Origin of the sequence: Marinicella meishanensis, from assembly GCF_019931145.1 — a bacterium.
GTDB classification, from domain to species: Bacteria; Pseudomonadota; Gammaproteobacteria; order Xanthomonadales; family Marinicellaceae; genus Marinicella; species Marinicella meishanensis.
Genome location: NZ_JAIOUV010000002.1, coordinates 403,314 through 460,984 on the forward strand (window position 1 = coordinate 403,314; position 57,671 = coordinate 460,984).

Annotated in this window: 46 protein-coding genes (2 of these 46 cut by a window edge); 22 read left to right on the plus strand and 24 right to left on the minus strand. The window is 54.6% G+C overall.

Annotated elements, in window-relative coordinates; all coding sequences use genetic code 11:
• The 4 genes from K7G70_RS04315 to K7G70_RS04330 form a co-directional block, all read right to left on the minus strand.
• Positions 1 to 1,614 carry the 5' portion of a hypothetical protein gene (locus K7G70_RS04315; RefSeq protein ID WP_223787367.1) on the minus strand. It extends 1,470 nt beyond the left edge of the window, so the window shows 1,614 of its 3,084 coding nt (coding positions 1-1,614); the start codon lies at positions 1,612 to 1,614; its stop codon lies off the left edge, out of view.
• Positions 1,615 to 1,753: 139 nt separating this feature from the next.
• Positions 1,754 to 4,726: a hypothetical protein gene (locus K7G70_RS04320; protein ID WP_223787368.1), complete on the minus strand. Its 2,973-nt coding sequence runs from the start codon at positions 4,724 to 4,726 to the stop codon at positions 1,754 to 1,756.
• The gene (locus tag K7G70_RS04325; RefSeq protein ID WP_223787369.1) at positions 4,713 to 5,372 is read right to left on the minus strand and encodes an RNA polymerase sigma factor; all 660 of its coding nucleotides are present in this window, start codon (positions 5,370 to 5,372) and stop codon (positions 4,713 to 4,715) included. The genes K7G70_RS04320 and K7G70_RS04325 overlap by 14 nt, the downstream gene beginning before the upstream one ends.
• Positions 5,373 to 5,503: 131 nt before the next feature.
• Complete coding sequence (locus K7G70_RS04330) at positions 5,504 to 6,118, minus strand: hypothetical protein (protein ID WP_223787370.1); 615 nt, start codon at positions 6,116 to 6,118, stop codon at positions 5,504 to 5,506.
• 78 nt (positions 6,119 to 6,196) lie between these two features.
• Between K7G70_RS04330 and K7G70_RS04335 the strand changes: the two genes are divergently transcribed.
• Together K7G70_RS04335 and K7G70_RS04340 are read left to right on the plus strand one after the other, a co-directional pair.
• A complete protein-coding gene (locus K7G70_RS04335) occupies positions 6,197 to 6,829 on the plus strand; it encodes an alpha-ketoglutarate-dependent dioxygenase AlkB (protein WP_223787371.1) in 633 nt (210 codons plus the stop codon).
• 112 nt (positions 6,830 to 6,941) lie between these two features.
• On the plus strand, positions 6,942 to 8,384 hold the full coding sequence (locus K7G70_RS04340) for a DUF11 domain-containing protein (RefSeq protein WP_223787372.1): 1,443 nt from the start codon (positions 6,942 to 6,944) through the stop codon (positions 8,382 to 8,384).
• Between the two features lie 91 nt (positions 8,385 to 8,475).
• Here K7G70_RS04340 and K7G70_RS04345 read toward each other — a convergent pair whose 3' ends face one another.
• Both K7G70_RS04345 and K7G70_RS04350 read right to left on the minus strand, forming a co-directional pair.
• On the minus strand, positions 8,476 to 8,715 hold the full coding sequence (locus K7G70_RS04345) for a hypothetical protein (protein WP_223787373.1): 240 nt from the start codon (positions 8,713 to 8,715) through the stop codon (positions 8,476 to 8,478).
• Positions 8,716 to 8,810: 95 nt separating this feature from the next.
• Positions 8,811 to 9,200: a VOC family protein gene (locus K7G70_RS04350; protein WP_223787374.1), complete on the minus strand. Its 390-nt coding sequence runs from the start codon at positions 9,198 to 9,200 to the stop codon at positions 8,811 to 8,813.
• Between the two features lie 176 nt (positions 9,201 to 9,376).
• On the opposite strand from K7G70_RS04350, the gene K7G70_RS04355 reads away from it, so the two are divergent.
• Complete coding sequence (locus K7G70_RS04355) at positions 9,377 to 10,231, plus strand: pirin family protein (RefSeq protein ID WP_488801372.1); 855 nt, start codon at positions 9,377 to 9,379, stop codon at positions 10,229 to 10,231.
• A gap of 403 nt (positions 10,232 to 10,634) precedes the next feature.
• Here K7G70_RS04355 and K7G70_RS04360 read toward each other — a convergent pair whose 3' ends face one another.
• The 6 genes from K7G70_RS04360 to K7G70_RS04385 form a co-directional block, all read right to left on the minus strand.
• Positions 10,635 to 11,771, minus strand: a complete 1,137-nt coding sequence (locus K7G70_RS04360) for a patatin-like phospholipase family protein (protein ID WP_223787376.1) — start codon at positions 11,769 to 11,771, stop codon at positions 10,635 to 10,637.
• Between the two features lie 84 nt (positions 11,772 to 11,855).
• Positions 11,856 to 12,803: a nucleoside hydrolase gene (locus K7G70_RS04365; protein ID WP_223787377.1), complete on the minus strand. Its 948-nt coding sequence runs from the start codon at positions 12,801 to 12,803 to the stop codon at positions 11,856 to 11,858.
• A 14-nt stretch (positions 12,804 to 12,817) separates the two neighbouring features.
• Entirely contained in the window at positions 12,818 to 13,897 is a 1,080-nt protein-coding gene (locus K7G70_RS04370) for a nucleoside phosphorylase-I family protein (RefSeq protein ID WP_223787378.1), read from the minus strand.
• 13 nt (positions 13,898 to 13,910) lie between these two features.
• Positions 13,911 to 19,400, minus strand: coding sequence for a molybdopterin cofactor-binding domain-containing protein (locus K7G70_RS04375; RefSeq protein ID WP_223787379.1), 5,490 nt, complete (start codon positions 19,398 to 19,400; stop codon positions 13,911 to 13,913).
• A 73-nt stretch (positions 19,401 to 19,473) separates the two neighbouring features.
• A complete protein-coding gene (locus K7G70_RS04380) occupies positions 19,474 to 20,925 on the minus strand; it encodes a hypothetical protein (RefSeq protein WP_223787380.1) in 1,452 nt (483 codons plus the stop codon).
• 426 nt (positions 20,926 to 21,351) lie between these two features.
• Positions 21,352 to 22,806, minus strand: a complete 1,455-nt coding sequence (locus tag K7G70_RS04385; RefSeq protein WP_223787381.1) for a LytTR family DNA-binding domain-containing protein — start codon at positions 22,804 to 22,806, stop codon at positions 21,352 to 21,354.
• 191 nt (positions 22,807 to 22,997) lie between these two features.
• Between K7G70_RS04385 and K7G70_RS04390 the strand changes: the two genes are divergently transcribed.
• The 6 genes from K7G70_RS04390 (at position 22,998) to K7G70_RS04415 (ending at position 30,052) form a co-directional block, all read left to right on the plus strand.
• Positions 22,998 to 24,422: an alpha/beta fold hydrolase gene (locus K7G70_RS04390; protein ID WP_223787382.1), complete on the plus strand. Its 1,425-nt coding sequence runs from the start codon at positions 22,998 to 23,000 to the stop codon at positions 24,420 to 24,422.
• Between the two features lie 107 nt (positions 24,423 to 24,529).
• Positions 24,530 to 25,375, plus strand: a complete 846-nt coding sequence (locus K7G70_RS04395) for an alpha/beta hydrolase family protein (RefSeq protein WP_223787383.1) — start codon at positions 24,530 to 24,532, stop codon at positions 25,373 to 25,375.
• A complete protein-coding gene (locus tag K7G70_RS04400; RefSeq protein ID WP_223787384.1) occupies positions 25,368 to 25,709 on the plus strand; it encodes a TraR/DksA family transcriptional regulator in 342 nt (113 codons plus the stop codon). The genes K7G70_RS04395 and K7G70_RS04400 overlap by 8 nt, the downstream gene beginning before the upstream one ends.
• Entirely contained in the window at positions 25,709 to 26,995 is a 1,287-nt protein-coding gene (locus K7G70_RS04405; RefSeq protein WP_223787385.1) for a cation:proton antiporter, read from the plus strand. Before K7G70_RS04400 ends, K7G70_RS04405 begins: the two co-directional genes overlap by 1 nt.
• 148 nt (positions 26,996 to 27,143) lie before the next feature.
• Positions 27,144 to 28,043 carry a cupredoxin domain-containing protein gene (locus K7G70_RS04410; RefSeq protein WP_223787386.1) on the plus strand — a complete coding sequence of 300 codons (900 nt, stop codon included), beginning with the start codon at positions 27,144 to 27,146 and terminating at the stop codon, positions 28,041 to 28,043.
• Between the two features lie 5 nt (positions 28,044 to 28,048).
• Positions 28,049 to 30,052, plus strand: coding sequence for a serine/threonine-protein kinase (locus tag K7G70_RS04415; protein WP_223787387.1), 2,004 nt, complete (start codon positions 28,049 to 28,051; stop codon positions 30,050 to 30,052).
• Positions 30,053 to 30,075: 23 nt separating this feature from the next.
• Here the strand turns inward: K7G70_RS04415 and K7G70_RS04420 are convergent, their stop codons facing one another.
• Positions 30,076 to 30,492 (minus strand): group I truncated hemoglobin, encoded by a 417-nt coding sequence (locus K7G70_RS04420; protein WP_223787388.1) that lies wholly within the window; start codon positions 30,490 to 30,492, stop codon positions 30,076 to 30,078.
• Between the two features lie 2 nt (positions 30,493 to 30,494).
• Positions 30,495 to 31,346, minus strand: coding sequence for a DUF3034 family protein (locus tag K7G70_RS04425; protein ID WP_223787389.1), 852 nt, complete (start codon positions 31,344 to 31,346; stop codon positions 30,495 to 30,497).
• Positions 31,347 to 31,544: 198 nt separating this feature from the next.
• On the opposite strand from K7G70_RS04425, the gene K7G70_RS04430 reads away from it, so the two are divergent.
• Positions 31,545 to 34,127 carry a sulfatase-like hydrolase/transferase gene (locus K7G70_RS04430; RefSeq protein WP_223787390.1) on the plus strand — a complete coding sequence of 861 codons (2,583 nt, stop codon included), beginning with the start codon at positions 31,545 to 31,547 and terminating at the stop codon, positions 34,125 to 34,127.
• A 97-nt stretch (positions 34,128 to 34,224) separates the two neighbouring features.
• Entirely contained in the window at positions 34,225 to 35,733 is a 1,509-nt protein-coding gene (locus K7G70_RS04435; RefSeq protein ID WP_223787391.1) for a YifB family Mg chelatase-like AAA ATPase, read from the plus strand.
• A 52-nt stretch (positions 35,734 to 35,785) separates the two neighbouring features.
• Here the strand turns inward: K7G70_RS04435 and K7G70_RS04440 are convergent, their stop codons facing one another.
• From K7G70_RS04440 to K7G70_RS04450, 4 genes are all read right to left on the minus strand, one after another.
• Entirely contained in the window at positions 35,786 to 36,469 is a 684-nt protein-coding gene (locus K7G70_RS04440; protein ID WP_223787392.1) for an outer membrane protein, read from the minus strand.
• A 151-nt stretch (positions 36,470 to 36,620) separates the two neighbouring features.
• On the minus strand, positions 36,621 to 36,755 hold the full coding sequence (locus tag K7G70_RS17870) for a hypothetical protein (RefSeq protein ID WP_255589862.1): 135 nt from the start codon (positions 36,753 to 36,755) through the stop codon (positions 36,621 to 36,623).
• Positions 36,739 to 37,743, minus strand: a complete 1,005-nt coding sequence (gene cydB, locus K7G70_RS04445) for a cytochrome d ubiquinol oxidase subunit II (protein WP_223787393.1) — start codon at positions 37,741 to 37,743, stop codon at positions 36,739 to 36,741. Before cydB ends, K7G70_RS17870 begins: the two co-directional genes overlap by 17 nt.
• 1 nt (position 37,744) lies before the next feature.
• Positions 37,745 to 39,145: a cytochrome ubiquinol oxidase subunit I gene (locus K7G70_RS04450; protein WP_305067286.1), complete on the minus strand. Its 1,401-nt coding sequence runs from the start codon at positions 39,143 to 39,145 to the stop codon at positions 37,745 to 37,747.
• A gap of 308 nt (positions 39,146 to 39,453) precedes the next feature.
• On the opposite strand from K7G70_RS04450, the gene ppa reads away from it, so the two are divergent.
• Positions 39,454 to 40,002, plus strand: coding sequence for an inorganic diphosphatase (gene ppa, locus K7G70_RS04455; RefSeq protein ID WP_223787394.1), 549 nt, complete (start codon positions 39,454 to 39,456; stop codon positions 40,000 to 40,002).
• 157 nt (positions 40,003 to 40,159) lie between these two features.
• Positions 40,160 to 41,812 (plus strand): ComEC/Rec2 family competence protein, encoded by a 1,653-nt coding sequence (locus tag K7G70_RS04460; RefSeq protein WP_223787395.1) that lies wholly within the window; start codon positions 40,160 to 40,162, stop codon positions 41,810 to 41,812.
• Between the two features lie 101 nt (positions 41,813 to 41,913).
• Here the strand turns inward: K7G70_RS04460 and K7G70_RS04465 are convergent, their stop codons facing one another.
• The 3 genes from K7G70_RS04465 to mpl all read right to left on the minus strand — a co-directional run bounded on the left by K7G70_RS04465 (position 41,914) and on the right by mpl (position 44,847).
• Complete coding sequence (locus K7G70_RS04465; protein ID WP_223787396.1) at positions 41,914 to 42,606, minus strand: hypothetical protein; 693 nt, start codon at positions 42,604 to 42,606, stop codon at positions 41,914 to 41,916.
• 526 nt (positions 42,607 to 43,132) lie between these two features.
• On the minus strand, positions 43,133 to 43,303 hold the full coding sequence (locus K7G70_RS04470) for a hypothetical protein (RefSeq protein WP_223787397.1): 171 nt from the start codon (positions 43,301 to 43,303) through the stop codon (positions 43,133 to 43,135).
• Positions 43,304 to 43,491: 188 nt separating this feature from the next.
• Positions 43,492 to 44,847: a UDP-N-acetylmuramate:L-alanyl-gamma-D-glutamyl-meso-diaminopimelate ligase gene (gene mpl, locus K7G70_RS04475; RefSeq protein ID WP_223787398.1), complete on the minus strand. Its 1,356-nt coding sequence runs from the start codon at positions 44,845 to 44,847 to the stop codon at positions 43,492 to 43,494.
• Positions 44,848 to 44,985: 138 nt separating this feature from the next.
• Between mpl and K7G70_RS04480 the strand changes: the two genes are divergently transcribed.
• The 9 genes from K7G70_RS04480 (at position 44,986) to K7G70_RS04520 (ending at position 54,806) form a co-directional block, all read left to right on the plus strand.
• Positions 44,986 to 45,771, plus strand: a complete 786-nt coding sequence (locus K7G70_RS04480) for a lysophospholipid acyltransferase family protein (RefSeq protein WP_223787399.1) — start codon at positions 44,986 to 44,988, stop codon at positions 45,769 to 45,771.
• Positions 45,740 to 46,699 (plus strand): YheT family hydrolase, encoded by a 960-nt coding sequence (locus K7G70_RS04485; RefSeq protein ID WP_223787400.1) that lies wholly within the window; start codon positions 45,740 to 45,742, stop codon positions 46,697 to 46,699. The genes K7G70_RS04480 and K7G70_RS04485 overlap by 32 nt, the downstream gene beginning before the upstream one ends.
• The gene (locus K7G70_RS04490; protein WP_223787401.1) at positions 46,696 to 48,699 is read left to right on the plus strand and encodes a tetratricopeptide repeat protein; all 2,004 of its coding nucleotides are present in this window, start codon (positions 46,696 to 46,698) and stop codon (positions 48,697 to 48,699) included. The genes K7G70_RS04485 and K7G70_RS04490 overlap by 4 nt, the downstream gene beginning before the upstream one ends.
• Before the next feature lie 3 nt (positions 48,700 to 48,702).
• Entirely contained in the window at positions 48,703 to 49,467 is a 765-nt protein-coding gene (locus tag K7G70_RS04495) for an undecaprenyl-diphosphate phosphatase (protein ID WP_223787402.1), read from the plus strand.
• Between the two features lie 7 nt (positions 49,468 to 49,474).
• Positions 49,475 to 50,368, plus strand: coding sequence for an alpha/beta hydrolase (locus tag K7G70_RS04500; protein ID WP_223787403.1), 894 nt, complete (start codon positions 49,475 to 49,477; stop codon positions 50,366 to 50,368).
• Positions 50,355 to 51,512: a hypothetical protein gene (locus K7G70_RS04505; protein WP_223787404.1), complete on the plus strand. Its 1,158-nt coding sequence runs from the start codon at positions 50,355 to 50,357 to the stop codon at positions 51,510 to 51,512. Before K7G70_RS04500 ends, K7G70_RS04505 begins: the two co-directional genes overlap by 14 nt.
• A complete protein-coding gene (locus K7G70_RS04510; protein ID WP_223787405.1) occupies positions 51,509 to 53,632 on the plus strand; it encodes an AAA family ATPase in 2,124 nt (707 codons plus the stop codon). The genes K7G70_RS04505 and K7G70_RS04510 overlap by 4 nt, the downstream gene beginning before the upstream one ends.
• Before the next feature lie 140 nt (positions 53,633 to 53,772).
• A complete protein-coding gene (locus tag K7G70_RS04515; protein ID WP_223787406.1) occupies positions 53,773 to 54,261 on the plus strand; it encodes a nuclear transport factor 2 family protein in 489 nt (162 codons plus the stop codon).
• A 20-nt stretch (positions 54,262 to 54,281) separates the two neighbouring features.
• Entirely contained in the window at positions 54,282 to 54,806 is a 525-nt protein-coding gene (locus tag K7G70_RS04520; RefSeq protein ID WP_223787407.1) for a DUF3592 domain-containing protein, read from the plus strand.
• A 52-nt stretch (positions 54,807 to 54,858) separates the two neighbouring features.
• On the opposite strand, the gene K7G70_RS04525 is transcribed toward K7G70_RS04520, so the two are convergent.
• The 3 genes from K7G70_RS04525 to K7G70_RS04535 all read right to left on the minus strand — a co-directional run.
• Positions 54,859 to 56,349: a substrate-binding domain-containing protein gene (locus K7G70_RS04525; RefSeq protein ID WP_223787408.1), complete on the minus strand. Its 1,491-nt coding sequence runs from the start codon at positions 56,347 to 56,349 to the stop codon at positions 54,859 to 54,861.
• A gap of 141 nt (positions 56,350 to 56,490) precedes the next feature.
• Positions 56,491 to 57,015 (minus strand): hypothetical protein, encoded by a 525-nt coding sequence (locus K7G70_RS04530; protein WP_223787409.1) that lies wholly within the window; start codon positions 57,013 to 57,015, stop codon positions 56,491 to 56,493.
• Positions 57,016 to 57,076: 61 nt separating this feature from the next.
• On the minus strand, positions 57,077 to 57,671 hold the 3' portion of the coding sequence (locus K7G70_RS04535) for a carboxylesterase family protein (RefSeq protein ID WP_223787410.1). It continues 236 nt past the right edge of the window; 595 of the gene's 831 nt are visible here — the last part of the coding sequence; the start codon falls outside the window, past its right edge; its stop codon occupies positions 57,077 to 57,079.

The window sequence follows — 57,671 nt, forward strand, 5'->3', positions numbered from 1 at the left end:
AATGGTTTGGGTCAGGGGATTGCGGAAAAAAGCCGGCAATTGGTTTTCGCCGACCCGCGAGACCCCTTGTTCTTTGACCGGTTCCAGGGTCAATTCCTGACCCGCCAACAAGGCCACAATGCCCCGCTGGCGATGCATCTGCTCGGCGCGGATGATCGGCACACTGATGGCCGCTGTGTCCGTGGACTGCGGGCCCAGCAACTGCTCATACTCGACTTGCAATTGAAAGGCTCCAGACACCTTGCGGTCCAGGTACACCTGGATGATGCGGGTGGTCTCATCCGCCGTTTCCAACCAATCAGAAATGCCGGCGGTGGTGGCGGTGATGCGGTTGACTTGCGCCGCGATGGGCAATTGAAAGGTCAACAATGAAGTCTCCCCTTGGGTGATCTCATAATCGATCAAGCCACGACCATACAGCACCCCCTCTTCGGCCGAAATGGCGTGGTAAATATTGGCATTGGCCCGCAGTTCATCGCGGATGTCTTTGGGTATGGCATCGATCCATGAAATGCTGACGGCATCGGACAGGGGGATGTGTGCCTGGCCGGTGGTGAACGCCTCATCGGTCTTGGTCAAGACTTGACTGGGCGGCGAAAAGGTGATGTCTTTTTTACCCGGCAACTTCAGCGTGAACGCCGAAATCGGCACCGCCGGAATCGGGAAATGCACCGCCGGCGGGCCTTGCTGTTGCACCACCGGGGTTTGGAAATTGACTTGCAATTGGTGTTGACCGCGGCCTTGCAACATCACCTTCAACCAACCGCCTTCGGTGAACACCGTGGCCGGTTGCTGATCCAGCAGCACATCGCTGAGGATCACCGCATCCGGCATGATCGGCCAGGCAATGGCCTCGGCGGTGAACAGCTCCAACTGGTATTGCGCCTGAAAAGTCACGGCCTGATCCTGCAATTCACCGCTGTATTGGGCCCGCGACACCACCAATGGTTGTTTGCTGGGCTCGCGCCAGGTGATCAACAGGGCCGAAGTGGTGGGAATGTCAGCCCGCAGGGTGTGGACGTTGTTCTGATGCTGTTGGCTTTGGGCCGAAGATGGGATCACCGCCATGTCCAATTGCTGGCCATTGGCCTGCACGGTCAATTCGGTGGAAGTAGCGCGTGGGATCGGCACCGGCAACACATAACCTTGGGCCGAGCGCTGCGCATCAATGCGGTAATTCAACACCAAGCGGTATGTGCCGGCTTGTTGGGTGCTCCAGGACATCCATTCGGCTTTTTGCACCAATTGGATGGACTGGCCATCGATCAGCACCGAGTTGATGGCCGCACCATAAGGCAACACCGGGATCAAGGTCCATTGATCGGCAAACACCTCAATGGTGGTGCTGAGCTGAATCTGCGCCGTGGTGTGGTCGTCTTGTTCACTCAACACCACCGTGGCACTGGCTTGACCTATGGCGTAATCCGCCGGGGCGAGGTCTTCGGGTTGTTGGGCTGCTTCGATCAAGCGGATGTAGTCCGACAACGGCACCCGCACATCACCGCCAGCACCTTGGGTGGGAACGGCAGCGGGTGACTCGTCGGTGGCTGGCAACACCGTTCTGGCTTGTACCAGGCCGGTCAACAGCAAACAAATGATGGTGATGATTTTCATGGTATTCTCCTCATGTTTTGGGCGCAGGGGCACCCAGTCTCTGTCACAGCAAAGGGTTGATCAGTGGTTGGGAAATCGGCTGAGCCGGTGGCTCAGGTCGTGCTTAAGGCTTCATGGTCATGGCTTCATGGTCAAGGCGTCATGGGCCATGGGTCAACAGGCGCCGCCAGCTGTTGAATTGCATGGCATCGGCCAGCCATTGTTGGCGCCCGGGATCAATCGCCGATTGGCCATTGAGTTGTTGCAGGTAATATAGAATCAGCTGTTCATCCTGGTGCAATTCGGCATCGTCTTTCAAGGCCGGGACTTCATCACGCATCGATTGCAACAGCGACAACAGGTCATGCATTGACTGCAGCGCCTGGGTGGTTTGGCCGCTGCGCACTTGTTCGGCGGCCGCTGCCAATTGGTCGGCCACTTGTCGGGCCAGGCTGTTTTTCAACACATTCAAGGTCAAAGGGGTCCATTGCTGCCGCCCCGTAGACAACTCCAGTGACTGACTGCTGCGGGCATTGCGCAGGTGGATCAAATCCTTGTACTTCAGGTTCACTTCGGCAATGGCCTGGGCCTGGTTACCACCGGCCGGCACCAACACATCCAACAACAAGACGTGGGTGTCACCGGCATAAAACGACGGGATCACCATTTGGATGCCATCTTCATCTTCGCCGCGGTCGGCCGCGATGCTCAAATTGCGCGCCAGGCGTTGATCCAGGCTTTGTTCGGCCGCCCGCACTTGGGCACTTTGTTGCTGATTCAGCGGGTATGAACCCAAGACATCCAACAACTGCACCCCCTCGGCCAGGCGAATTTGTAAGCGCAAAGCCCGGGCCACGGCCTTGGCCGCCGCCAACAAGCCGTCATTGACCACCCGGCTGGCATCCTGGGCACCGACCATCACCCAACTGTGGCCTTGGCCTTGCAAAGCCAAAGTCTGCATCCAGTTGCGTTGGGCATCATCACCCAGGGCCACGGTGCTGAAGGTGATGCCGTTGGTGGCTTGTTGGTGCACTTCAGGGGCCAAGCGCTGCGCCAACTGGCTGCGGTCTTCGGTGGACACCAACCACACGGCACTGGAACCCAGCACCGCACTCGGGTCATCTTCGGTTTGCAGCCAGTCATAAGCGGCGGCCAAACCCTGCTCCAAGGACACCGCAGCGGCGTCTTTTTGGGGAACAAACAGCTGCGCCAGGGCCACTTGGATGGGGCCGTGTTTGAAGTCTTGGGCCTGGATCACTTGGCCGCCACCTGGACCGGTGACGAACACCGAAACCTGATCCGACACCTGTTTGTGGCTCAACAACGCGGCCAACAAGGCCTGGGTCTCGGCCTTCACTTCGGCGGGTGCTGACCGGTCACTCAGGTCCAACACCAGTGCCAAATTCAAGGCCGAACGGTGACCGCCTTGTTGGGCACCGGCTTGCAACCCCACTTGCAACCGCAGGCGGGTCGCCGCATCGCTGTGCAAGGCACTGCGGTCACTGGCCAGAAACAAGGCCAAGGCGGCGTTGTGGGGTGGGTCAAAGGGTTGGTGGTTTTGTCGCACCGCTGGCAACTCAGCCGTGCCGGCTTGTTGTAAGCGGGCCTGCAACCAACGCATGTGCGCATCGCCCGGCACATAGGTGTTGGCCCAATAGCCGGTGGCCTGCTGGAAGGACAAACCGGTGGTCTGGTTCGATTGTTGGAAATACCGCTGGGCCGGTGTGGGCGCTGCGCTCTTGTCGACATCGCCGCCAAAATCGGCAATGACCTCTTCGGTGGCATCATCAAGGGCCACATCTTCGGCCACATCAGGGACCACAACAGGCGCTGCATCTAGGACCACATCTTGGTCCACAACCGGGGCTTCCTCAAAGACCTCAGCTTCCGCCACTGCCGAGCGTTTGATGCGGGAGCCCGTAACGGTGATGGTCCCTTCGTGGTCAGCGGCGTTGGCGGCGTCTTGATCGCTGGTGACCGGAGCGGCATCCCGATCCCGCTTGGCCCGTTCTTGCTTGGCCCCGGATTCAAGGACCGGTGGTTGTTGGCTGGGTTTGGGGGCCGCCACGGCTTTGTTCAAGCGGCGGTCGCTGGCTGCATAACGGTCCTCACCACTGGTTTGTTGGCGACCGGGTGGTGCCTCAAGCAGGCCATCAAGCCTCGGGCTGGCAGGTTGGGGGTGAGATCTGAATTGGGCTTCTCGCGCTCCGCTGTATCCCTTCTGCTCAGCTTCTGCTGTGACCTGATCCAATACTTGATCCAAGGAAGGTTGGGGTTCGTTTTGTGCCACCGCCGCTTGTTCATCGGCCCGCTGACCACCCGCAACCTGACCCATTTCGTTTTGGTTTTTCTTCTCGGCCATCAAAGACGTGGCATCGCGAGCCGGTAAGGCAGCAGACGGCATCGGATGGCTGCCCTTTTGGGCTTGGCCAAAGGTTCTGACTTCTTCCCGCAACACATCCGGCATCGGCGCCGGCTCTGCGGCGGGTAGGTCCGTGTTGGCAAAATTCCCTGCCAACTCCAGTTCCAATTTGGGTGGCTCGATTTGTTGCAAGGTGTCACTGACCGCAGGTGTTTCACTGGTGGGTTGACTCAGGCTCAAATTGCGTTGCCGCATGTGTGCTTGCGGCTCCAGCCCCAAATCCTTGGCATCCACAAACGCCACATCAATCGCATCTTCCTCCGGCGCCTTGGGGTCAATCCACACCGTTTCCTTGCGCTTGAGCGGGGCTGCTGGTTCAGCGGCCAATTCGGCTTCGTCTGTCGTCGCCACCGGCACCTCACTGAAGTCGCCTTGGAATCGATCCAGCTCGTTGTTGTAGATCAGGCCGACCACCGCCACCAACACAAAGCAGGCGGCCAGGCCAGTGGCCCATTGGGGGTTGAGGCGGCGGGGCTTGGCTGGGGTTGTTTGGGCGGCTTGTTGCACCGCGGCCAAGGTGTCGGCAAACACGGCGTCACTGACATCGTGTTCTGCCAGTTGCGCCAACTGCCCTTGCATGGCTTGCAGGTCGGCCAGGTAGGCCGCACAATCCGGGCACTGGGCCAGGTGGTCAGCCAGCTGTTGCTCCTGGATGGGATTCAACACATCCAAATCAAGCAGCTGGGCTTTGATGTGTTCACAATGTTTCATGGGTTTCTCCGCTGCGGTTCTGGCCGCTGGTTTTTTGGCCGCTGGGGCTGTGGGTGGCCCGGTGGCTCTGCTGTCGGCTTTGGAAGGCCGACAACAGGGTTTGTTTGGCGCGCCGCAAGTGGGATTTGATGGTGTTCACCGGCAGGCCCAAAACGGCGCCAATTTCTTTGATTTTCAAGCCTTTGACCAAGGACAAATTCAAGGCTTCAGCCTGTGCCTGGGGCAAGTCACCCATGGCCTGGTGCAACCAATCCATGGTGGCGGCCAGGTCGGCCGACCGCTCGGGTGTGGGCTGCACATCCACCACGTCCTCAACCAAGGTCACGGCGGCCAGCGGCACCGACTTTTTTCGCTGGTGGTCCCGCAAGGTGTTGACCGCAATGGTGAAAATCCACGGGCTCAAGGGCCGGCTGGCTTGGTACTGATGGGCCGACTTGTGGATTTTCAAGAAAATTTCTTGGAACAAGTCATCGCACAGCTGTGGTTCCAGACCTTGTCGCACCAAAAAAGAATACAACGGTTTGCGGTAAGCCTGCATCAGTTTGGCAAACGCCTGCGGATCGCCACGCCGGTGGGCGGCCAACCAGCTGCGTTCTTCCAGGTCCACGACTGTGGCATCAGTTGCTTGGGTTTGCAAGGCTGGCATGGTTCAAATGGTTTGGTTTCAAAGGCTTCATACCGGGCTATACGGCACCAATGGAAAAAGGTTGCAGCGGCCGGTCAAAAAAACCACCCCACCCATCTGACCATTGGCCCGATGGCAGCTGGTCCAGGCCGTTACCGGCATTGGGCGACGGGTTTGATCGCGGCTTGTTCATCGGTTTGGTAACACTCATCCAACAACGAACAATAACAGGCTGTGAACTGCACTTGAAACCGCAGATCATTGATTTTGTCCCACAAAGGCTGGTTTTGTTCATGCCACTTCAAGCGCATGAACATCAGGGTGTCCTGACCCGGGATGATGGTGTTCAACACCGGTGAGGTGATGAACTGGGGAATGTCTTGATCGGGTGCGCGGCTGGCAGCCAAAAAGGCCTCCACTTCGGTTCGGCAGCAGTGGTTCAACACCGCAAACAGGTTGTCGAAGGCCTGGCCTTCGTATTGGAATGACATGGATTTGATCAAGGCGGGCCCCACGCCGGCATTTTTCAAGGAAAAATTGACCACCGGCTCATCGTCATTCAAAACATTGCCATGGCCGTACTGGATCAAGGGCATGGTCATGGCTTTGACCTGTTTGTTGGCGGCATCCGCTTGCAGGTAGGTGGCGTAAAAGGAAGCGGCAGAAATCAAAATGGCACACACCGCAATGATGAAGTTCAGGCGTTCACCCGAGCGTTTGCTGGGGGCTCCGGTTTGGTTTTCGTTGGCGTCTTGACTTGCTGACATGTTAACCCATGGGCAATTGAATTACCCAAGCAGTTTAGCACATCGCCTATAATGACATCCTGGCCTGAAATTTGACCCATGAAAGACCTGTTCACCGACATCACCGCAGCCATCGAGGAAATCCATCCTGACGTGTATCTGCTGCGTGATTATGCCGACAGCCCGACGTTGCTGCCACTCATCAAGGCGATCACCGAGCAGGCGCCTTTTCGCTTCATGCACACCCCCGGTGGCAAGCGCTTGCACATCTCCATGACCAACTGCGGCGACGTGGGTTGGATCAGTGATGCCCAAGGCTACCGCTATGTTGGCACCGACCCCACTTCAAACCGGCCTTGGCCAGCCATGCCTCAGGCTTTCATCGAACTGGCGCAGCGCGCCGCGGCGCTGGCTCAATTTCACCCATTTCAGCCCAATGCTTGCCTGATCAACCATTACCGCATGGGCCAAGAGTTGACCGCCCACCAGGACAAAAACGAACCGGACTTGAGCCAACCCATCGTCTCGGTGTCCTTGGGCATGAGCGCCCGTTTCCAGGTCTATGGCAAGTCTCGCAGCCAACGGCCTTTGGAGGTTGAGTTGTATGATGGCGATGTTATGGTCTGGGGCCGCAGTGCCCGCCTGATTTACCACGGGGTCAAGACCCAGCGGAGCCTGCCGCATCCTGAGTTGGGTGAGCACCGCATCAATTTGACTTTCCGCCGGGTCTGACTGGACCAGGGCCTGTTAACACCAACAGGCCCTAGCCTGCCGCCACAATTAATTGGCGCATTGTGCGGCGGTTTTACGCATGTATGGTTAAACGCCACATTGAGAGACCGCCATGAACAAGATCCACCTCTTCATCATCCTGACCCTGACTTTGACCCTGGCCTGGGCTGGCTCCAGCTGGAACTTGGTGCAAACACCCAGCGCCGCAACGTTCAATGGCATCACCTCACCCAATGGCCATTTCGCCATCGCGGTGGGGGAAAACGGCAACATCGTGCATTTCAACAACGGTGATTCTGGCACCGTGATGCCCTCAGGCACCACCGAAGAATTGTATGACGTGTATGCCACCTCTTCGAGTTTTGCGGTGGCTGCCGGTGAAGATGTGGTGCTGCTGTGGGATGGGGTGCAATGGGATCAGCTGTTCACCGGCAGCAGCGACACCATTTACACCGGCACGTGGATCTCACCCGAAGAAGACGTGGTGCTGTATGAGTCCTTGGGCCAATTCAATGTGATTTGCCCCTACCTGCCCAACGAACCCACGCAACCCTTTTGTCGGGCCTATTCTCAGCCCATGTTAACGGCTTGTGGCGAAAGCAACGACATCAAACTGCTGATGGCCAGTGGCAACATCGAACACGTCAACAATTTGCTGCAAGACCAATCCAACAATTTACCCTTGCATGAAGAAGCGGTGCCGTTGTTCTTGAATGCCATTTGGGTCCCACCTTTGGCTTGCCTGCCCGGCTCCATCGAGCCAACAGAATTGTTTGCCATCCGAGGTGGTGATGAATTTTGGTATTTTGATGGTGCTGAGTGGTCCAACATGAATGTCAACGTTCCGGGGGACCAAACCCTCACTTGGCTAAGCGGCACGAATGCCAACAACATCTTGGCCACTGGCTTTAAAGCCAATGGCATGGGTGGCAATGACGGCGTGGTGTGGCGCTATGATGGCCAGAATTGGGTGGAGGACACCAATTTGCCTGCTGGCACCCCTGGCTTGAGCGACATCACCGCCCACATCAATTTACCCGATTTGATTTTTGCCAACAATTTCGACACCACCAACCGCGCCATCTTCAGCAACCATGCCCAAGTCGACATCTTGGCGGCCGCCGAAGAAGGTCGGTATTTGGGCAGTGTGGACTTGTTCCCCAATGCCAATGTTGATTTGTCCGTCAGCAAACGCTTGACCACCCCTGATCCCATCGTACCTGGTCAACGCATCACCTTTCAGCTGGTGGTGCAAAACTTAGGCCCTGGCACAGCCACCAACGTGCGATTCCTTGACGGTTATTTCAATTCCATACAAATCGCCGTGGACAATTGTGGCATGTCAGAATTCAATGTGTATGCGGGCTGGCATTACCGCGATGTGACCATTCCAACCCTGGCGCCCGGCGAAGTGGTGTTCTGCACCATGGAGTTTGACGTGGTGGGTACACCCGGTGATGAAATCAGGAACTATGCGGCCGTTTTTGAGCTGGATGAGATCAACCACCACAACAACGAAAGCAGAATCACGGGGGTCATGATACAGAGCCCATAAGCAGCCTAGTTGGCTGGTCGGAACTTGACCAGGCGGCGCTCAGATCAGCACTGTGTTTGTGTGACAGCCAAGCCGGTGACCAATCAATGCATCATGATGCATTGATCTTGTCGTGAACCTTTTTCAGCATGGCTTGCATGTCGGCATCCAGCTCCTCGGGGGTCAGTCGGGAGATGATGTTGCGCAACACCCGGATTTCATTGTGGTCGATCTCGCCATCGCGCTCGGCAATGGCCAGAATTCTGCCCAATTCTTCGGCATCCAATTTGCCGTCATTGCTGAAACACTCAATCGAGCGAAAGCTCATTTCTAAATAGTCTCTGGATTCCATGGTCGCTCCTTGGTTGAAAGATCAACCTTGATTATGCCACACAGGCGCCGATCATGTCTTGATTCACAAGCCATGATCGACTCTTGGATCCTTGGTCAGCGGTGCTGATCAATCAAAATGGCATTGCCATCGGGATCGACCAAGGAAATGTGGCCTGGGCCGGTGGGTTCGTCGATGTTTGAGTCTTTGATATCGACCCCAGCGGCCACCAGATGGGCGTGAATTTCGCGCACGTCGGTGTATTCATCGACGTTGTTGCATTTGGCATCCCAGCCGGGATTGAAGGTGAGGATGTTGCCGTCGAACATGCCTTGAAACAAGCCCAGGGTGTGGTCGCCATTGCGCAGGATCAACCAATTCTGGGATTGGTCACCGCCGATCACTTCAAAGCCCAACTGGGCATAGAAATTTTTCGAGGCTTCGATGTCTTTGACCGCCAAACTGACGGAGAACGCCCCCAAAGGCAGGTTGGGTGTATCAGTCATTGTTTACTCCTGATGGTGATGATGTAGGCCTTTATCCTACCGCTTCCGAGCCGATCTGGCATCACCCAAGTGGGTGAATATTGTTTTTTACGCCATCAATCCGGCAATGATGGTATGATTTTTCATCCACCAACAGCAGACCTTTGATCATGACCTTGAACACCAGCCAAGCCCAAATTGAACGCCTGATTGAACCCCGCCAAAAAGACCTGGGCGGCTTTTCAGTGCGCCGGGTGTTGCCGGTGGTGGGGCAAAAAATGATCGGCCCGTGGATTTTTTTCGATCACATGGGTCCAGCCGATTTTCCGGCCGGTCAAGGCATTGATGTGCGGCCCCACCCCCACATCAACTTGGCCACCGTGACTTATTTGTTCGAAGGTGAAATCTTGCACCGCGATTCTCTGGGCTCGCTGGCCACCATTGAACCCGGTGACATCAATTTGATGGTGGCCGGCTCTGGCATCGTGCATTCCGAACGCGAACGCGAGGTGATCCGCAACCAAGACCACCGCCTGCATGGCTTGCAGCTGTGGCTGGCTTTGCCAGAGGCCGATGAAGAAACCGAACCGGCGTTTCACCATTATGACAAAAACGAGATTCCTGGCACCACCATCGATGGGGTACCGGTGCGGGTGATGATGGGTGCCGCTTATGGTTTGCACTCTCCGGTCAAGACCTTCGCCAACACCCTTTACATCGAGGCGGCCCTTGCACCAGGGCAGACATTGATGCTGCCAAGCGCCGATGAACGGGGTTTGTATGTGGCATCTGGACAACTGTCGGTGCTGGGTCAAACGCTGGATACCTACCACATGGCGGTCTTGTCCCCGGGTGATGTGGCGATCACCGCCACCGCCGATGACACCCGCATCGCGGTGATCGGTGGCGAACAACTGGGACCCCGCTTCATCGATTGGAATTTCGTGTCCAGCCGCGCCGAACGCATCGAACAAGCCAAAGCCGATTGGCGCCAGCAACGCTTTGCCAAAGTGCCGGGTGACGAAGATGAATACATTCCCTTGCCTGACTAATTACTCAGGTGGTTGAAGCCAGAACTTCCTCACACTTAGGTGGAAAAGCCAAATCACAAACAGGCCGCCAATGCCGGTAGCCAGTATGTCCAACCAATCAAAAGTCAATTGACCAATCAACTGCATGAACTCCCAACCAGTCAGTCCAAGTAAAACCACGGATAAGGTGCGTTGGAAATACCGATTGACTCGTCGGTGGCGCTGAGTTGTGTGCAATTGTTTGTGCGGCCATCGAGCCATCATTGCACCAAAACTCAGCACCACAACCGCCACAAAATTGGGCGCCACACCCACAATCACTGAATCCACTTCAGGCCCATGTTTGCGCCATAAATCAATCGCTGTCAAAGCCACCAATCCGGCGAGGGTCAACCATGTCCACGGGGCTTGATGGCGCCACCAATCACACATCGTTGTTCGTCAAAAACGCCTGAATTTCACTGGCTTGGTGCATGGCGTCTTGGTGCCCTAATTCGATCAGGGCTTGGGTGTAACTGGGTTCGAACAACAGATACGACGGCATGCGCCAATCCTTACCCCAGCCGCCAATCATTTTCAATAAAGTCTTGACCGGTCCGGGGATGCTGTTGGCATGGGCGGCCGTGAGGTGCCGGACGTCGACACTGGGTTTGATGATCAGGGTTTGCAGCGGTTTCAAGCCGGTTTCATGCCGGCGGTCTTCTGGGATCAACTGCAAGGTGCGGTTGATGCGGTGCAAACGCGACAGATCGGCCATCAGGGTGTCCATGAAAATGGTGTCCAACATGTAACCACCCAACTCACCCATGCTGGGATAGGGTCCAGGCTCCTGGGGCACTTCAATCGGACTTTCATCGCGGGTGCCGATGACCAAGATGCGGTCGGCACCGAGGTGGATGGCCGGTGACAGGGGCGCGGTCATGCGCAAGCCACCGTCGCCGTAATATTCATTGCCAATCAGCTGCGCCGGAAACAAAAATGGCAATGCGGTGGAGGCCATGATGTGATCCACCGTGATGTCTTCCCTGAGACCCACGCGGCGCGTGCGGTGCCATGGGATGGCGGCGGCGCTCGCTTGAAAAAAACACTTGGCCACGGCCGTGTCATAAGACGAGGCGGTGATCGACAAGCCTTCCAGCACGCCCTCATCAATGGCCGGTTGGATTTGGTGCAAGCGCAATTCGCGTTTGAGCAATTGCGCCAAGGGGGTGTTGTCCAGCAAGGAATCGGGTGGCTTCATCCCAAAACGACCAAACAGCACCGAACCCAGCACTTTGGCCATGGTTTTGAAGATCTGCCGCCCATCCGTGCGGTACACATCGGGGCAGTGGATGGTGGTCCAAAAATGATGCAAGCGGGCCACCCCATGGCGTTGGTTCTTGGCGTGGGTGGCCATCACCACGGCATTGATGGCGCCGGCCGAGGTGCCATTGATGATGGGAAAATGAAAGGCCTCGGGCATGATGTCCAAAATGGCTTGCATCACGCCCACTTGATAAGCCCCACGGGCACCACCACCGGGCAGCATCAACGCGGTTTTTTGTTGCAGCCAATCTGTCATCGGCCCATTATAGCCTCAGAGTTACAATCAACGCATCTGCCCCACCAAATTCAGGCTAAGTTCGGGCTCGCCGCATGGCTGGTTTCAGCGCCTGAATTGTTGCAACACGAATTGATAAAAGGCCTGTTTTTGGACCAGGTTCAACAGCACATTGACCGGCCGCCCACCGGCCGTTGTTTCGATGGTGCCTTGCATGAAACCGTCGGTGACGATCGACAGGTTCATGACCTCAGGTGTGGCAAAAAATTCCGGGTGCGGGATGAAACAGGTGGTCACCACATCCCACATGTCATAAAACGATTCAGCAGCCACCAATTCATAGCTTTGGTAGGCCAGCTTGGAATAAGCAAATTCCGGGGCCTGAATTTTCAACTGGGTCATGAATTCATCGGTGATGGCCGCCTGATCGGTGACATCCAATGGAAACATGTAGATCGGAAAGGTGGTGTTGTTGAACACCCAGTCCACCGCAAACGGATCACAAAAGGCATTCCATTCCGCCCGCTTGTTGGCCATTTGTGGCGGGATGGTGTTGGGGTCCAAATTGCCCGGCACATCAATGGCCCCTCCCATCCAGATCAAGCGCTCGATGGCTCCTGCCAAATCGGGCTTGGCCTGCAACACATTGTGCAAGGTGGTCATCGGACAGTTGACCAACAAGGTGATGGTTTCGCCGGCAGCCAAGGCCTGTTGCAACACCTCGGTCATGAAGGCATCGCCGTCGGGAAACGGTGGCCACTGGGGGTTGTCCGGCAGGTCACTGAGCACCTCGATTTGCCCTTCTTTGATGCAGTCTTCGCGGTACACCCAGGGAAAGGGGTTCCACTGCCGGGCGCCACTGAGGGTCAAAGGGTATTGACTTTGGCCAATGTATTGTTGAATTTTGTATTGCGCTTGCATGGCATAGCGATCGATGCAGTCGGCATTCATGATCACCGAGCCGAGGAAGGTTTTGTCGGCCATGGTGGTCAACAACACAGCGGCCATGAATTCATCAATCGCGGCATCGTGGTTGAACAGTATTTTTTCCATCGTTGGCCCTCCCATCAATCCATCGCCGCCAACAAGGCCCAAGTCACCAAGGCCCCGTTGTAGCTGGTGTAAAAGCCAAACACGTCATACACCGCACTGCCCCAACTTTCTTGGGTTTCGGTTGGCAAGGCGGCATTTTGGGCCGGATCGGACACGTTGCGCACGAAGCCAAAAGCCACCCCTTCGGCTTCACACACACGACCAATGACCGCATCGTCCATCTCAATGACCGCGTAATCGGCGTATTCGCCCGAAGTGGTACCCACCACAAAAGTGGCGGCGGTCAACAGTGAGGTGTTGCTGGTGGTCAAGTTGCTCAACACCGGCAAGCCTACGGGCAGATCCAGGTCATCAACGTTCAACTCAGCCAGGGCATAATCGGTGCCATACTTGGCGTTGAATTGGTCTTTGAGCAAGGTCAAATTGGCGGTGGTGGCCGGGATGGTAAACAACAATCGATTGAAATCACTGCCATTGATGATGTCCCAAGCGGGGCTGTATTGGCTGCGGTAGGTGGGCCAATCTTTGGCTGGCTGTTCGCTGTCATACATGGTGCCGGCATTGACCACATTGACCGCCCCGATGTGGTCACCCAGGCGGCAGCCACCGGCGGTGCCAATTGACAGGATCAATTGGGGTTTGACATAGCGGTTGATGCGGTAGATCAGGTCCGCCAGGTATTTTTCTCCGGGCCAGTCCAAGTGGGTGTTGGACTTGAACAACAGCACTTTTTTGCCATTGATCTCAACCAAGCGGTAATAGCCCCAGTAATCCCAATCTTCAGAACCCTTTTCTGGCGGCATGTCCAAATCATATTTTTGCCATCCCGACCAACCCCCATGGGTGGAATCACTGTAGGGCATGGCCTGGTCGCTTTGGATGAACACGTGTTGCATGGCCGCCCATTCGGCCGCCGCCCAGGTGATGACCACCACATCGGCCTCCGGCATTTTCTCTGGCGGGGTGTCCAATAACTGAGGCGCTTGGTGTCCGATCAGGCCCCAGTCTATGGCCGGCAAATCAGGCAGGTCTGGGATGTCCGGATACCGACCAGCTGCTGAATGGTGTTGGGCTCTTTTGTCTTTGTAACTCATGGTTTGCTCCCCTTTATTTTTTGGTTAATTTCAAATCTTTGATGGCCAACCGACAGGTTGACTGGATGTTGGCCACCGTGGCGGGGGCATCCATCTGCACCCACTGTTCATGGCCTTGGTCCTCATAAAAAGACTGGATGGCTTGTTTGATGGCGAAGAACACCGTGTTGGCCAGTACCAAGGGTGGTTCACCGATGCCTTTGGATGACTTCACCGCAGCGGCGTCCAGTTTGGGCCCTTTGCGTGCCAAGGAACAACCGCTGTTGTCATAAATTTTGACCCTCAAGTCCAACGGGATGGATTTGGTGCCCGGGGGTTTGTACTCCCAGGTGTTGGTGGAGGTGATGGCCCCTGCTGGATAACCGGCCCTGGGGGCTTCTTGACGCCCCTGGTAAGTCATCTCTTCCATCGTCACATATCCGATGCCCTGCACGAAGCCACCTTCGATTTGGCCGATGTCGATCAGTGGATTGAGGCTTTTGCCGATGTCAAACAGGATGTCACTGCGCAACACCGTGAAGTCGCCGGTCAAGACGTCGATTTCCACTTCACTGGCAGCCACCGCATAGGTGTAATAGAAAAAGGTGTTGCCGATGGAGTGGTTGATGTCGACCCCAGAATAATTGGGTGCTTTGTAACGCGCTTCGGCGGCCAAGCCCACCCGATTGACATAGGCCAAAGAACAAATCAGCGGCCACACATCGGACCAATGCTCGCGCCAATTTTTGGTCACCGTTTCCACCTGCATGACCATGTCTTCATCCATTTTGCTGTCATCGAACTTGGAAAAATAGACCGTGTATTGTTCCAGGTTTTCGCAGAACTTTTCCAACCGCTTTCGCAGCTTTTTACAGGCCAGGGCCACAGCACCGCCGTTCAAATCCGACCCAGTTGACGCCGCGGTGGCACTGGCGTCACTGACCACCTGGGTGTCGGTGTCGGACATTTTGATCAGCTCAATGGGGATGTCCAGGGTTTCGGCGGCAATCTGTGCCATTTTGGTTTGGATGCCTTGCCCCATTTCCACCCCGCCATGTGCCACCAGCACCGAACCGTCGCTGGAATACGCCACCACATAGGCCCCGCCTTGATCCAGGGTGCCGCGGGGACCGGAATAGGAAACCCCATATTTCAACGGCATCATGGAAATGCCGCGTTTGCGGTATTGGTTCTCCTGGTTGAACCGTTGGATGGCTTGTTGGCGTTGTTCAAACTCGGCATCTTGTTTCAGTTGCTGCCACAATTCCGGCAGTTTGCAATACTTCAAGCCTTCCATATAGGGCGTGAAGTCATATGAAGTGGTGCTGTATTGCTTTAACGAGATCATGTCATCCAGATTGGCAAAGGTGCCGGTGGGGTCATGCGCTGCCACGGCCTTGGCAAAAGCCGCTTCGTCCACAAAATGTTGGTTCAACAACGGCCGCAAACCGGCCAAGGCCGCATCAGCCACTTGCAAGCGCGCCAAAGTACCCAGGGTTTGTTCGGTGATGGTGAAGCCGGTCCATGCCTCGATGCCGTCTTTGTACAGATTTTTCTCGCGGATGGCTTCCGGCGTGGTGCCCAATTCATAGGCCACATGCTCAATGGCTTGTTCGGTCAAATTAACCGCCTGGACCAAACCAAAGGTGCGAAAGGCGGTGTTGCTGGCCTTATTGGTCTGACAGATGTTGCCCGACACGCGATAGGTGCCGATGTTGTAGGCGTTGTCATTGGATTGCAGTGACATGTCCATGATGGGAAAGGACACGTCATAGGTGTTGCCGCCATCTGACTGGTAATCAATGGCAAAACCTTTCAAGGTGCCATCTTGGTCATAGGCCACCGAGTAATCCCCTTGGTAGGCATGGCGCTCACCACAGGTGATGAAGTTGGTGTTGCGATCCAAGGCCAAGCGCACTGGTTTGTTGAGCACCCAGGCCGCCACCGCACAAGCCGTGGAATTGAACCTTGAGCGGGTTTGGCGACCGCCAAAGCCGCCTCCCAATCGGGTGAGTTTGACCTGCACATTGGCCGCTGGAATGCCCAGCACGCCTGCGGCGGTGTATTGATTGTCGGCGATCACCTGGCTGGCGGTGTGGATGGTGATGCTGCGATTTTCACCGGGTATGGCCACCGTGTTCATGGTTTCCAGGTAAAAATGATTTTGGTAGCCGGTGCGCCCACGACCCGTAACAACCGGGTAGGTTTTGCCACCCTCGGTGAACGGCACTTCTGCCGGTGCCGCCAACCAAGACTCATTGCCTCCCGGCCGGGTGATCTCGGGGATGTGGGTCAAGCCCGGATCGGTAGCTGGGGTTTGTGGAAAGTGGTGTTGTTCTGCCAATGCCTGATCAAAATCACGCCAAGGCTTGGCCTCAAAATGGATGCATTGTTGGCGCACGAAATCGGCCAGTTCTTTGGCCGCCAACTGATCCTGACAAACGATCAAGCCAATCGGCGCACCGATGCAGGTGACGTGGTCCGGATGGAAAAAGTCATTGGGTTCAATGCCGGCCGGCACGGTTTGGTCCATGCTCGGCACAAAAATGGGGTCATCGCCGCCCAGCCCCACCCAGTTTTTGCTCGGATCGGGCAGGTCATCGTATTGCACATAAGCGATGAAATCAGGGTGCCAATCCTGCAAAAAGGCGATCAATTCTGCCACCGAAACCCGCTGTCCTTTGACCCCATGGGCGGTGGTCACCGGCAATTGGTAATAAAACTGACCAAAGGCCACCAGGCTGTAAACAAAAGCCGCTTCCAAGGTGTCCGGTGGCCGCACCATGTCATGCGTGTAACGGGCTTCACCGGTGGTTTGTAGAAACGCCGAAAGTTTGATGAAGGGGGCCGATACCGGCAGCTCTTCGGGATAAGAATTGTATTGCTGTTGCCCAGTGGAAACCGGCCGTTGGTACGTTGTTCCGGCCGACTTGATGCGCGGATTGACCGCCTCGGGCTCGATTTGGTTGGCCACCGACACGGCCATTTTGTAAAACAGGTTCTCGGCCAGTGAAGCCCGATAAGCAAATGAGACTTGGCCAATTTCATACGGCCCGGCCGGTCCCACCGGCGGCTCATAGGCGGCCAATTCGGTGGCCAAAGTGGTCATGGCGTTACTGATGGTGGCTTCATTCCAGGGTTTGCCCAGCAATGATTGTCGGGTTTTGGGCACCGTGATTGGCTGGAATGGTATGCCATAGGTGGTGGCTTCCAGCGCGTAATCGGCGTGGATGCCGTTGTACACAATGCGGCAATCACTGACCAAGTTTTGCTGGTCGAACTGGACCAAAAATCCGGCATTGACCAAGGCATGACAGTCCTCATTGCGGCGGCGGATTTTGTAGCTGTTGACACAGGTATTCGGTGCGGTGAATGGGATGAAGAAAGATTCATAAATCGCCCCCGGCGGCAATTGGTCTTCGGTGGGCAAATCCAACACCGCATGGGTCTGCTGACCCGCGGGCGAGGACACCGTCACCGTGGCGCCCAAGGTGCCCAGCATCAACACCACATCTGACAAGAAACCCAAATTGGTGCCAATGAACACATTGCCGGCCAAAGTTGCTTCGTTGCGCACTTGGGTGTTGGCCACCACCAACAGGTGGTCATACAGGGCTTTGAGACCTGCGGTTTGATCTTGGGAGGCGGTTTTGATGGTTTGTTGGATGACCTCAATCATGCGGGTGATGGTGATGGCCCCACCCAACAGCAAGCCGTCGTCTTGAACCACCACATGCTGCAGTTCCTTGATGGCGGCGATGTCCACCAGATAAGTGGGGTTCAGCGCGGTTTCGCCATAAATCGGCTGGGTTTCATAGATGCCCACCGAGGTGTTGCCGCACAACAAACGGAAATTGGGACCAATCGGTCCATGCAGCGCTTTGGTTTGGTACAAAGCCTGCAATGTCACTGGCCGCTCATAGGTGTAACCGGCTTGGCTGATCAACAATGGCTGCGGCTTCATCATGTATGCCAGAAAGTCGCTGGGCGGAAAAATTTTTTCAAATGGTTTGATGCGACTGGGCTTAAAATTGGGGTCGATTTTGATCTCGGGTGCCGGCTTGGGTGGTTCATAGTCATCAGCAAACTGCTTGAAGGCTGCCAATATCGGCCGATAGCCGGTGCAGCGACAGATGTTGCCATCGAAGTTGTCTTCGATTTGTTGTTGGGTCAGGTGTTCATGGTTTTGCCTGAGGGTGAACATGTTCATGGTGAACCCGGGCGAACAGTAACCACATTGAGAGCCGTTGTTGGCGGCCAATTGGTATTGCACTTCATCGATGCCGTCTTTGACATTGCCAATGCCTTGGGTGGTGGTGACCATGGCCCCATCCAATCCGGCCAAGGGACGCAGGCAGGCATTGATCGCTTTGTTGACCACTTTGCCCTGGCCCTGGTCATAGCTGGTGAGCATCACCGTACAGGCGCCACAGCCACCTTGGCCACAGACCAGTTTGGTGCCGGCCTTGTCGACTTCTTGTCGGTGCAAATAGTCAATCAAGCGCAGCTGCGGCGAGACATCGGTCAAGGTCACCCACTGGCCATCTAAAATGAAGGTGATTTGGTCTTTGGGGGTCATCACCCCATTCAAGGTGTTGAGGAACAGGTCTTCAAAGGCGGCAGCATTGACATCGAAACAGGCGGTCACCGGATGAGCCGACTCATCGATCAACAGTTGGCCGGAGCGGTCATTATCAGCGGTCACCACCGACAAGCTGACCTCCCGATAGACACCCAGTTCTGGGTCGGTCAGAATGGCCGCCGCCATGGGGTCCCAAAAATCAAAATCACCCGATGCAATGAACGGATAGTCGGCGGTCAGGGCCTGGTACACAAAATCTGCTGAGGCGCTGTTGTGGTGTTGCAGCAGGCGGGTGTAAAAATCGGGTGTGATCGGCGCATGCTGGGTCGCATCCAAGGGCACCAGGGTCATGGGCACGCCCGATTTGAAGACGATGTCGGCGGCCACCGGATCACAATAGATGTTCCACTCAGCAACATAATTTTTGATCTTGGGGTCGGCTGCATTGACATTGCCTGGGGCATCGATGGTGCCACCCATCACCACGATGCGCTTGATGCGCTCAGCCAATTCAGGTGATTGTTGCAACAAAGTCCCCAGGTTGGTCATCGGACCAATGGCCAAGATGGTCAGAGGCGCATCGCTGCTGGTCAGCTGTTGGCGCAAAAAGTCCAAGGCATCGGGCACCGGTGGGTTCGGGTTGTCAGGAATTTTGATGCCAAACAAATCGTCGACCGGTTGGCGGATGCTGGGCGGAAATTGGTGGTCATAGGCCATCGGTTGCTCCAACCCAATGGCCACGGGCAATTCTGGCTGGCCGGCCAACTGCACCAAGTTCAAGGCATTGTGCACCCCGGGTTTTAAATGGGCGGCACCGGTGCCAACCACCGTGATGCCCAGCACCTCAATGTCTGGGTGGTTGAGTAAATAAAGCATGGCCATCCAATCGTCGATGTCGATGTCGCTGTCGATGATGACCTGGGTCTGTTGATTTCCGCTCATGGATTACCTCGTGTTTGGTCGGTGGTGTTCGGATCAACCAGCTGGGCAATGGCTCACCCAGCTGGCTGGACATTCACTGCTGTGTGCCACTCATGCCACCACGGGCAATGTCGGCTTTATCCAGCAAGTATTCAGTGGACCACTGGCCACCCAATTGCTGAGCTTGGTTGGTATAAAAGTTTTCCAAACCAATGGCCACTTGGAAGGAAAAATCGGTGGAATAAGACACCTCGGGGTTCATCGACACCCCGCATTGGGTGTTTTGGAACCATTCCATCCAAATCTCACCACCGCCACCCAAAGGCGGCAATTGACCACCGGCAGGTCGGTCAGCCGTGTTGGCCGTCGGTGGAAACATGGTGCGCACCGGTGGGTATTGGGCCGCCATGTGACAGCCCATGCAAGACACCGTGCTCAAATCCGCCGGTCCACACAACCGGGAATTCCACCCCAGGTGTTGTGGCGGCAAGGGCTGATCGACAAAAATCACGGTTTCTTTCAGGTCTGGATTGACGATGTCTTTCACCGGTTTGGGTGGAAATGGGTTGACCTTGTTGTCTTTGATGTCCGGGTCATTGCCCCACTGCAGGCCCAAGGGCACCAAATTCATGAATTGGCTTTTTTTGCTGTTCACCGCGCCGTTGTAAACCAGCGTGCCAAACACCCAACCGGTGAAATCATCCGAGCGGGGATCGCGCACGGCGATGTCCATTTGCAACAAATTCACCGCGCCCACTTTGCGGGTGGACGAACCAAAACTTTCCTGGATATAGGCTTGCCATTGCATCGGATTTTGTAATTGAGGCACTTCGGTCACCGGGGCATCGGTCAACAACAACTTGGCGAACACCGAACCAGGGATGAAGCCGCCACCATAGCGTTTGTCCATGGCACTGGGATCTGGGTTGTTGGGATCATTCCACATCCGACCGAGGGAATAACTGGCATACTCATTGACCAAAGTGATGGCGTAGATGGTGTGTTCATTGGTTTGTTCGGCGGCAAACTGATACGGCACGGCATTGATTTCGGTGATCAAACCGCGAAACCCTTCGGTGCCGCCATTGGGTGGGAAATCTTGCGGCATGTGCAACCAAGGCAGATGCACCCACTCACGGATTTTGTTGCCATGGGGATCCCAGGCAATTGGACCGCCACCAAAGGCCGGGATGTTGCCCTCAAAAGAATAATCCCGCGCCGCTTCCAAGTACTTCAGTGGTTCCTTTTGAAAATCAATTTTCATGAACTTGGGCCAGTTCTTTTTCGGTGGCACCTCGGTGGCGTAATTGGTTTTCAGCCTGAAAATGGGTAAATAATTGGGGTTGGGCGTTTGCGTGTTGGGCAGGTACTTGGCGTATTTTTGGTTGTATGTGGCAGGGTCCACCATCCAATAAAAATCAGGAAAGCCCATGCCTTGGGTTTTCTTGTGCTTGGGCCCCGGCTCGGCGCTGGCTGATAGGCCCAATAAAAGACCAAGAATCAAAGTGATCAGTTGCTTACTGCTGAGGTGTCTGGATGTTTGCATGATGTCGGCTCCGAAAAATTGATGAGAAAAAACTGTTTGTGTACAGATTTTTTGCGTGAGCAGTCGCCGAGAAGACATGCCGAATAGACATGGTGATCATGTGGGTGGTAAGAATCAGTTTTGACACAGGTATTTAACACACCTGAACTCCCCCTGGCTGATTGCTGAATGCAATGTCAATCACCAAAGAGGTGCCGCCATGGTCGTTTGACCAGCGACCGCCGTGATTCACATTACCCCGGTACAAAGGTTGGATGTCGTTGAATTTTGATGTTTGTGATCCGCCCTTTTCCCCTTTTCATATTTGCACCGAGGAGGCATTTTGTCAATATATTTTGTACATTAATGGCCGGAATAATTCATCAATCAGCCTGATTTATTTTGTGAACATTCGCACGGATTGGAGCCCTGGCCAGAGGCTCGGATTCAGCTGAGCTGCTCGCGAACTTGGGGCATGATGCGCTTGCTGACCGGCACTTTGGCCCCTTGCGTCAAGCACAGTTGACCCGCCCCAGACGGACTGCGTTCCAAAGCACTGATCAAGGTGGTATTGACCAGGTATGAGCGGTGGGTTTTCAAAAAAGTGGTGGGCAGACGCAATGACAATTCGGTCAAGCTGCCATGGAACAACTTGACCGAGCCTTGGGTGTCAACCAATTCCACATAATCACCAGCCCCTTTGCAGTAGGCCAAGTCCTTGACCCGCAACCACTCGGTTTTACCGGCGCTGCGAATTTCGATTTTTTCGGTGCTGTCCTGCAGCGTTTTTTGTTCGATGATCTGTTGCAATTGTTGGGCTCTGGCCTGGTATTTCAACTGCAGTTGTTGGTCCTGGCTGGCTTGTTTGGCTTGCTGCGCCATCAGCATGAAAATCAGCCCAGCCACAAAATAATAGTAAACCGTGTCGATGAAACTGTAGGCGTTCAAGAATATCACCACCACAAACAACACCAACAGCAGCGACAACCAGCCCAACCGTCGGCCTTGGCTGAACCGGGCCCAGAGCAAATAAGCCATGGCCAGCAACACCGATAACAAGATGGCCAACACACTTTTGCTGTCAAAACCGGGCACCGCAGCAATGACCAGCAACACCACAGCCGCACTCAAGGCCCCATGCAGCCACCGCCTGGTCAGGGGCAAACCCTTAAGCACATAGGCCAACAAACTCCAACCAAAGGCCAAAGAGCAGGCCAAAATCAGCAACAAGCGCACATCCTGCCAATGATATGGGTAGGCTGACAAGCCCCGATACACCTCAATGAACAATTGCGCCGCCGCCATCAAGGCCATCAGCGGCAACAGCCAAACCTGTTGGGGTAAACGTTTTAGCCAGGTCACCAAGGTCAAATAAAAGAAGCCCAAAACCAACACCCCAAATGGCAATAGAGAAGGCCAGTAATGGCGCAGGATGCCATCGGTGGGTGGACGGTATGGACTGATGGTGATGCCATGAATGGGGTGGGCCAAAGTGAGCCACCCATGGTGGGCAGACAGCAACAGCTGTAATTGGTTGTTGGTCGGTTGCAGGCGATCGCTGGGCAGATGAATCACCGCATCAATCAGACCAGGCTGCTCGGCTTCTGCCGTCATGGCTGGCTCGCCGTTGCGGCCCAAAAACTGACCATTCAGCCACACCTGGGCACTGGCCTTACCGGAAATGAACACACCCAATGGCGCCTGGCTGGCTAAGGTCTGTGGATCCAGGGTCACATCGATGGCCACCCACAACAGTTGATGTTGTGGGTCCAGCCGAGCCAAGGCCTGATCATAGCAAGGATCCGCTGAAAAATCAGGCATCTCTTCAGCCACCACCTGCTGCCCATCCACCAGGCAGGCACGCACCATCCCCGTGTCATTCAGGGGGGCTGCCAAAGCCATCCCGGTTGTCAACCAACCAGTCAGCAGGAAACACATTTGATGAACAGTACGGGTACCCATAAGCCCATCCTAAGTCTTTTCAAAAAAGGAACCAAGCCCGTTGACCGAAATTTCCTGACCGTTGACCGAAACACCGCTCAAAAGGGGGCTTGGCGCTGCTATGGTGGTGACATTCTACACGAAAAAATACCATGAAATTTTGGATCTCACTGCTCACCCTGATGGCCATCTCCCACGGACAAGGTCGTCCATTAACCAACGAACAAGCCATTGAATTTGCCTCTGCCGACCGCGACAGTCCGGGACAAACTGTCGCTGCCTATCAAGGGTACTTTGAAGTCACGGAAAACCGCCAAAAGAACCACAGCAGAACACTCAAGCTGCACTATGTGCGATTTCCCAGCACCAGTGACAACCCCGGGCCACCGATTGTGTATTTGGCTGGTGGTCCAGGAGGTTCGGGCATCGCCACCGCCAAACACCGCCGCTATGCGCTGTTCATGGCCTTGCGCGAAGTGGCCGATGTGATCGCCTTGGACCAACGTGGCACCGGTCAATCCAATGACTTGCCCCGCTGCCAATCGTCACAGCACGTCCCTCAAGAACAGCCCATCAACGATCAACAATACATCGCCCTCAACCAAGCTGCCATGACAGACTGCCTGGCTTTTTGGCAACAACAAGGGGTGGATTTGAAGGCGTACAACACGCTGGAAAGCGTGCATGACTTGGCGTCACTGCGACAACACCTGGGGGCTGAAAAAATCAGTTTATGGGGGATTTCATACGGCAGTCATTTGGCCTTGGCGGCGATCAAATACCGCCCCGAAATGTTGCACAAAGTGATGATCGCCAGTGTCGAAGGCTTGGCCCAGACCATCAAACTGCCGGCCCGCACAGATGCCTATTTCGACCGTTTACAACAGTACCTCAACCAACAACAAACCCAGGCTTTTGACATCCAAGCCATGATGCAAGAAGTCCATGCCAAGCTGGATCAAGAACCAGTGGTGTTTGAGTGGCAAAATGAATCAGGGCAAACCGTACGCTACCACCTGCAGTCCCGTGACATGCGTCAAATGGCCGCCGCCATGATTGCCGACCCGGCCCGTGCACAACAAATGCTGCAACTGTATTTTGCCGTGCAAGCCGGCATCACGACACCGCTCAAGAGCATCGTACAACAACACATGGACCCCACCGAAGCCATCGGCTTCTCGGCCATGAGCACTGCCATGGACCTGGCCTCGGGTATCGGCACCGACCGCTTCAAAACCGTGGCCCAACAGGCTCAATCGGCGCTGTTGGGGACTTACCTGAACTTCAGTTACCATTTCACCGACTTGGCCATCAAACATGGGCTGGATCTGGGCGATGATTTTCGCCGCTTACCGCACAGCGACGTGCCCACCTTGGTCATCTCGGGCACCCTCGACGGACGCACTTACATCGAGAGCCAGTTGGAGGCCACTGCCGGCCTGCGCCAACGCCAAACCATCCAGGTGGTCAATGCCGGACACAACCTGTTCAAATCTTCACCCTTGGTGATCAAGAACATGCTGCTCTTCATGCGTGATTTACCGCTGGCTGATCCGGTGATCACCGCCCAACCCTGATCGGGCAACCAGAATTGGTTGGTCCAGGCACCGCTGGCAAGCGGCGGTGCATTGGCCAACACCCAGATTGTTTGCTATAGTGATTGACGGTTTATCGGGGCGTCATCATGAAATTTGTCTTTTGTTTGTTGCTGATTTGTGGACTGTGGCTACCGGCTCAGGCCACTGAAAAATTGAGCCATGAAAAATTGGCCCATGAAAAATTGACTCAGGTCAGTTTTCAGTCAGTCACCGCATGGTTCCACCGCCAAGCCGATGCCCAAGTCAGTTACGGACCACACCCTTTGCAGTTTGGCTGGTTGTGGCAAGTGGATCAAAGCAGCAACAAACCCTTGGTGGTGATCGTCCATGGCGGCTGTTGGTTGAATGCTTTCGGCGTTGATCACACCTTTGCCATGGCCACCGCTTTGACGGCCCAAGGCCACCCGGTGTGGTCACTGGAATACCGCCGCAGCGGTGACCCAGGGGGTGGTTGGCCAGGCTCCTTGGCCGATGTCAAACTGGCCTTGTCCAATTTGCACGCCTTAAAACCGCATGGCATCGACCCCGACTCCTTGGTGCTGATGGGCCATTCAGCCGGTGGGCACCTGGCCTTGTTGGCCGCGGCTGACCTGCCCCAACTGCCAATCAAACAGGTCATCGGCTTGGCCGCCATCACCGACATCAGCCGCTATGCTTTGGGCGACAACAGCTGCCAGCAAGCGACCACCCAGTTCATGGGCGGCTTGCCCCATGAACAGCCCGAGGCCTATCACCAAGCCAATGTGTTGTACCGCAACTTGCCAGCAGTCACGCTGTTGTTGCAAGGCGATGCCGATCGCATTGTTCCGGTGCTGCAAGCACAGTTACATGGGGTCAAGAGCGAGCTGGTATCGGGTGCCGGTCATTTCGACTGGATCCACCCAGACAGTGCCGCGTTTCAAGTTTTACTGCGTCACTTGGCCCATGAATGACGCGCAGGAACATGAATTCAAACATCGCTTACTGGCCTTGAAAGCGGAGTTGGAAGCGCGCCATGACCACAACCAAGCGGCCTTGGACACGGTCGAATTGGATCATAACCGCGTCGGCCGTTTGTCCCGCATGGATGTCATGCAGGGCCAACAAATGGCGCAAGAGGCCGAGCGACACCGGTTGCGAAAACTGCAACAAGTCGATGGCGCCCTGAGGCGACTGGCACAGGGGCTGTATGGCCTGTGCTTCGTGTGTGACCAGGCCATTGCCTTGGAACGCTTGCGCTTTGATCCCACCTTAACCCGCTGTGTCACTTGCAGTGAGGAGGACTGATGGCTGACGGCATGTTGATCCAAAATGTGGTGTTTTCGCTGGTCATCATGATCATAGCCAGTTTGTTGGCTGAACCCTTGGCCCGCTTGTTTCGCTTGCCCTTTGTGGCGTTTTTGATTGTGGTGGGCTTTTTGGGCTCGGAATGGGTGGTGTGGTTGGGCTATGACACCGGCATCCGCTTTCATAATTTCAACACCTTGGTGTTTTATGTGTTTTTACCGATCATCATTTTTGAATCGGCCTATCGCATCCACCAAAGCACTTTGTGGCGCAATTTGTGGCCCATCCTCATGTTGGCCATGCCGATCATGCTGATCTCAGCCGGTTTGGCGGCCTTGCTGATTTATTGGGGGATCGGTCACAGCAGCGGCTTTCCGATTTATTCGGCGCTGGTGGCTGGGGCCATCTTGGTGGCCACCGACCCCATGGCCGTGGTCAGCCACCTCAAACGCATCCAGGCACCGGCTGACATCACCACCCTGATCGAAGGCGAAAGCCTGTTCAATGATGCCATCGCTGTGGTGCTGTTCACCACCTTGCTGGGGCTGGCCATGTCGGCCCAAACCGCGGCCCAAGAGGGCTCCTCGCTGGATGCCATGGCCCAGGTGATTGATTTCTTGAAGATGTTTTTTGGCGGCCTGTTGTGGGGCGTGCTGTGTGGCTTATTGGGGGCGTTTTTGAGTTATTTGATCGTCACCCGCATTTTGGAGAATGTGTTGTTGGTGTCAGTGGCCTATGGCTCATTTTTAATCGCTGAGGACTATTTGTCGGTCTCCGGCCTGATGGCGGTGTTGGCCGCTGGTCTGATCATGAACCAAGCCCATGAAAAATTCATCGAAGCCGAAGACCGCACTTTCATTCATTACTGGTGGGAGGTGATCAGCTTTTTTGCCAATGCCATGATCTTTATTTTGTTGGGTGTGACCATCACCTTCAGCATGTTCGAGGAGCGCTGGTTGGCCATGGTGATTGCCATCGGTGCGGTGTTGGTGACCCGCGGCATTGCCATTTTTGGACTGCTGCCCTTGCTCACCCTGGGCAGTCGACACCCTGTGGATGATGCCAGCAAGAAAATACTGTTTTGGGGTGGCACCCGTGGGGCCGTGACTGTGGCCCTGGCATTGTCATTGCCGGTGGAACTGGAGGCCTGGTGGACCATCCAGTCGATGGCCTTTGGTGTGGTGTTGTTCACTTTGTTTGTGCAGGCGCCCACGGTGCCTTGGCTGTTGCGCCAAACCCACCCCAAGCACACCACCAGCCACATCAATTTGCGCCGCAAACGGTGACTTTGTGCGGCCAGCGGGCTGTTTCAGTGAGTACAAAATATCACATAATGAGACCTGCTTCTCATTCTGCACCACGGCTGTTTGATTTTCACATTATAATGTTGAAAGAAAATCAACAATGTAAAGCGTTTTGATTCCAGGAAATCCAATGAAAATTTTGCGTCCTATTTTGTGGCTTGGTTTGAGTGTGTTGCTGATCAGTGGTTGTGCACCCAAACCCACCAAACCCACTGATCCCACACCACAGCCGGAAACCGAAACCCGGCCAGAGACCAAACCCAAACCCAAACCCGAACCCAAACCTGAGCCCAAACCTGAGCCCAAACCCGAGCCCAAACCTGAGCCCAAACCCGAGCCCAAACCTGAGGCCAAACCCGAGCCCAAACCTGAGCCCAAACCCGAGCCCAAACCTGAACCCAAACCAGAACCCGAACCTGAGCCGGGCTTGAGCCTGAAAGGTCAGGTGCAATTGGACCAAAGCCAACTGAAGCGGCAAGATGCCATCGTCAGCAACACCGTGGTGTATTTTGAACCGGCGGTCAAGAGCAGCCAAGCATTGACCCCGACCCCGGCTGTGATTTCCACCCAAAACAAACGCTTTTCACCCGATGTGTTGGCGGTGACGGCCGGTAGCCAAGTGGAGTTTCCCAACTTGGACCGCATTTTGCACAATGTGTTTTCGGTGTCGCCACAGGCCGAGTTTGATTTGGGGCTGTACTCAGCCGGCACCACCAAATCAGTCACGTTTGACAATCCCGGCATCATCTATGTGCATTGCAATGTGCACCATTCGATGCAAGCCGACATCTTGGTGTTGGACACGCCCCATTTCACGCAAGTGGACGACGCCGGTCGCTTTGAGCTGTCGGGTTTGCCCAACCTCAATGGCACCTTGAAATTTTGGCACCCCAGGGGCGCCATACAATCCCTGGACCTCACGGCCTCAGCGGCCACCACCGGTTTGAACCAAACCATTGACATCACCCGACCCAAAGTACCGAAACACACCAACAAATTCGGCAAATCTTACCGACCAACGCGAGACTGAGTAACATGGCACAGAAATCCGGCATCAAACTGAGCACCCAGCTGACCCTGATCACCGCGATCATGATCGTCCTCACGGTGTTGAGTTCGATTTTCATCACCTTGTATTTTGGCAACCAAATCGCCGAAGACTCGATCAGCAAGAAGCTGACCAGCAGCCAATTGATTCAACAAGAATTCAACGAACAAAAATTGCGCCAATTGGAGTTGGTGTCCCTGGTGGTGGCCTCCGATCCGGCGTTCACGGCTTATGTCGCGCAAACCATTTTTGATTTGGAAAACGGGGCCGAAGCCGACATCGCCTCCATCGCCGATTTGCTGTTGGAACGCAAACAACAATTTGGCTTCGATGTGGCCATCATCGCTTCGGCTGACGGCCAACAGATTGCCCGTTCTGACCAAGCCATGTCAGCCCCCCGGGATTTGACCGGGGTCGAGTTGATGCAACGCGGTTTGAATGAATTGATCCCCATCAGTGGCTATTGGTCAGACAATGATCAAATTTACCAAGCCGCGGTGGTGCCCCTCGCCCGAGGGCGCAATTTGATTGGGTTTTTGATCACCGGCTTGTTGGTGAACAACCAATTGACCGCCGACATTGCCCGCTTGACCGGTACCGAAGTGGTGATCTTGTCCGCCCAGGATGACCAGCTCAAAGCCGTGGCCAGCACCTTGGATTTGGACCTGAATGCCACTTTGCTGAACAAAATCAATGACCCCAACAACGCCATCAACGTCGCCGCTGACCAACAGTTCAACCTGTCACTGAATGATTTGAACATGGCCAACCGGGTTGATTTGTTGGCCGAGTTGAATGACCAGTCCTTTTATTTACTCAACGGGGTGTCAGTGGACCAAACCATGGCCCCCTTCCTGACCACCCGCAATTCTTTGTTGTTGGTCGGTGTGGCCATGATTGTGGTGGCATTTTTCATCGCCAGTTATTTGGTCAACCGGTCATTTGCCCCATTGGCCCGCATCTCGGCCGCCACCCGCCAGGTGTCTTATGGCAACTACGCCGCCCAATTCCCCAACAAGGTGGGCAGTGACTTGTCTGATTTGAGTGGTTCCATCAACCAGTTGGTGCAAAACCTCAGGGGCCGAGATTCTTTGGCCACCCACATGATTGAGTTGTCGAAGAAATCACAGCATGTGGTCGACCAAGCCGAGAATCCAGACAAGGTGCTGATTGAACCGGGCAAAGTCATCAATGGCCGGTTCAAAATCATCAAAAACATCGGTGTGGGCGGCATGGGCGCGGTGTTCCAGGCCTTTGATCAGGAATTGGAAGAAGTGGTGGCACTGAAACTGTTGAAAGCCAGCCAGGCCGATGACCAGGAAATCAACCAATTGAAAGAAGAGATCAAAGTGGCCCGGCGCATCAGCCACCCCAATGTGGTCCGCATCCATGACTTTGGCCAATTGGCCAGCAATGTCTACATTTCCATGGAGTTCGTGCAAGGCTACACCTTGGATCAGATCCTCAAATTCGCCAAAAAATTGCGTCCCATTGCGGCCAAGCACGCGGCCATGCACATCTGTGAAGGCTTGATTGCAGCGCATGAGGCAGGGGTGGTACACAAAGACCTGAAACCAGCCAACATCATTGTCGAATTGGATGCCTCCATCAAACTGATGGATTTCGGCATCGCCTCCATTGACAACATCATCAGTGGCAACCGCTCCAATTCTTTGGTGGGTGGCACCGCGGCTTACATGGCGCCGGAACAAGCCATGGGTAAGGGCTCAGATGAGCGCTCTGACATTTATGCCTTGGGTATCCTGTTGATGGAGATGTTCATCGGACAAAGGCCGTTTTACGCCCAATCGGATGAGGATTTGATGATGCAACACGTCAACGAAGAACCCTTGCCGATTTCCTACCAATGGGCCGATGCGCCCAAAGCCTTGGAGACCTTGATTCAAGGCTGTTTGGCCAAGTCACCGAAAGACCGACCCCAATCGGTCCAAGCGGTGCTCAGCCAACTAAAAACCATCCAGTTCGATTGATGCGAACCGAGCCGGCCGAGGACTCACTCGTAAGTGACGTCCTCGCGCATGGGCGCAAAAATGGCCAATACCTTGTTTTGTAAACGGAAGGGTATTTCGGCGTCTTCCATGGCCAGGATGAAATCTTCCACAAAGATGTCAAACTCTGAATATTTGATTTCCATGCCGCTGTGGGCTTCGACCATGTCCAAGCCCTCATAGACACAGGGGCCGCCGGTTTCCTGGCAAATTTGATCAACAATTTTTAGGTGCAAATCCTCGCGATCGGTTTCTTCGAAGAGGAATTCAATCTTGGGATTGTGCAGGATGCGGTCCAACAGCTTTTCGGTGATCAATTCAATGGCGGCTTGGCCACCCAGTTGCTCATACAGGGTTTCGGCTTTGACCGTTTGGCATGAGCCCATCAACAACAGGCCGAGGATGAAGGCAGTGATTTTCATGATTAAAAGCTCCCGTTAATGGACAAATACAAACCTTTTTGATCAGGTAATGTGGCGATGGTGCCAAGATCGGCATAAGCCGCCACCACCGACACGTGTCGGTTGGGCACCCAGGCCACAAACAGGTCACGCCAATGGTCTTCGCTGGCAAAACTCAAGTTGGAACGTTTTTGTCTGAAGTCAAAACCCACCGCCCAACTCTTGTTCAAAAACAAGCCAAAAGAGGCCTCAGCAGTGAGGTGTCGGTCACCGACATCCCCACCAAAGCCCAACAAGCCCAGCTCATTGGCTTCGGTCGAACGCAGGGTCACGGTGGCAAAACCGTTGTAACCCCAAGGTTTTCCCAAAAACAATTTGGTGGCACTGAGGTAATAGTCGACACTGCTGTCATCAGTGGCCCCGGCCACCGAAGGAATCAAGAAGGACTGGTTTTTCTTGTGTTGAATACCAAAAGAAATTTGTGGCATCTTGCTGTAAACCAAGTTACCGGCCAAGCGCACTTTGGCGCCAATGATGTCTTGTTTCAAAGAGGCACCCGGTAAACCCAAGGCTGGCCCCAAGGTCACCAAATCCAATTCTTGCTTGGCAAAAGAAACTTCCACCCGGTTGTGCCAACCAATGGCGGCCCCCACCATATTGAACCGGTAATCATCGGTATCCAAATAGGTATAGGCTGCGGTGACATCGGTCTCATCATCTTCACCGTAACCGGCAATGGTGGCCCAGGTGACGATGCCGCTGCCCGACGACCCTTCCACTTGCATCACCGCTCCGGTGCCCAATTGGCGACTGCCCGCATGGGCCATGAACGTCACCACCACGCCCAACAGGGCCCAACAGATTTTATTTTTCATACACACATTTGCTTCTTAACCGAAAATTAACTTAACACAAAGCCCAGTGAATAAAAAGTCAAACCGCTGACCTGAGTGCCAGTGAATCTCCTAAATGCCGGTGCTGCTGGTAATGGGTCTGGGTGGTTGCCGGTGTTGCCGTTGCTTGGCGGCAGTTGTTACAATGGACCGCATTTCTGTGATGGACCTCACTGCCCCATGATCAAATCAGCCCTGTTTTTGGCCTTATTGCTGCTGTTGGCCTGGCTTGGCTCTTGGCTGGCACCACGTTGGCTCAGGCGCTCGGCCGCCGTGGTGGCGGCGTTGTTGGCCACCACCCAATTGGGCGCCTGGTACTTGACCGGGCAGTGGTTGGATGACCGGGCTCTGAAACACCTGAATTGGACCGACATCAACCAATTTGCCTTCCAATTCAAACTCGAAATGGGCTTGTTCTTGTTGACTTGGCTGGCATTGGCAGGGCTGCTGATGTTGGTGTCATCGTGGTTGCGCCAACGGCGGCCCAGCCGCGCTCAAGGGCTGGTCGCGGGGCTCTGCCTGTTGGCCGTGGCTTACCCGCCGGGCATGGTCCAACCTCTGTGGCAAAGCCTGCAAATTGCCGGCGCCAATGCGGCATCGATTGACGCCGGTTTGCAACAACTGGGCATCCCGCCAGACGCCTACCCCAAACCCCACCAAGTGACTGCCAGCCCAGGCAAAAACATCCTGGTGATCTCGCTGGAATCCATTGAACAAGGGTTTTTGCAAGCGCCATTGCATGAGCTGACCCCGCACCTCAGCCAATTGCGCCAAGACTGGACTTATTTTCAGCACATGCCACCTTTGAAAGGCAGCGACTGGACCGCGGCTTCGATGTACACCTTGTTCACCGGCTTGCCCGCTTTGTTCAACCAAGATCATTTCAACAACAACGATTTGTTTCAAGGCAGCCAAGGTTTCGGCTTGACCACTTTGGCCGGGGTGTTGCAAGCCGCTGGTTACCAAACCACTTATTTATTGGGTAAGCCGGAATTTGCCGGCATGGATCAAATGCTCGAGACTTTCGGCCTGACGGTGGTGTCCGAACGCAACGCCCTGGGTCGCTACCCCAAAGCCGAACCTGGATTGCATGACCTTGATTTGTTTGCTGAAGCCAAACTGCAGTTGGCCCGGCTGCGCCAACAGGGCCAGCCATATGCGCTGTTTTTGTCCACCATCAACACCCACTTTCCCAACGGCATCCTGGACCCACGAATGGTGGGCCAAGTGGCGGCACAAGACCACCCTTTGGCCTTCAATGTCTCCGCCAGCGATCATTTGTTGGGCCAATTCATCCAACACCTGGAAGCCACCGGGGTGCTGCAAGACACGGTGGTGTTCATCGTGCCAGACCACCTCATGATGGGCAATGGCGGACCCATCATCAACACCTTACAACAGGCCACACGGGGCTTGTATGCCATCAGCTCAGCAGCGGCTCACCGCTTCCAGCCAACACCCCAAGACACCATCCACCAGACCGATTTACCGCGCTTGATTTTGCAGGGCGCCGAAATCGACACCAATGCCCGTTTCCTCAATGACTTTCTGCCCCCTGGCAGCAGCGACACATTCCTCAGTGACCACCAAGTCGCCGTGGCTGCCTTGAACAACACGGCCCTGCAACGCCTTGATTTCAGCGCTGGCTTCAAGGTGGCCTTGGCCAATCGCAACCTAACGGTGCAAGGCAGCGACCACCAATTGAACATGACCGAACGGGGTTTGCAGCCCACCGAGGTCTATCAAGTGATTTTCAATCAGCAATGGGTGGCCTTGGAGTCCGGTTTGATCACCCTCAATGAAGCCTATGTGAATGACCACATTGACCATCAGTTGGGTCACCGCTATGCGCTGATCGAAGTGGACCGGGGGCGCCTCAAAAAGGTCACCCTCAGCGACCGCTTGGGCACAGCGGTAACCGCAGATGCCACCACCCATCAGTTCAGCGTGGCAGAACTGCAGGCATTCACGGCACAAGCCACTGAGCGCCATGCGCAATGGCTGGCAGAGCAACAACAACGGCGGGTCCCGTTGCATGCGTATGCCACCGATCAAGGGCGCTTCATTGCCCATGCCGGTGGCGCCATCGAAGGGCGCAAATACACCAATTCCTTGGAAGCCTTGAACCACAGTTATGCACAAGGGTTTCGCCGTTTTGAGCTGGACATCAGGCAAACCAGTGACGGCCACTTTGTGGCGGTGCATGATTGGCCACAATGGCAACGCCAGACCGGATTTTCCGGCACCTTGCCACCGACCCACGAGGCCTTTTTGGACCACCTCATTTGGCAGCGCTTCACCCCCATGGACATGGCCGCCATCAATGCCTGGTTTGGCCAACACGAAGACGCCATTTTGGTTACCGACAAAGTCAACGAACCAGCGGCTTTTGTGCCTCAATTCATCGACCCATCGCGTTTGATGATGGAGTTGTTTTCTTGGTCGGCGGTGAGCGCCGCCCAACAACAAAACATGCTGGCGGTGATCCTCAATGGCGATCTGTTGTTCCGCATGCCGGGCGACCCCACCGGTCAGTTGCAAGCGCGTGGCATCCAATTCGTTGCATCCTCACGAACATGGGTGCACAACGAACCCCGGCTGTTGCGCCAACTGAATGACGCCGGCATCCAAGTTTTTGCTTACCACATCGGTTTTGAACCCGGTAAAGATGAAACCCACCTGGTCTGCCATGAGCGCAACCAGTTTTATGGCCTGTATGCCGACCAATGGGATTTCAAGCAACTGCCAGAGTGCACGCCCTGACAGCCTGTCGACATTGTCTGACCTTCGCTTCAGAAATTGCCCACTGTCGCTGGGCCAACGCCAACCGTAAACTGACCAGCATTTGACAGGAAACAACATGACCCAATTGGCGGTGGTGCGATCACGGGCAGAATTTGGGGTGCAAGCCCCACCAGTCAGGGTGGAGGTGCACCTGTCTCGGGGCTTGCCCAAACTACACATGGTGGGTTTGCCAGAAACCGCGGTGAAAGAAGCCAAGGATCGGGTGCGGGCGGCGATCATCAATTCTGGCTATGACTTTCCCCAGCGCCGCATCACCATCAACCTGTCACCGGCGGACATCCCCAAACAAGGCGGTCGCTATGATCTGCCCATCGCGGTGGGGGTGTTGGCCGCCTCCGGCCAAGTGCGACTGGATTTGCTTCGTGATGTCGAATTGATCGGCGAACTGGCCCTGGGTGGTGCACTCAGGCCTGTGCGTGGGGTGTTGCCGGTGGTCAGTGCGGTGGCTGCCACCGGTCGCCATTTGATTTGTCCGGTGGACAACGGCACCGAAGCCGCCTTGGTGCAATCCTGTGATTGTTTGTTGGCCAGTAACCTGCTGGAAGTGTGTGCTTGGTTGGATGCCATGGACGAGTTGCCCCGGGCAACGGTGTGCCAGCAGGTGAAAACCAAACCCTGCCCGGACTTGCGGGACGTCAAGGGACAAGTTCAAGCCAAACGCGCCCTGACCATTGCCGCTGCCGGCCAGCATAATCTGTTGTTTTATGGACCACCGGGTACCGGCAAGACCATGTTGGCCTCACGCTTGCCAGGCATCCTGCCAGATTTGACCGAACAAGAAGCCTTGGAAACCGCCTCGGTGGCCTCGATCAGTGCCATGGGTTTCGATCCAGCCTGTTGGAGCCAACCACCCTTTCGGGCGCCACACCACACCGCTTCGGCCCCGGCACTGGTCGGTGGCGGCACCAACCCCACCCCCGGCGAAATTTCCCTGGCCCAAAATGGGGTGTTGTTTTTGGATGAACTGCCGGAATTTTCCCGCCACGTGCTGGAAGTGTTGCGGGAACCGATGGAATCGGGCCGCATTGTGATTGCCCGGGCCGCCCGCACGGCCGAGTTTCCAGCCCGTTTTCAATTGCTGGCCAGCCTCAACCCCTGCCCCTGTGGTTATTTTGGCGATCCAGACCGCAATTGCCAATGCTCCGTGGCGCAAATACAAAATTACCGCAACCGCATTTCAGGCCCACTGCTGGACCGCATCGATTTGCAGGTGGAAGTGCCGCGGATTCCGCACCAGGTGTTGCGCGCCAAAAACCACGACGGGGTCAACAGTGCACAAATCAAACAACAAGTGGTTCGCTGTCGTTTGCGACAAATGCAACGCAATGCCGGCAAGAGCAATGCCCAATTAACCGGTGAAGAGATCGAACGACACATCCCCTTGTCCGATGACTTGTTGGACTTCCTGTCGCAGGTGGTGGACCGGCTGCACCTGTCGGCGCGGGCTTACCACCGCATCATCAAGGTGGCCCGCACCATCGCTGATTTGGATGGCTGTGAGCAGGTGCGACAAAACCACTTGGCCGAAGCCATCAGTTTTCGCGGTTTTGACCGCAACCGTTGAAGCTTTAGACCAGGGCCTGGTGGGTCCAGGCCCCGTGGGTTTCGGGTGTGGCTTAAAAGCGCCAGTTCACACCCAGATTGAATTGGCCCAAATCTTGATCGATTTCTGCCCGGTAATCAAAGGTGCCGAAATTGACGGTGTCATCCAACAACACCTCTTTTTCATCATAATCGGTGTGGTTGTATTCAGCGAAAATGCTGAAGTGTTCGGACAGCAGGAGTTCAACACCCAAGCCCACCAACAAGCCATTGCGGTCGCTGCGGCGTTGAAAATCGATCACCGGCGGTGACGGATCGTTGTCTCGATAGAAGTTGTCAGATTGCACATAACCGACGTTGCCATAGATCAGGCCATTGTCCCAGGCTTTGTAGCCGACGCGGCCAACCAAAGCATAAATTTCATCGGTTTGGTAAGATACCACATTGTCCGGGCCGGTGCCATTGATGTACACATGACTGGCCGACAAATCGTTGTCGTTGGCAGTCAATTTGGCCCCCAATACCCATTCATCCGTCTCATAAAAGTCACAGCCGATTTGGACCCCAAACGCGGTGTCATCAGCACTTTCGGAACCGGCCACTTCATCTCTGGCAGCCCCATCAATGAACACCGTTCTCCATTGGTAGTCACTGTCTGCCATACTGGCTGACACACCCAAATAACAGCCTTTGAAATCATCGGCTGCTGCGACATTGGCAGCACCCAGACCCATGGCCAACAAGAGTATTTTTTTCATGTTTCTTAAATCCAATTTAAATGAGGATTTTCATTATAGGAATGCGAAAAATCGATGAAAAGTCGAAAACCCGGCTAATTTGGAAAAATTGTAACCAGATGTTTCAATCTTCTGAAAAATAACGAAATTTTAACAATTGACCCATTCTGGGTCACAAAACCCATCGAATCAAGCCACTGATCGACAACAACACCAGCACGCCAGCGGCCCACAAAGTCACAAACCACAACGCTTGTCGTTGTTTCTTGCTCAACTTCATCTCATCCACCTCAATGATAATTCTCATCGGGGTTCACTTTGCCGCGAAACACCCAATAAGAATAAGCGGTGTACGCCAGAATGATCGGAATCAAGATGGCCGCACCAACCAACAGGAATTGCAAACTGCCAACCGGTGAAGCGGCCTGCCACAAGTTAATGTCCGGGGGCACAATCTGCGGGTAGAAACTGATGCACAAACCAAAATAGCTCAAGCCAAACCAAGCGATGGTCAACAAAAACGGCGACAATTCACCACCGTTGCGGATGGCTTTCAACAAGGCCAAGCCAACCACCACCGCCAACACCGGCACCGGTGACAAATACCAGAAATTGGGGTAAGTGAACCAGCGTTTCATGTAAGGGTCCTGAATGAACAACATCCACACGCTGACGGCCAGGATCATGGCCCCCAAAGCCCAAGCCAAACCAAAAGCCAGGCGGCGACAAAACCGCTGCAAATCATCTTCGGTCTTGTAAATCAACCAACAGGCACCCAGCAGCGCATAGCCAACGACCACCGCCACCCCGGTCAGCACACTGAAGGGGGTCAACCAGTCCCACCAACCGCCAGCATAAGCCCGATCAACCACATGCACCCCTTGCACCAGCGCGCCCAGGGCAATGCCTTGGGTGAATGCCGCCACCACGGAGCCAACAATGAACCCCAAATCCCAACGCCGCCTGCCGGCCGCGGTAGCAGTTCGCCACCTGAATTCGAAAGCGACACCACGGAAAATCAGCGCCAGCAGCATCAAAATCAAAGGGGCATACAAGGCCGGCATGATGATGGCAAAGGCCAACGGAAACGTGGCATATAAACCGCCACCACCGAGTACCAACCAGGTTTCATTGCCATCCCAAAAGGGCGCAATCGAATTCATGGCCGTGGCTTTATCAGACTCTGAGCGCAGGAATGGAAACAACAAACCGATGCCCAAATCAAAACCATCAAGCACCACATAGGCAAACACCGCAAAGGCCATCAACCCGGCCCAAATCAACACATAATCCATCTCAATGACCCTCCTGATGCAAACCCTGTATCGGGGTGATGCCAGCCGCTTTGCGCGGCTGTCCCAGTTTGATGTCGCGTTCATTCAGGCTGGGTGTGCGTTGGAACAGTTTGAACAGATAAAAGATGCCGGCGCCAAAGACCACGAAATAAACCACCACGAAGGCCAGCAGCGAGGCGTTCACCGCGGGGGCATCCAGCGGTGAGGCCGAATCAATGGTCCGCAACAAGCCATACACCGTATACGGCTGGCGGCCCACTTCGGTGGTGATCCAGCCCGCCAAGATGGCCAGGGTGCCACTGGGCGCCATCAATATGGCCACCCGGTGCAGCCAAGACGCCGTGAACAAGCGGCCACGGATGCGGGCCCAAGCCGACCACAAGCCCACCAGGGCCATGGCCAACCCGATCGCCACCATGATGCGGAACGACCAAAACACCAAGGGCACATTGGGCCAATCGGCCTTGGGAAAGTCATTCAGACCCGGCACATAGCCTTCGGGGTCATGGGTCAGGATCAAGCTGGCCAACTTGGGAACGGCCACTTTGGCATGCACCGTTTCTCGTTCCACATCTGGCCAGCCAAACAAGATCAATGGCGCCCCCTGTTGCCCCTCGAAATGCCCTTCCATGGCGGCAATTTTCATGGGCTGGTGTTCCAGGGTGTTCAAGCCATGCAAATCACCGGCCACGATTTGGATCGGTGACACGATCAGGGCCATCCACATGGCCATGGAGAACATCAGTTTGGCCGCCGAGTTGCTGCGGTCTTTGAGTAAATGCCAGGCCGCCACCCCACCAACCAAAAAGGCCGTGGTCAAAAAGGCCGCCAACATCATGTGCGCGAAACGGTAGGGGAATGAAGGGTTGAACACCACCTGCCACCAGTCCACCGCAATGAACTGCCCCACCTCATTGATGGCATAACCGGCCGGGGTTTGCATCCAGGAATTGACCGACAGGATCCAAAAACCCGAAATCATGGTACCCACCGCCACCATGATGGTGGCGAAGAAATGCAACTTGCGACCCACCCGATCGGCGCCAAACAGCATCACACCCAAGAAACCGGCTTCCAGGAAGAATGCCGTGAGCACCTCATAACCCATCAGTGGTCCCAGAATGGGGCCAGTCTTGTCAGAAAATTCACTCCAGTTGGTGCCGATTTGATAACTCATGACGATGCCGGAAACCACCCCCATCCCAAACACCACGGCAAACACCTTGATCCAATAGCGCCACACCCGGCGGTAAATGTCCCGCCCGGTCTTCAGCCACAAACCCTGCAACACCATCAAATACCAGGCCAAGCCAATCGAAATGGCCGGAAAAATGATGTGAAAAGCAATGGTGAAGGCAAATTGCAAGCGCGCGGCCAGTACCGCATCAAACAGTTCAAACATGTGAACGCTCCAGGTGGGTCATGGTGGTCTTTAAAAGGGTGTCTTTAATATGGTGTCTGACTGACCAGATTCAAGTCAAATCGGACATTCTGGTGGCCCAATCAGTTGGCAGCGGACCAGCCAGCAGGACCAAGCTGTATTTTACCATTTGGGCCGAGATTTGGGGCAGAAATCGAGCCATTGGCCCAGCCCACACCGAGCTTGGACCCAATTCAGCCCTGGACCCTCAATTTCCGCTGCAAAACCGTGTACTTTGGCGCTCAGATCGTTATAATACGCGGCTTTTGAACACAAGCACAGGATATCCCATGTCTCTCAAGCACATCCCAGTCGGTAATGACGTCCCCCATGACATCAATGTATTGATCGAAATTCCACGCAACGGCGAAGCCATCAAATACGAAGTGGACAAAGATTCAGGCATGATCCTGGTCGATCGTGTGCTGAACACCGCGTTCCGCTACCCATGCAATTACGGTTTTGTGCCCCACACCTTATGTGGTGATGGTGACCCGGTTGATGTGTGTGTGATCATGCCGGTACCCCTGCTGCCTGGCTCGGTGATCAAATGCCGTCCAGTGGGCGTTTTGAAAATGACCGACGAAAGCGGTGAAGACGCCAAAATCATCGCCGTGCCCGTGTCCAAAGTCAGCGGCTTGTATCGCCACGTTGCCGACGTGCGTGATGTGAATGCCGAAACCTTGGACAAGATCGCCCATTTCTTCGAGCACTACAAAGACCTGGAACAAGGCAAGTGGGTCAAAATCGAAGGCTGGGGCGGGGTTGAAGAAGCCAAACAAGAAATCATTGATTCGGTGAAACGCTTCGAACAAACCGAAGACAAGCCCAACTTCTGATCGGCGCCCCGCAAGTCCGCAAAAGCCCGGCCCTGACCGGGCTTTTTTGTGGTCATCTTCGTGGCTTGTTCATTGACACACAAATTTCATGGCAAAAGGATTGCCAGTCTGCCACCAGGGTGCTATCTTCATATCAACCGCACCATTGGGGATCATCATGAGTTTGGACACCAACAAAGCCTATTTCATCAACCAACGCGACGTGGTGCTGCGCATGCAGCCGCTGGAAAAAACCAGCAAAAACGCCGCCAACCACCTGTTGCTGGGTGATTACCTGCGCTATTTGGGGACCACCGATGGTGACTGGGCCAAGGTCAAATGCCGCGGCGATGAGGGCTGGTTGAAAACCGACTGGTTCAGCGAACAGCGCCTCTTGGAAATCAACTTCATTGACATTGGCCAGGGCGATGGCTGCCACATCGTGACCCCGGATGACGAGGTGATTTTGATTGATGCCGGCGAGGGTGAAGGCTTCACCGGCCAAGGGGGCGACAACATGTATCGCTTCATCACCTGGCGTTACAACCTGCGCTGTCGTGACGACGGCAAACCGCCTTTTGACATTGAGCATGCGGTGATGACCCACCCCGACTTGGATCACTACTATGGCTTCATCAACCTGTTCAAACACCCCAAGTTGAACTTCAAGACCATCAGCCACAACGGCATCGTTGAGCGCCCGTTGGGGGGCGCCAGCCAGAGCAGCTTCCTCTATGATTTGGGTCGCAAGGTGCCACCCACCCCGCGGCAAAAGGTCTACCACCTGTGGGACACGGTGCGCACCCACCAGGACATGATCGAGGTGTTGGACGCCCACCCCAACTCACAAAAATTTTACCTGTCGACCTTGCGGGCGGCACGCGACAACAACCCCCAGGTGCAATTCAAATTTGTCGATCAGTCGCAAAAATTTTTCGCCGCTTACAACCAAAACAACGATTTACAGATGGAGGTGCTGGGACCCATCACCGAAGACATCGAATTCAATGGCCAAACCAAAGACTGTCTGATCAAACTCGGCAATGAGGGGGAAACCAAGAACGGCCACTCGGTGATCTTCAAACTGCGCTACGGCAAACTCAAGGTGCTGCTCGGTGGCGACTTGAACGCCAAATCACAGGACTACATCGCTCAGTACTATTCAGGCATCCAGACCAAAATGAGTGATTTGGAAGATGAAATCCGCGACATCCGCGAAGACCTGATCAGCCAAAACCTGACCATCGATGAACGCAAAGCCATGGAACAGCGGCTGGATGAACACCGCAAACTGCTGGACCTGATCATCAGCAAAACCCGCGGCGTGTTCCAAGCCGACATCGCCAAAGCCTGTCACCACGGCGCCAGCGATGTGTTGGACTCATTCTTGCAAGCCATCAACCCCATTGCCACGGTGATTTCCAGCGGTGATGAAGAATCCCATTCACACCCCCGCCCCGATGCCTTGGGGGCCTTCGGCAAAGCCAGCCGCGGTCACCGCCCATTGATCTTCTCCACCGAATTGGCCCGCAGCTCGGTGGAATTCTCCTACCCAATCAAGTTCTATCAGAAACTCAAAGACATGGAAGCCAAAAAGGATGCCGCCACCACCCAGGCCAAAAAAGATGAAATCCAACAAGACATGGAACAACTGCGCGACTCCAACGTCGCCAAATATGGCATGATCACCATCCGCACCGACGGCGAGCGGGTGATCATCGCGCAAAAACTCGAAGAAGAACGCTCACCCGGCCAAAAATGGGACATCTACGATTTGTTCTGGAACGACAAACTGCAAGAATACGAATACCGCAAGGGCAAAGGTCATTGAGCCATGCGGCACTTGCCAATGACCAAAATCAGGCATGGGTCTGGTTCTGTCGACTGCAGTCGACGCGACAACAAACCAGACCGCACCCAGGAGCGTCGACTTCAGTCGACGTTTGGTTGTTGGTTTTGGTCAGTGGCCAACCACCGTTCAATCATGGCACCCATGGCTTGGGCCGACAGGCCAAAACGCTCTTTGAGGATCATGGCTTTGATTTGCTCGCCATCGTGGTACAAAATGCGCACCACCGGAATGTGGAAACTGCGTTTGGGAAACCACTGGCGCACGGTGGTGATCTCGACTTTGTGGATGGCGACTTTGGGCAGCCAGCCAACGGTGTGGTCATCAAAATAATCACCGTGCCGAAACACCAAATGATCGGCATTCAGCAACAAACCGTGGGCCCCTTGCTGCCCTGCGGTGCTGTGTTGGATGGCCTGCCAGGTGTGAAAGCGACACCAGGCCAACCAAGCCATGCGCAACATCCACGCCAAGCCCGCCACCATCACCGCCCCCAACAGCAAAGCCACCAACTGCTTGCCCCAACTGCCCGACAAATCATCGACCACGCGGCTCAACCACGGGGCCCGGCTGTACCAGGCCAAAAGGCCCGACCACAACAGATAAACCACCGGTAAGAAATACATCAAGCCAAACAACACAGCCAGCAAACGGGCGTTGTTGGGGGCTTGGGCAGGCAAGAATTGACCGGAGAACTGGCTGTTGCCCCCAGCGGTGAATTGATCCAGATAAGGCGGTGGCAGCTCAGCAACTTGACAGTATCCAGGTCGGCTCATGCGGGCTCTTAACTCAACGATTGGCCCACAGGCATTTTGACTTGGACGGCACGCCCAAGCCCAGCAAACGAAATGGATTCAATGCAATCATCAACACACCCCGGGCCCCTCAACCCTTGTGAAAAATCCCAATTATGTTAGCAGAAAATGACAGCCAGGTTCAAAATCACATTGCTTGATCTCAATCTGCTGACAGGGTCTTAGTCGATGATGTTGCAAACCCTTTCCCAGTTGCGCTCAATCTGAGTCGTCATGCCAGTCTGACAAGCCAACAAAAAACGTCGACTGAAGTCGACGCTCCAGGGGTGGGTTTTTACTTAAGGAGTGTCGACTTCAGTCGACATCTTGATGGCGGTTCAGTCATAGTTATTCCACCACTGATGGGATTATGGTTGATTAAAGTCATCCTCATAACCACACAATCAGCAAACGTGGACGGCCTTCAATTTTTCCAGACGATAAACTCAAACAAAACCAAACGACCTGTCATACCGGCGAAGGTTGAATGACTTGGAAGTTCCACACATCACGCTTCAATCACGTAAATGTGTTTCGCTTGTGAGAACGAACTTTCTCCCAAAAACAACAACTGCCCATACTCATCCATGGTGTTTTCCCGCTGACTCAACTCAAGCCATTGTTGATAAAGTTGATCAAAGCTTGGTTGCTTGGAACTGGCCGCTTTTTGCAACTTCATGACTGTTTCGAATTCGACATTTCGCTGCGAGGTCGCAATCACTTGCAGTGAAAAAACCTGCTGTAACAATGCCCATTCACTCGGGGCATTGATTGCAATTGAATGCACAACAGGGTGATTGACCACATGATCCATATCCAATTGGTCAATTTCCAATGCATGATCTGTGGCGAAACATGTCAGCTGCATCATGAATTCAACAATGCCAACAACCTTCGCGGTGCGTCGGCAAAGCTGCCGTTGCTCATGAACACCACCTGGTCGCCGGCTTGCAGCTCTTGGGGCAGGCGCTGCAGCAAGTCATCGACCGAAGACAACACGGTGCACTGGGCCGACAATTCGGCCTTGATGGCGGCATCCCAATCCATTTCCGGATAGATCATCACATAGGCCTGGTCACATCCAGACAAGGCCTCAGGCAAGGCTTGGGCGTGGACGCCTGCGCGCATCGAATTGCTGCGGGGTTCGAGCACGGCGATGGTGCGCCCTGAGCTGACCGCTTTGAGGCCCTCAAGGGTGGTTTCGATGGCCGTGGGGTGGTGGGCAAAATCATCGTAAAGGTGAATGCCCTGGGCTTCGCCAATCAGCTCCATGCGGCGTTTGACGTTTTGAAAGCGTGACAGGGACTGGGCCGAATCGGTCAACGACACCCCGGCTTGTCGGGCCGCGAGCATGGCGGCCAGGCCATTGAGTTGGTTGTGGCGGCCGGTGATGGACCATTGGATTTGGGCCAGTTCACCACTGGCGTGATGCACCCTGAAAGTCCGCGGCTCTTGAGGATCGGACTGAATCCAATAATCGGAACGCTGATCCAGGCCAAAACTGACCACCGGGGTCCAACATCCCATGGCCAAGACTTGTGCCAGGTTGTCATCATCGCCATTGACCACAATTTGGCCAGTGGCGGGGATGGTGCGCACCAGGTGATGGAATTGGGTTTGGATCGCCTCGAGGTCTTTGAAAATGTCGGCGTGGTCGTATTCCAGGTTGTTCAAGATCACCACATCGCTGTGGTAGTGCACGAACTTGGAGCGTTTGTCGAAAAAGGCCGAATCGTATTCATCCGCTTCGATCACAAAGGCTTCACTGGGGGTGACCCGCGCCGATTGTTTGAAATGGTGACACACGCCGCCGATCAGGAAACCCGGATCAACGCCCTGATCAGCCAGAATCCAAGCCAGCATCGAAGCGGTGGTGGTCTTGCCGTGGGTACCGGCCACCGCAAACACCCGCTTGTTGCGCAACACCTGCTCGCCCAACCATTGTGGCCCGGAGACATACCTCGTGTCGTGCGCCAACAGGTGTTCGACGGCCGGCATGCCGCGGGTCATGACATTGCCCACAATCACCTCATCCAACTCAGGATCCTGCAAGGGTGCCGCATCATAACCTGGGTGGATGTCGATGCCCAATTGGGCCAATTGCTCGCTCATCGGTGGGTACACGTTTTGATCCGAACCACCCACCGCATGGCCCAACTGCCGGGCAATGGCCGCGATGCCGCCCATGAAGGTGCCACAGATGCCTAAGATATGCATTTTCATGCGCTGTAGTATAAAGGAATGACACCGGCTGTGCATGGACAATCAGGGCCCAAATTCAACGCCCAAAGGCGGCTTGTGCATGCAAAAATTCATGATTTCTCTTATAATGTCCGGCTTATTGAATTCCCGTAACCTGATTTGAACACCGTCATCCACATCCTGCGATTCACTGTGCGCATCCTGGCCTTTGTCTTGGCCCTGGTGTTTGTCTTGCCGTTTGTGATTTTTGGCATCTTGTTGGCCAAGCTGTTCCGCAACCACGACACCAATGAATTCATTCTGGTTTACTGGTCACGCTTGATGTGTTTCATCTGTGGTTTGAAAGTGTATGTGCATGGCCAAAAACCCGCCTCACCGGTGTTGTTGGTGGCCAATCACGTGTCCTGGCTGGACATTCCCATCATCCATTCTTTGATGTTGGCGGGTTTTGTGGCCAAAAGCGAAATCAAATACTGGCCCATCATTGGCTGGGTCACCATGGTGGGCGACACCTTGTTCCTCAAGCGAGGCAATGCCGAGTCCCGCCGTGGGGTGTTGAACCAAATCAAACAGCGGCTGAATGCGGGTCGCTCGGTGGCCATCTTTCCAGAGGGCACGGTGACCGACGGCAGTTACCTGCGCACCTTCCACCGCCAGTTGATCCACGCCGCAGTACAGACCGAAACCCCGATCTTGCCGGTGGCCATCAAGTTCCTCAATCAGGACGGCAGCCGCAATGATCAAGTGGCGTTTTTGAATGATGAGTTCTTTTTGACCCATGTCTGGCGAATCTTGAGTTTGCCCAACTCAGTGGTCGAAATTCATTGTGGCGAATTGGTCACTGACTTTGAGGCCGGCGCCCGCGCGGTGACCTTACAATCCAGGACGTACATCGAACAGGAGTTGTTGAAAAATGGTTATATGTCAGCCCCCAATCAGGCCTAAGAACAAACACCTCCAATCCATCCTGGCCAGTTCCAAAATCCGTTTGTGGCGGTTGCGTAAAAGCAATCCAGTGGTGGAACAACAAATCGAACAGGTGCTGCACAACCCCCATGCCAAGCTGTTGGGCTTCCACACCCCACAGCCACAATCGGCCGACACCATGGCCATCTTGTTGCACGGCTGGGAAGGCAGTTCGCAATCCACCTACATCCAGTTGTTGGCCGATTCTTTGTATCGGCAGGGGATGGACATCTACCGCCTCAACCTGCGTGACCACGGTGATTCGCACCACATGAATGAGGACCTGTTCCATTCTTGTCGCATCGAGGAAGTGGTGCATGCGATGCAAGACATCCAAACCCAATTCAAAGGCAAACAATTCATTTTGTGTGGGTTTTCCTTGGGTGGTAATTTCGCCTTGCGGGTGGCCGCTCGGGCGCAAGACGCGGGGCTGGATTTTCGGCATGTGTATGCGGTCTCGCCTCCGATCATCCCCAAACACAGCATGCAAGCCATCCATGCCTCCAAGTTGTACAACAAATATTTTCTGCGCAAATGGAAGCGGTCCTTGCACATCAAGCACGATTTGTTCCCGCACATCTTTGACAACGATCACTGGCAGGCCGAAAACAACCTGGAACGACTGACCCAAATGCTGATCGTCGCGCACACCGAATACACCAGCACCGACGATTATTTCAATGGCTATTCCATCACCCCTGAGGTGATCGATGCCATCACCCATCCCACCCACGTCATCACCGCCTGGGATGATCCCGTGATTCCTTTCGAGGATTTTAGTACAATTGACCGCCTGCCACAGATCAAGCTGTTGACCACAGCCCACGGCGGGCATTGTGGTTTCATTCTGGGCCTGGGTATGCGGTCGTGGATTGAAGACCACATCATTGAAGAGACACAATCATGAGCCAAATAGAAGAGATCAAAAAATTACATCAGGATGGCCAATACCAAGACGCCATCAACGGCTATCAGGATTTACTGAAACAAGAACCGAACAACGACGAAGCCCACTTTGGTTTGGCGCACGCCTTGAGCCGCACGCAAGACCTGGAACAGGCCTTGAACCACGTCAGTGAAGCGGTCAAGCTGGTGCCAAATTCAGACCGTTACCAACAGTTCAAAGGCCAAATGTTGATGGCCAATGGCCGCTTGGATGATGCCCTGAAGGCCTTCAAACGGTCGATCAAGGAAAACCCCAATCTGTTTTTCTCCTACCTGGCAGTGGGTGACATCCACGCCATCAAAAATGAGCCGAAAAAAGCCAAAAGCCAATATGAATTGGCCTTGAAAGTGCATACCGATGGCATCCCAGCCATCACCAAAATGGCCCGTTTGCTGATGATTGAAGGCGACTTGGATGGCGCCGAAAGCCTGTTACAACAAGCCGAATTGCAGTACCCCGCAGAACCCAATGTGAAACTGCACATGGGCATGTTGCGCTTGGAACAAGGGGCTGACGGCTTTGCCGAATTGTATTTCAAGAAACTGCTGGAAGACGACCCCAACAACCACGTGGCCAAAGCCTGTCTCAGCATCAGCCTGTTGCGCAGCGATCCCGAACAAGCCGGCGAGCTGTTGGCCGAATTGATCAACCAACAAGTCAGAATCCCGGAATTGATGGCCGCCATGGGCATGTGGTACACCCAGACCCAAAACTTTCAAGAAGCGATCCGCTACCTGACACCGGTGTGTCAATCCGGCTTGGCCTACCCGAACTGGCTGCTGACCTTGGCCCAGGCTCTGGTCGGTAACCGCCAACCCAATTCAGCCCAAGCGATCCTCGATGAGGTGCTCAAACGGGGCAACAACAGCAAAGCCTGGTTGATGCTGGGTCAAATTCACCAAGTCAATGGCAATTACCCCAGCGCCATCAAGACCTATCAAAAAGTGGCCGCAGACGACCAACACCACACCCAAGCCCAATTGCTGCAAGCCGAATGCCACTATGCAGCCGGTGACCACCCGGCTTGCATCCAACAGTTGGACACCATCCTGGCCCAGCGGGCCGATCACAACTCGGCACTCAAACTGAAACTGAATGCGCTGTCACAGTTGGGCCAAATGGACCAGGCATTGGCTTTGATTGACTCAGTCGATGCCGCACAACAAACCCCTTCATTCAATCAATTGATGCACCTGTACGCCGGCATGCTCTTGGATGAGCAAGGCGCTTATGAGGCCGCTTGGGATCACTTTGCTGAGCTGGAGCACAACCCGGCCCCAACCATTCAAATGCTCAGTCCTGAAGAAGAAAAAGCCGTGCAGAACTGGCCCACGACCGAGGCCAATTCAGTATTTCGCTTCGTCTTCACCGACCCCGCCACCGGCCACCATGATTTCATGAATTGGCTGATGGACAATGACATCACCCCGCTGATAGACCGCTTCACCAGCCAAAGCAGGACCGATGTGTTTGCCCAAGCGTGGACGATTCCGATGTTGCAAGAATTGAACGAAGGACAACTGCATCTGTGGCGCAAAAAATACACCAAACAACTGAACCTGGCATTGAAAGATGACCCCGAAATGGTGGTCGATTTCTTGCCTTTTTCACCCCTGAATGCCGCCATCATCAAACGCGTCTTCCCGCAAGCACATGTGTTGGTGTTGAGCCGCAACATTGCCGATTTGCGCTTACACAGTCAGGTGTTTGGCAGCCACCAGGTGCACTACACCGATTTTGCCAAAGTGGTCAATCAAATGATTGCCATGAACCCCAATGTGGCCTTGGTGGACATCGATGCCTGGCAAGCCAAAGACCCCACGGCCGTGGAGCACATGCAACGGATTTTTGGGCCTGGGGCCAAGCCATTCAAAACCGCTGATGTGACCCCATTGGATCGGTTGATGTTCCCACACATGCACTGGAAACACTACCAACAACAACTCAATTCAAGCCACTGAGCCATGCTGCTGGATGTGTTGCAATGGGTGGTGCTGTCCCTGGTTCAGGGGCTCACCGAATTTTTACCCATTTCATCCTCCGCGCACCTGATTCTGGCGTCCCACTTTGCCAACTGGCAAGACCAAGGGCTGGTGATGGACATCGCCGCTCATTTTGGCACCTTGCTGGCAGTAATGTGGCATTACCGCCGGGAGCTGCAGAACCTGTTGTCCGGGCGTGATTGGCCGCTGTTCCAGCAGTTGGTGCTGGCCACCATCCCGCTGGCTTTGACCGGACTGCTGTTGGCCTCTTGGATCGAGGACAACATGCGCCAGGTGTGGATCATTGCCGCTGGATCAGCCGTGTTTGGGGTGTTGTTGTGGCTCAGCCAGCACCGCGCCCAGCAACACAGCCTGGACCTCAAAAAAGCCGCCGTGATCGGCCTGGCCCAATGCCTGTCTTTGATACCGGGTGCCTCCCGCTCGGGTGTCACCATGACCGCTGGCATGTGGCTGGGATTGAGCAAAACCCAAGCAGCCCGTTTTTCCTTTTTGTTGGCCATTCCGGCGATATTGATGGTCAGTGCCTATGGCGCGCTGAAGATCTGGCAAGCCCCCCAGGCCTATGATTTACTCGGCGTGGTGACGGTGACTGGCTTGAGTTTTGCCTTGGCCTGGGCCTGCATCCACTGGTTCATGAAATACATCGAACGCATCGATTTCGTGTGGTTCATGGTGTATCGCTTGGTGTTGGCCTCATTGATTGTGTTGACCTTGATTGAATGGTGATGATCCGATGAGCCAAATCCTCACCCCCAAAGCCGTTGCATTCGAAAGCCGCTACGGCACCATCCGTGGCCTGCAATGGGGACACGGCAACCGCCATCCGGTGTTGGCCTTGCATGGCTGGCTGGACAATGCCGCCAGCTTTTGGCACCTGGCCCCGTTGTTGGCAGCCCATGATCTGGAGCTCACCGCGATTGATTTTCCTGGACACGGCCATTCCGATCACCGGGCCCCGGGACACAATTATGGCTTCATTGATTATGTGATGGATGTGCAGGCGGTGCTGGACCAATTGCCCCGCCCCATCACCTTGCTGTGCCACTCCATGGGCGCAGCAATCGCGGTGATGTATGCCGCAGCCTTCCCGGAACACATCAAACAAATGGTGTTGCTGGAGAACTTGGGGCCAGTGCCCCCACACCAACCCGGCAAAGCCGCTGAATCACTGCGTGAAGCCCTCAAATTATGGCGCCGCCACAGCTTGGAACACAAACGCCATTATACCGATGTCGAACAAGCCATCCAAGCCCGCCAGGAAGCCACCCCGATGGCCACCGAAATCATTCGACCGCTGGTGGAACGGGGCTTGCAATCTGGCCAACAAGGGCTGCATTGGCGCACCGACAAGCGCTTGCGGTTGCGCAGCTTTTTCCGCATGAGTGAGGCCCAAATTCAAGAATTCCTGGGGGCCACAACGGTGCCCACCCAGTTGCTCATCGCCGAACCCCGTTCATATGCCTTGCAATACCCCATGTTCGAAGCACGGCTCAAAGCCCTGAACCCCGAGCGCTTTGACCAGTTGCCAGGCGATCACCACCTGCACATGGGTCAAGCCAAGGCCGTGGCGGCGGCGATTCTGGACTTCCTCAACCTGGATACAGTGCCCGCCGATGATGCCCGCTGATTTTCCCGAGCTGCTGGATCAACACATGCGGCGCATTCGCGCCAGCGCTTCGGCCGTGGCCACGGAAATTGGCATGAGTCGCGAAGCGGTCAACAACTGGCGCCGGGGTCATTCCAAACCCAGCAAGAAGCACCGCGATAAGGTGGTGGCCTGTTCGCATTATCTGCGCTTGAGTGAAGCCGAATGCAATCAGTTGTTGGCAGCCGTGGGCTTTGACCATGAATTCGCCTGGCATGGCCAGGTGGCTCCGGTGGAACATGAACACCTGTTTCAACTGTTGGAACAAGCCAGGCCGTATGCCATCTTGATGCTGTTGTCGCAAGCCCATATGGACCAGCCACCCCAACAACAATTGGTGATCAACGCCACCCGGCAACGACACCCGGACCGCCACCTGTTGGCGGTGCAATTGCCCTACTCCAAACGCATATCGGTCACCGACTTTTTCACCTTCTTGGGCAAACAAATGAACCTGCCTGGGGTGCAGGACGAACTCAGTTTCGAGTTTGCCATGAATGATTTGTTACAAGCCCAAGCGGTCACCCTGGTCATCACCCGCTTTGAACAAAGCAACGACAGCTGCCGCGACCTGTTGGCTGGCATCCTGCGCAACTTGACGGAAATGCACCCAGATCGGATGCAAGTGATTTTGTGTGGTGGGGCGCAGTTGTCCGCATTGAAGTATGCCCAAGGTGAGTTGTCATTATTGAACATCGCCACCGCCCATTTGTTGGAGTTCAAGTTGGACGCCTGGCTGCAGTCGCAGACTGAGGACCCATCATCTACCAGCCAGTCAGCATCCCGGCTGCAACGCATCCACCAGTTGGTGGGCAACCACCCGGCCCTGGCTTCCACCTTGTTGCAAGCAAACAACGATGAGGTCGCCATGGAAGCCAGGGTGATCCACAGCGACTTGCTGTACTGTGATTTCAATCAAGTGATGCAACAGGCCCATTTGAGCCGCTTGCAAGAACACCTGAACCAGACCCAACTGGGGCCTTACCGCCCACACATCCAGGACCCGGTGTTGCGCCAGCTGTTCTGGCTGAACCTGATCAGAAAAGACGCCGATTTACAATTGGTTTGGCAATCCGAAACGATCCGCCAATTGGGCCTCAAACTGTTGGCTGAGCACGGCCTTTGAATCCGGACACGTCCATCAAACGCATCGTGTTGTTCGTGGTACTCAGTGTGCTGACGCTGCCCTACATCATGCACTTTTTTGCGTCCAGTGGCCGCTTGTATTACAACCAAAGCGACATGGAAATTGAGGCCATCATGTTTGAAGTCAAGGGCTTTGCCAAACTGATCAACCAATGGCAAAACTCGAATAACCGCTGGCCCACATCATTTGCAGACATGTCAGACATGTTCAAAACTTCAGGCCATTTGTCCCTTGATCTGTCGGTTGAAAACCAAATCACAGCCACCATCAGCGATCAGGTATTGACCGAAGCTTTGCGGGGCCACCAAGTGGTGTTCAAAAGGCACTTGGGCTGGCATTGTGATCCACTTGAAACCACACTGCCCGAAGACTTCAAGCCGATTGAGTGTGGCGGTCAATATAATGCCTACATCACCCAAAACAACCCACCGAATGAGTCCACCTTTCAGGCGGTGGCATTCATTGCGGTGGTTGGCATCCTCATTGCTTGGGTGTTTTATCACCCATCTATCCGCCGGTTGCGAGGACGGGAGTTTTCCTTGGCCGGCCAACACCTCAAAGACTTGCGCCATCTTGGCCTCCTGACCCAATTATCGGGATTGAAACAACAGGTGCTTCAGGCCAACGACATGCATGCCAAGACTTGGCAAACCCTGGTGCGCTTCAAGGGCCTGACAGACCGGCCCAAAGTGCTGTACTTGTGTCGTGCTTGGGGCGCCCGCCTGCAAGCCAAAGCCAGCCCTTCAACCTGGCTCTTGAAGCTGGACCCGGACACCCCACTGAACGTCGACGCCCTGTATTGGTATGTGCCACCAAAAGGCACTGCCATCACCCGCATCAATCGCCAACTGCAACAGTTGAAAGAAACCCAGCTGCCGGTGATGATCTGGGCCGAAGATGCCGCATACAACAACCATTTACAAGTGAACAGGTCGCGCATCAAAGCGCTGAAAGTGATTCCCTCTGGTCAGCAAATGACCCAACTGCTGGTCCCCAAACTCGCCGCAACCTGCCTGTTGGATGTGTTGGTCGAAAACCTGCCCATCAACCGATTGTCCCCTTTTCAAGGCCGCGGCGGGGTGCTCAAAAACAGTCATTTCTATGGCCGCAAAACCATCCTTTCGCAGCTGCAAAACAACCCCCGGTCCTGCTTTTTGTTGGCCGGTGGACGGCAACTGGGGAAAACCAGCATCCTCAAAGCCTATGCCCGGCAGTTGGCCCAATCTGACCACCACCGATGCTGCTACATTTCCTTATCGGATGACCGTTTGGTGCCTCGCCTGGTCCACCACCTGGGCATCAATGAGCATCAGGGATTGACCGATTTGTTGACCCAGTTCAAGCAGCTCCACCCTCAGCAGCAACTGGTGGTGCTGTTGGATGAAGCCGATCGCTTCATCGCGACGCAAGCCGAACAGGGTGACGCCTTGTTGGCCGAAATCCGCACCTGTGCCGAACAAGGCCTGGGCCAGTTTGTCTTGGCCGGGTTTTGGGACTTGTATGCCAGTGCGGTGTTGGATTACCAATCTCCCATCAAAAACTTTGCCCAGCTGGTGACCGTGGGGCCTTTGGATCCGAATTCTGCCCGGGCCCTGCTGCGCCAGCCGCTGCATTTATTGAAGCAGCGCTTCGCCCATCAGGGCCTGCTGGATGAGGTGTCCATGCAGACCGGCAACCGAGCCAATTTGATCAATTTGGTGGGCGAATGCCTGGTCGACCAACTGAGCAACCACCCCCAGGTCATTGATCACCAGCTGATCCAACAAGCACTGCACAGTCAACCGGTGTATGACGCCTTACAAGGTTGGTCCAATTTGTCTCGTGATCCGCAAGCCTGTGCCATCGACCGTTGCGTGGTTTACCTGACCTTCATCCATGGCCAGATTGATTTGGCCCGGGTGTTGCAGCACCTTGAATCAGCCCAATGCACCGTGGGTCCAGAATCCCTGAAGGCGGCTTTACACCGCTTGCGACTGGCCCACATCCTCATCAAACACGATGATCATTACCGCTTTGCCGTACCCCTGTTTGCCGCCCAACACAGTGTCAGCGAAGCCGAGACTTTGTTACACCAAGAGTTGCTGCAGTTGGCCTCTTGACATCTTGTCAAGTGCGGTCCTGATCCCACTGGACAACCCCGGCACGACAAGCCACCACCGCCACCCTATAATTCCCGCCTAAGAACAGCCCAGGGGGTCTGTTTGATTGATCTGATTTATGACAACCCATAGGAACACCCATGAAAAAACAATACCCAGTGATTGGCTTGGTTTTTGGCTTGATGATTTCTCACGTCAATGCCAGTCAGGCCACCCAAATCACCAAACAACAAGTCATCGCCATCAATGACTCTTTTGTTACCGGCATGCGCGAAAAAGATTTTTCGGTTTATGAAAAATACCTGCATGAAAGCACCCTCATCTACCTCGATTTTGAACCCGGTGTAGACAATAAGCCGGTGCAGGTCAAATTGTCCGAATTCAAAATGCTGGCCCAAATGTCGATGCGAATGACCGACGACATCCAAGTCGACGACGAGGTGTTGTCGGTGACTGTGGACCGACAAAACAACCAAGTCACCCTGGTTTCCAAAAGCACAGTGACTATGGACATGATGGGCACCCGAGTGACTGACGTTTCAGAGGGCACCACGGTGTTCGGCCTGATCAATGGTCAAATCAAAATATTGTCGGTGCACAGCACCCTGCTTTCTTCAACCACCCATTAAGCCAACATAGGAGGCGCAACATGTTAAAAATCAAAGTGCAAGACCGCACCCATCAATTCATCTCAGTGATCAGCAAATACCTGTGCTTGATCGGGTTTTTGGGCACCGTGGGCTTTTTTGCCTACACCATGGTGAACAACTACCGAGAAGCCACCACCATCATGAATGATGCAGCGATCGTTGATGCCGACTTGATGTTGACTGATTTCAACATCGAAGAAGGTCGCAAAGGGCGGGTCAAGGCCGAGTATGAATTCACTTATTCTTACGAAGCCAATGGTCAAACGTTCGAAAAATCATTCACCGCCAGTGAAAAGAGTGCCGAAAAATATGTCGACCAAGCAACCATCCCCGTGGCTTATGCCAAATCCAATCCGGCCTTGTCTGGCAAGCTGAGTCAATTGGAAAAGAACAGCTCATTGAGCAGCTTGACCTGGCGTGGCTTGGGCTCTTTGCTGGGATTGATGTTTTTGGCGGCGGTGATTCATGCCTTGATCACCGGTGTCCTGTTCATCAATAAGGACGACCCCGAACAAACCACTTGAACCTCTAAGGATTGATCCAGGTGCGGCCCACGGGGTCCACCTGGATTCCTTTTTAAGAGTTGCTTTGGCTTTTGGTGACCCAAATTTCGGTGCGGTTGTTGCGATAACGGCCCCATTCGCTGTCATTGCTGTCGATCGGCAAAGCATTACCCAAGGCAATGATTTCAACATTTTTGATGCCGCGTTGTTTGAGTTCAAATGCCAACAACTTGCTGCGGATAAAAGCCCGATTCTTATCGGCATCCTCGTCTTGTGATTCACCGGCCGAGAAGCCGATGAGGGTGACTTTTTGGTGCGGTGTTTGCTGCAAATAGTTGACCAAGTGCTCAATGTCCTGGGCCGACTTGTTGTCAATTTCGGCGCGATCTGAGCGCATTCGAAAAGTCACCGACAGGCGTTCGCCATGCAAGGCCACCCGCTGGTAAGGCACCGGAAAATCTGCGTTTACCACGGGCAAGGAAGCGGTCACTTTTTGTGGGATGAAACTGACCTGTTCCACCAAATGCTGACCATTGATCGATAAGGCAAAGTCAATCAAACCAGACACATGCGGGTTGCTGGATCGTTCGGTGTTGGCATACAAAAACAGGCGACGACTCAAGGCATAGTCTTCCGAACTGATGGAAAATTGTTTCGGCTCAATGGCGGCGATGCCATCATCGGCTGAGATTTTCAGGATCATGTCGGTACGGGCATAAGCCAAGCCAGTGAAACCAATGCCCCAGGCATCCGCTGCCACCGAGCGGGCCAACTGTTCATTGGACTCAAACCGCTTGGCTGGGGCCAGCTGTTTGCCCGATTTTTTCAGTACCAAGGAATTGAAGGTGTCATATGTCCCTGATTGATCATCTCGGGCATACAACTTGATCGCGCGGTCTGCACCACCCAACTGTGACCAGTGGGTGATTTCACCGGCAAATATTTGGGCCAGTTGCGCCACGGTGAGGTGGCGCAAGGGGTTGTCAGGATGGACGATGATGGCCAAGCCATCCAAAGCAATGACGTGCTCACTTTCGGGACGGGTCATGTCCCCATGGGGGATCAATAATTGCAAGTTTTCGGACTCTTTGATCGGCCGAGATGACATCGCAATGTCGGTCTCTTGCTGCAGCATTGAGCGAAACCCTGTGCTTGATCCGTGGGCCTTGATGGCAATGGCCACCACCTGGTTGGTGGCTGGCAGAAAACCGATCACCTGCACTTCGTTGGCAGTCGGCAACGGCTTGTTGATGGTGACATCGGCCCCCAACTGCTTCAAATAGGCCGCCGCCACGGCAGGCGCCAACTTGTCACCAATGGTGTTGGATCCATCCATGCGCAAAATCACCTCAGCGGGCGCTGACAACAAATCAGGGGGTGGTGAAAAAGCACCAGTGGCAGGCTGCATTGACGCCGATGCCGGGGCCTCAACGGCTGCCGCAACGGCCGTCTCAGATTCAACCGGGCTGTGTTCAGCGCCGAATTTTTGATAGAAAATCACCGCCCCGGCCAAGCTGGACAAAACGATCAGTATTTCAAAGAGGTACCGCTTGATTGAATACATGGGCATGTCGGAAATTGAAATGCCTCATTGTCGACCCAATCGGTTGCAGTTTTGTGACAAATGGAATTAATAATTATCCATTTTTACACACAATAACTTGACTCAATTTTGGCTGTGTGGTTAATTTGCTGTCGTCAGCAATCAGAAATCAAAGCCACTGAAAAAGATTTGGTCAAAGTACACATAAATGCCAGAATTGGATTGGGTACTGGAGGAGGATGTGCAGGTGCCGCTTGGACCTGAATTATCGATACAGGAACCATCTTTGAAACCAAAATATTGGGCAAACAACCCATCGTTGTATACATCCATGCCCTCAACCAAACCACCATTGACGTTGGTGACTGGGGTTTTCCACACGGTGATGGCGCTGAGCACCACATCGTTGTTGCTGTTGACCCCCAAACTCATGGCCAACACCACTGAGTTGGTTTCATCCAATTGTTGCACGCCATCGGAAAAACTGTACGACTCCAAGTCTCCAGAAACGTCAACCAGCCCTGCATTTTGTGGGATGGCGATGTTGGTCACCACCACTCCATTGACATTGTCTAAAGTGGTGTATTCACCATACACTTCGGTGAACTGGCCCGATTCGATCGCATAAACTGCGGCATGACTTGGCCATGCCAGCACCCACATCAGACAAAAAACACCCCTTTTCATCGTGCCACCCCAACAATCAAGAACAAAGAATCATTCTAAAGTGCACCCTGCTGTAAGTCAATCAAGGCACCGCCAAAGCTTCGGCATTGCGGAAGTTCAACAACCAATCGTATATGTCATGACCGGCCGACAAATCATAGGTGCGACGCCATGAATTGTGCCCCACACCCGGGTAGATCACCATGCTGACATCGGCTGGAGGCGGTTGCGTGCAGGACAGGATGTTGTTGATGGGCACGGTGGTACCAGCCACCCCCACGGTGCCATCGGCATCACCATGGAAGGCCCAGATCGGCACCAAGCCCAAGTCACAGCCGGTGTTGTTCCAGGCACCACGGCCGTCGCCTGCGATGGGCACCATGGCGGCAATTTGGGTGTTGGTGTGGTTGCGCAAGTAATTCCAACTGCCAATCGCACCGCAACTCAAGCCGGTCAGGTAGACCCGTTCTGGGTTGATGTGGTAATTCAACAAGGCAAAATCAATGAAGTCACGAATTTGTGTGCTGCTGGTACAACCGCCACCACCTCGCTGTGGTGACAACACCACAAACGGCCGGCTTTCATCCCAGCTGTTGTTGTTGATCAAGCGCGGCGGCCCATTGGCCAACACCCGCGACAACTCCGAGTCGCCATTGCCGTTTTCGCCCAAACCATGA

Excerpts from the sequence above, each read along its gene's own strand:
- K7G70_RS04395 (WP_223787383.1), top strand. The coding sequence starts at position 24,530 with ATGAAATTTGTCTTTTGTTTGTTGCTGATTTGTGGACTGTGGCTACCG.
- K7G70_RS04420 (WP_223787388.1), bottom strand. The coding sequence starts at position 30,492 with ATGAAAATCACTGCCTTCATCCTCGGCCTGTTGTTGATGGGCTCATGC.
- K7G70_RS04470 (WP_223787397.1), bottom strand. The coding sequence starts at position 43,303 with ATGAAGTTGCAAAAAGCGGCCAGTTCCAAGCAACCAAGCTTTGATCAA.
- K7G70_RS04500 (WP_223787403.1), top strand. The coding sequence starts at position 49,475 with ATGAGCCAAATCCTCACCCCCAAAGCCGTTGCATTCGAAAGCCGCTAC.
- ppa (WP_223787394.1), top strand. The coding sequence starts at position 39,454 with ATGTCTCTCAAGCACATCCCAGTCGGTAATGACGTCCCCCATGACATC.
- K7G70_RS04530 (WP_223787409.1), bottom strand. The coding sequence starts at position 57,015 with ATGAAAAGGGGTGTTTTTTGTCTGATGTGGGTGCTGGCATGGCCAAGT.
- K7G70_RS04330 (WP_223787370.1), bottom strand. The coding sequence starts at position 6,118 with ATGTCAGCAAGTCAAGACGCCAACGAAAACCAAACCGGAGCCCCCAGC.
- K7G70_RS04390 (WP_223787382.1), top strand. The coding sequence starts at position 22,998 with ATGAAATTTTGGATCTCACTGCTCACCCTGATGGCCATCTCCCACGGA.
- K7G70_RS04320 (WP_223787368.1), bottom strand. The coding sequence starts at position 4,726 with ATGAAACATTGTGAACACATCAAAGCCCAGCTGCTTGATTTGGATGTG.
- K7G70_RS04385 (WP_223787381.1), bottom strand. The coding sequence starts at position 22,806 with ATGGCTTTGGCAGCCCCCCTGAATGACACGGGGATGGTGCGTGCCTGC.
- mpl (WP_223787398.1), bottom strand. The coding sequence starts at position 44,847 with ATGAAAATGCATATCTTAGGCATCTGTGGCACCTTCATGGGCGGCATC.
- K7G70_RS04520 (WP_223787407.1), top strand. The coding sequence starts at position 54,282 with ATGTTAAAAATCAAAGTGCAAGACCGCACCCATCAATTCATCTCAGTG.
- K7G70_RS04515 (WP_223787406.1), top strand. The coding sequence starts at position 53,773 with ATGAAAAAACAATACCCAGTGATTGGCTTGGTTTTTGGCTTGATGATT.
- K7G70_RS04325 (WP_223787369.1), bottom strand. The coding sequence starts at position 5,372 with ATGCCAGCCTTGCAAACCCAAGCAACTGATGCCACAGTCGTGGACCTG.
- K7G70_RS04505 (WP_223787404.1), top strand. The coding sequence starts at position 50,355 with ATGATGCCCGCTGATTTTCCCGAGCTGCTGGATCAACACATGCGGCGC.
- K7G70_RS17870 (WP_255589862.1), bottom strand. The coding sequence starts at position 36,755 with ATGAGAATTATCATTGAGGTGGATGAGATGAAGTTGAGCAAGAAACAA.
- K7G70_RS04345 (WP_223787373.1), bottom strand. The coding sequence starts at position 8,715 with ATGGAATCCAGAGACTATTTAGAAATGAGCTTTCGCTCGATTGAGTGT.
- K7G70_RS04415 (WP_223787387.1), top strand. The coding sequence starts at position 28,049 with ATGGCACAGAAATCCGGCATCAAACTGAGCACCCAGCTGACCCTGATC.
- K7G70_RS04525 (WP_223787408.1), bottom strand. The coding sequence starts at position 56,349 with ATGTATTCAATCAAGCGGTACCTCTTTGAAATACTGATCGTTTTGTCC.
- K7G70_RS04440 (WP_223787392.1), bottom strand. The coding sequence starts at position 36,469 with ATGAAAAAAATACTCTTGTTGGCCATGGGTCTGGGTGCTGCCAATGTC.
- K7G70_RS04435 (WP_223787391.1), top strand. The coding sequence starts at position 34,225 with ATGACCCAATTGGCGGTGGTGCGATCACGGGCAGAATTTGGGGTGCAA.
- K7G70_RS04460 (WP_223787395.1), top strand. The coding sequence starts at position 40,160 with ATGAGTTTGGACACCAACAAAGCCTATTTCATCAACCAACGCGACGTG.
- K7G70_RS04380 (WP_223787380.1), bottom strand. The coding sequence starts at position 20,925 with ATGCAAACATCCAGACACCTCAGCAGTAAGCAACTGATCACTTTGATT.
- K7G70_RS04360 (WP_223787376.1), bottom strand. The coding sequence starts at position 11,771 with ATGACAGATTGGCTGCAACAAAAAACCGCGTTGATGCTGCCCGGTGGT.
- K7G70_RS04495 (WP_223787402.1), top strand. The coding sequence starts at position 48,703 with ATGCTGCTGGATGTGTTGCAATGGGTGGTGCTGTCCCTGGTTCAGGGG.
- K7G70_RS04350 (WP_223787374.1), bottom strand. The coding sequence starts at position 9,200 with ATGACTGATACACCCAACCTGCCTTTGGGGGCGTTCTCCGTCAGTTTG.
- K7G70_RS04450 (WP_305067286.1), bottom strand. The coding sequence starts at position 39,145 with ATGTTTGAACTGTTTGATGCGGTACTGGCCGCGCGCTTGCAATTTGCC.
- K7G70_RS04465 (WP_223787396.1), bottom strand. The coding sequence starts at position 42,606 with ATGAGCCGACCTGGATACTGTCAAGTTGCTGAGCTGCCACCGCCTTAT.
- K7G70_RS04370 (WP_223787378.1), bottom strand. The coding sequence starts at position 13,897 with ATGAGTTACAAAGACAAAAGAGCCCAACACCATTCAGCAGCTGGTCGG.
- K7G70_RS04340 (WP_223787372.1), top strand. The coding sequence starts at position 6,942 with ATGAACAAGATCCACCTCTTCATCATCCTGACCCTGACTTTGACCCTG.
- K7G70_RS04375 (WP_223787379.1), bottom strand. The coding sequence starts at position 19,400 with ATGAGCGGAAATCAACAGACCCAGGTCATCATCGACAGCGACATCGAC.
- K7G70_RS04425 (WP_223787389.1), bottom strand. The coding sequence starts at position 31,346 with ATGAAAAATAAAATCTGTTGGGCCCTGTTGGGCGTGGTGGTGACGTTC.
- K7G70_RS04400 (WP_223787384.1), top strand. The coding sequence starts at position 25,368 with ATGAATGACGCGCAGGAACATGAATTCAAACATCGCTTACTGGCCTTG.
- K7G70_RS04490 (WP_223787401.1), top strand. The coding sequence starts at position 46,696 with ATGAGCCAAATAGAAGAGATCAAAAAATTACATCAGGATGGCCAATAC.
- cydB (WP_223787393.1), bottom strand. The coding sequence starts at position 37,743 with ATGGATTATGTGTTGATTTGGGCCGGGTTGATGGCCTTTGCGGTGTTT.
- K7G70_RS04410 (WP_223787386.1), top strand. The coding sequence starts at position 27,144 with ATGAAAATTTTGCGTCCTATTTTGTGGCTTGGTTTGAGTGTGTTGCTG.
- K7G70_RS04365 (WP_223787377.1), bottom strand. The coding sequence starts at position 12,803 with ATGGAAAAAATACTGTTCAACCACGATGCCGCGATTGATGAATTCATG.
- K7G70_RS04430 (WP_223787390.1), top strand. The coding sequence starts at position 31,545 with ATGATCAAATCAGCCCTGTTTTTGGCCTTATTGCTGCTGTTGGCCTGG.
- K7G70_RS04485 (WP_223787400.1), top strand. The coding sequence starts at position 45,740 with ATGGTTATATGTCAGCCCCCAATCAGGCCTAAGAACAAACACCTCCAA.
- K7G70_RS04335 (WP_223787371.1), top strand. The coding sequence starts at position 6,197 with ATGAAAGACCTGTTCACCGACATCACCGCAGCCATCGAGGAAATCCAT.
- K7G70_RS04405 (WP_223787385.1), top strand. The coding sequence starts at position 25,709 with ATGGCTGACGGCATGTTGATCCAAAATGTGGTGTTTTCGCTGGTCATC.